The sequence below is a fragment of the Acidocella sp. KAb 2-4 genome, assembly GCF_020567705.1.
Taxonomy (GTDB): Bacteria; Pseudomonadota; Alphaproteobacteria; order Acetobacterales; family Acetobacteraceae; genus Acidocella.
Genome location: NZ_JAJDJU010000021.1, coordinates 1 through 47,533 on the forward strand (window position 1 = coordinate 1; position 47,533 = coordinate 47,533).

Consider the following 47,533-nt stretch of genomic DNA (forward strand, 5'->3'; position numbering starts at 1 on the left):
GCTTGGCCGGCATGTGCGGGAATGGCTTCCGCCTGCAGCCCCTCGGCGCGCAGCTGGGCACAAACGATGTCGCATGCCTCGGCCTTGCGCGAGGAGATGATGACCCGGGCGCCGGACCGGGCGAGCATAGTTGCCGTCGCCAGCCCAATGCCACGCGTCGATCCGGTAACGATGACGGTTTTGCCAACGAAGGACAGGAAATCCGCCATCTGTCCGCTCCGGGTTAGGCCGTTACGGCCTTGCGAACGGCGGCGGCGATATCCGCCGCCGTGGGCGCGAAGGCGGCTTCCAGCGGCCTTGAGAAGGGCACTGGCGCAAAGGCCCCGCCGAGGCGCTGGACGGGCGCCTTGAGCTTACCCCACAGTTCCTCGCCGATCACCGCCGCGATTTCAGCGCCGATGCCGAATTGCTTCACCGCCTCATGCACCACAACGGCGCGGCCGGTCTTGGCGGCGGAGGCCAGCACGGTGGCGCGGTCCCAGGGGGAGATGGTGCGCAGATCCACGACTTCGAGCGAGATGCCTTCCGTCGCGAGGGTTTTGGCGGCGGCGAGCGCCTCCACCACCATGCGCGAATGCGCTACCACCGTGGCGTCCGTGCCTTCGAGGGCCACCTTGGCTTGGCCCAGCTTCACTTTCTGGAAGCTCACCGGGCCGGGGGTCCAATAGGTTGGCAGGTTTTCGATGAACAGCACCGGATCATCATCCTCGATGGCGGCGCGCATCAGGCCGTAGGCATCGTCCGGATTGGACGGGGCGACGACCTTGATGCCGGCGGTGTGCGCGAACCAGGCTTCCAGATAATCGCTATGCTGGCCGCCGGTGGAAAACCCGACGCCGGTCATCGTGCGGATGACGATCGGCACATTGGTTTGCCCGCCGGACATGAAGCGCAGCTTCGCCGCGTGGTTGGTGATCATGTCCATCGGCACGGCGATGAAGTTCATCAGCATGATCTCCGCCACCGGCCGGTAGCCGCCGAGGGAGGCGCCGATGGCAGCCCCGATGATCGCCTGCTCGGAGATCGGCGTCGAGCGAACGCGTTCGCCAAAGGCCGTGGACAAGCCCTTTGTCACGCCCATCACGCCGCCTTCCTGCTTGTCACCCACCTCTTCACCGAGGACCAGGACCTTCGGGTCGGCCGCCATTGCATCGTGCAACGCTTGGTTGATCGCCTGAACCACATTCAGTTGTTTGACTTCGCTCATTGTTCCGGCCCCTATGCGATCTCTTCGGCGAACACGTCGCGCTTCAGTTCAACGATATCGGGGAAGGGCGCCGCCATCGCGGCGTCAACGGCCTTCTCGATCTCGGCGTCGATGCCAGCCTCTGTCGCCGCAAGATCGGCCTCCGAGGCGATGCCCTCAGCGATGAGCCGGGCGCGCAGCTTTGGCATCGGATCCTTCGCTTGGCACGCGGCGTAAAGCTCTTTGTCCATATAGTGTCCGGCTTCGCCCAGCAAATGGCCGTTAAACCGGAAGGTTACGGCCTCGATCAGCGTCGGCCCCTCGCCGGCGCGCGCGCGGTCAATGGCAATCTTGGCGGCGCCGAACATCGCATCCGGGTCGTTGCCGTCCACCGTCACGCCTGGCATCCCGTACCCGGCGGCGCGAGTGGAAAGCTTATCCACCAGGGTAGAATCCGCAAAACGCGTATGTTCGGCATATTGGTTGTTCTGGCAAACGAAGATCACCGGGAGTTTCCACAGTGCCGCCAGATTCAGTGATTCGTGGAAGGCGCCGATATTCGCGGCACCATCGCCAAAATTAGCGACCGAAACGCGCCCCTTGCCGTCGAGTTTGGCGGCCCAGCCCAGGCCGGTGGCGATCGGCATGGAGGAACCGACGATACCGGTTGTGACCATCATGCCCTTGGAAGGGCAGGTGAGATGCATCGGGCCACCCTTGCCCTTGCACGTGCCACTGACCTTGCCAGCGAGCTCGGCCCACATTTCGCCCAGCGGGAAGCCCTTCGCCAGCATGTCATGAATGCCGCGGTATATCGTGCAGATGTAATCATCATCATCCAAGCTGACGGAAATCGCTGAGGGGATGATCTCCTGCCCGCGCGGGGAGTAATAAGGCATGACCAGCTTTCCAGCTTTCATCATTTTGATGATGCGCTCGTCATTCTGCTTGATCAGCGTCGCCCTTTTATAGATTTCCAGAAGCGTTGCCGCATCTGGTTTCGGATGATTGGACGTCATTATGTCTCTCCCGGATGCAACCCTTAATGGCCTTTCGCGAACAAGTCGCGACTGATAATCTGCTTCATAACCTCAGAAGCGCCGCCAGCGATTCGCGTGATGCGCGCATCGATGAAGGCCCGTGCGATCGGATACTCGCTCATGTATCCGTAGCCGCCGAAGAACTGCAAGCACTCGTTCACGACCTTATTGTGCAGGTCGGTCACCGTCAGCTTTACCTTCGCGGCCTCTACGTGCGAAAGCTCCCCCTTGAGGTGCTGCGCGATGCAGTGATCGGTGAACACGCGCAGCGCCGTGGTTTCGGCCGCAAGCTGCGCCAGCACGAATTGTGTATTCTGAAAATCCGCGATTGTGTGGCCGAACATCTTGCGCTCTCTGGTGTAGTCCACGGTCCACTGGATGGCGGCCTCGGCAACGCAAATGCTGCGAACGGCCTGCGTCAGGCGCTCTTGCGCCAGCTTGGTCATCAGCATCTTGAAGCCGTCGCCTTCACCGCCCAGGCGGTTGGCAACCGGTACACGCAAATCCTGGAAGAACAACTCGGAGGTATCCTGAGCTTTCAGACCGATCTTCTCCAAATTGCGTCCGCGTGTAAAGCCGGGCCGGTCCGCCTCGGTGAGTACGATGCTGACGCCCTTGGCGCCAGCGGCCGGATCGGTCTTGCAGGCGAGCAGGATGAAGTCGCAATTCTGGCCGTTGGAGATGTAGGTCTTTTGCCCGTTGACGACGTAGTCGTCGCCATCGCGCAGCGCGCGCGTGCGCAACTCCTTGAGGTCGCTGCCGGCCCCCGGCTCGGTCATCGCCACCGCGCCGATCGCATCGCCGGAGACCATTTTCGGCAGCCATTTATGTTTCAGCTCCTCGGAACCCCAGGCGCGGATATAGGGCGCGACCATCTCGGAATGCACCATGAACCCGGGGCCGGTCATACCGGCCTTGGCCAGTTCCTCGATGACCACGACATTGTACAGCCAGTCGGCACCCGCGCCGCCATATTCTTCGGGCGTATCGCAGCAGAGCAGCCCGGCCTCGCCGGCCTTGCGCCAGACTTCGCGCGGCACGCGCTTCTCCTGCTCCCATTGCGCGTGATACGGAACCAACTCAGTGGTGACGAAAGCTCGTACCGTATCGCGGAAAATCTCGTGGTCGGAAGAGAACAGCGTGCGTTTCATGTGGACAACCTAGCGGTGATAGGCCTGGGCAAGAGCGAGCACACCCTGCGCCTGCTTCAGGTGGGGAATATCGAGCATCTTGCCGTCGAGGCCGACCGTGCCCGCATCCGGGTTGGCGGCGAACGCATCGACGACGCGGCGTGCGAACGCGATTTCCTCTTCGGAGGGCGCGAAGGATTCGTTGATGATGTCGACCTGCGCCGGATGGATGGCCACACGGCCGGAAAACCCTTCGGCACGCGCAGCCCGGCAGGATGCGCGCAACCCCTCCGGGTCCCGGAAATCGACATAGAGCGTGTCCACAGCCTCAACCCCCGCGGCATGGGCGCCGAGCAGCATCCAGGAGCGGACGATTTTGTAGGTCAGCGCCCATTGGCCGGTTGCCGGGTCAAGATTGGTGCTGGCCCTGATCGCGGAACTCAGATCCTCAGCCCCCCAGGTCAGGCCATAAAGGCGCTTGAGCCCGGCATCGGCATAGGCGCCGAGCGTGAAGGGGGCGGGCGCCGTCTCGGTCGCAACCGGCAAAATTTTCGTCGAGCCGAGCGGTAATCCTGCGGCGATTTCGAAAGCATCTAGATAATGGCTGACGATGCGCACACAGTCAGGCCCATTCACTTTCGGCAGCATCAGCCCATCCGGCCCGCCGGCCATGATGGCGGCCAGGTCCGTCAGCGTCATGTCCGTATCCAACGGGTTCACACGCACCCAGAGTTGAGATTTACGTGTCCCGCGCGGCCGTTGCTTGAGGAAGGACGGAATCAGCTCGCGCGCCGCTGCTTTTCGAGACGGCGCCACGGAGTCTTCAAGATCAAGGATCAGCGCGTCGGCGCCGGTGGCGTCTGCCTTGCCCAGCTTCTTCTCGCTATCGCCGGGAATGAAGAGGAAGGAGCGGAGCGCGGTCATGCGGCGGGCTTTTTCAGCTGCAGGCCGGAACGTTTACACGAGGCCACCAACTCATCGCGCTGATTGTAACCACGATGAATGAAGGTGACGATGCCCGCATCCGGACGCGACTTGCTGTCGCGCAGCTCGAAGACCTCGGTTTCCACGCGGATCGTGTCGCCGTGGAACACTGGCTTGGGGAAGCGCACCTCGTCCCAGCCGAGATTGGCGACGGCGGTGCCAAGCGTGGTGTCGCCCACCGAGATGCCGACGACAAGGCCTAGAGTGAAGGCGGAGTTGACCAGGCGCTGACCATAGGGCGTGCCCTTCATATACTCCTCGTCCAGGTGCAGCAGCGCCGGATTATGGGTCATGCAGGTGAACAGGACATTGTCCGCCTCGGTTACCGTGCGGCGGATCGGGTGCTTGAAAATCTGCCCAACGTGAAGCTCATCAAACCACAAACCAGCCATGTTACATCAACCCCAGAATGGAAATTGCCGCGATGCCCTGATACGGCACGCCACCGAGATTATGGGTGAGGCCGATCGAGGGAGCCTTGAGCTGCCGCGCGCCGGCGCGCCCAAGCAGCTGACTATAGATCTCGTACGCCATGCGCAGGCCGGAGGCGCCGATAGGATGGCCGAAGCATTTCAGCCCGCCATCGATCTGGCACGGGACCTTGCCTGTCGCGTCGTACACACCGTCCAGGATGTCTTTCACGGCCTCGCCATCATTGGAGAGGAAGAGATCTTCCATGGTCACGAGTTCGGTGATCGAGAAGCAGTCATGCACCTCGGTCAGGGAGAGTTGCTCGCGCGGGTTGGTGATGCCGGCTTCCTTATAGGCTCGGATCGCGGCGTTGCGGGTGTTGCGCACATAAGAGCCGTCCCAGTCGCTCATCGTCGTTTCCTGGCCGGAGCTGATGGAGAGCTGCAGCGCCTTAATGGAAACGAGCTCCTTCTTGCCGAGCGCTCTCGCGATTTCCGGTGTGGTGACGATCGCGCAGGCGGAACCATCGGACACGCCGGAACAATCGAACAGGCCCAACGGATCGGAGATCATCGGCGCGTTCATGATGGTCTCCATCGGCACAGCCTTGCGGAAATGCGCCTTCGGGCTGTTGACGCCGTTCTGGTGGCTCTTCCATGAGACATGGCTGATCGCGCGTTTCAGATCCTCGCGCGAGGTGCCGTATCTGGCGCGGTAGCCGTCAGCGAGCTGGGCGAAGCCGGCGGGTGCGGAGCTCATCGGCATCCACAAATCGTTGAACGTGCCTTTGAACGGTGGCGGCAACCCGCCATAGCCGGTGTCCTTTAGTTTCTCGGCGCCGATGGCGAGCGCGATGTCCACCGCGCCGGAGGCCACGGCATAGGCCGCGCCGCGCAGCGCCTCGGTGCCGGTCGCGCACATATTTTCCACACGCGAGAATGGGATGCCATCGAGGCGCAGCGCCGTCGAGGCAGGGATGGCGGAGTTGCCGACATTCACCGAATCGAAGCAGGAGCCAAGCCATGCGGCGTCGATCTGCTTACGCTCGATCCCGGCATCCGCCAGCGCCTCTTGGAACGCTTCATTCATCAGATCGCCTTCACCCGCATCCCAGCGCTCGCCAAATTTCGAGCAGCCCATGCCGAGAATCGTAACCTTGTCTTTGATACCTGTCGCCATGGTCCTGCTCCTTACGCCGTAGTCACGGGAGTGGATTTCCAGAAATAGCGGTTATAGCCGCGGGCACGGTCGCGTTCCTTGATACGGAACACCATGCGCAGCTTGTCGCCGCGAGAGATGCCGCCAGGGCCGACATCCACCATTTCCATGAGCGTGCGCGCACCGTTTTCGAACTGTACGAAGCCGCAATAGAGCGGAGGAGCTGGATGGTAGGAGAGCCAGTCGGCGGTGCTGGTGAGGACGTTTGCCGGCGCGTCGCACAGTGGCAACTGGGTAAATTGCTGGCGCGGCGCCTGGCATTTCACGCAGGATTGCAACTGCGGAAATTGTACCGTGCCGCAGGCTTGGCATTGCCCAGCCACGAACCCTTCCATCTGGTCAGAGGAGCGGAACTGCTCGGTCAGCTGCGTCTTCCCGCTCTTTTCCGCGCGCATGCCCCACTCCAGCTCGATGCCATCGTAGAAGGAGAGCATGCGCAGATAGGAATCCGTCATCAGCCCATCGGCGATACAACCGGAGACGCCGCGGCGCTTGGGCAGCGCGTTGATGGCGTCTGTCACCTCGAAGATCAGCGCGTCCGCGCCCTGGCCAAAGCCGATGAGAAGAATCTTCTCCTCAGGTTTTGCGGTTTCCAGCACACTTGCCAGCATGAGTGGCGCGTGCGCGGTGCCGGCATAGCCGACGCCATTCTCCAACCCCGGCACGATGGTCCCGGCGAATTTCACCGCCTTGGCCACCGCATCCGCTGCGCCCTTGAACAAAGACGGCATCGCGAAATAGGTGATGTCCTCGATTTCGAGGCCGGCTTTGGCCAGCGCGTACTTAATGGCGCCCGGGGTCTCCTTGGCGTAACCCTCGTCGCGGATCCAGCGCTCCTCCCAGAAATAGTCGTATTTCTGCCCGGCGGCACGGAAATGGTCGATGAATGTGTCGGTGACGCTGGCGGCGCCCAGCAGCTTGGCGATAACGCCGGTGCTGCCCAGCGTGAAGGCGGCGGCCCCGGCGCCGTAGCTCAGCTCTTGCGTCGAGGCGGGTTTGGTCACGGGTGCGTCGGAGGCAATCACTAAAGCCGATTCACCGGCTTTCAGGGCTTGCAGCAGGGTGGACGTGCCAGCGCGCTGGGAATTGCCGCTGTCGCTGCTGGCGAGCCCGGCGGGAGCGCGCAGCGCCCCGGCGATGATGGCTGAAGCCGGCAGGTCGGCGTAGGGCGAGGTGGTCGAGGCAACGTAGAGCGTGCCAAAGGCATCGATGGAGGTGCCGGTGAGGGCATCGCGCGCGGCTTCGACGGCCATGGTCACCGCATCCTCGTCCCAGGAGGTGAAGGCGCGGCTGCCTTTGGCTTGGGCCTTCAGCGAAGGCGCCATCCATTTATGCGCCTCTGCGATGGTGTCGCGGTCGATGCGCAGCCTGGGCACATAGGCGCCATAACCGGTGATTCCGAATTCGCTCATATCGTCTCGTCCTTGCCGTCTCAGTATGACTTCGGAAGGTCGAGGACCTTCTCGGCGATGAAGCTCAGGATCATCTGCTCTGTGATGGGGGCAATGCGCAGCAGGATCGATTCACGGAACAGCCGCTCAACCTGGTATTCGGTGGAATAGCCCATACCGCCATGCGTCATTACCGCGCGCGTGCAGGCCTCGAAGGCAGCGCGGCCGCCGAGGAATTTCCCGGCATTGGCCTCGGCGCCGCAGGGCTGCCCGGCATCATAGAGCCCGGCGGCGCGCATGATCATCCAATAGGCCGATTCCAGATAGGCCCAGTTCTCGGCCAGCGGATGCTGGATGCCTTGATTCTGGCCGATGAGCCGGCCGAAAACCTTGCGCTCGCGGGCGTAGTTCGAGGCGCGGGCTAGGGCGCCCCGGCCGAGGCCGACAGCCTCGATGCCGACAAGGATCCGCTCCGGGTTGAGGCTGTGCAGGATGTAGTGGAAGCCCTTGCCTTCCTCACCGATCCGGTCGCGATCGGGGATGAAATAATCGTCGATGAAGGTGGCGTTGGAGTCGACCGCGTTGCGGCCCATCTTGGGAATGCGCCGGACCTCGATCTTGGTCTTGTCGAGATCGGTATAGAACAACGTCATGCCGTCAGTCGGGCGCTTGCAGTCCTCCTTCGGGGTGGTGCGGGTGAGCAGGATGATCTTATTCGCCACCTGGCCCGAGGAAGTCCAGATCTTGCGCCCGGTGACGCGGTAGCCGCCCTCCACCTTGCGCGCGAAGGTCGTGATGCTGGTGGTGTCAAGGCCGGCATCCGGTTCGGTCACGCCGAAGCAGGCGCGGTCCGTGCCTTTGATCAGCGGGGTGAGCATGCGTTCCTTCTGTTCCGGTGTGCCAAACACAACCACGGCATGCGGCCCGAACAGGTTAAGGTGCAGCGCCGAGGCAGCGGAATAGCCGCCAGCGGAGCAGGCAACCTCATGCATCATGATCGCTGCCTCAGTCACACCGAGATTAGCGCCGCCAAACTCCTCCGGCATGGTGATGCCGAGCCAGCCATTATCAGCCATCGCGCGGTGGAATTCGAACGGGAAACGCTTCTCCTGGTCGCAATCCGACCAGTACTTGTCGTCAAACCCGTCGCAAATCTGCTTCACCCCGTCCCGGATTGCGTCTTGTTCCTTCGTGTAACGGATATCCACTTGGTCCTCCGAATGCTGAGCCTGCGGGCAGCGAGTCTAAAAAAGATACATGCACACCGTATGTATGCATAATGTATGGGCTGATCGATATGGCAAGATCTCAGCCACCTCTTGCCGATGGGAATTCAGGCGCGCGTTTCTCCAAGAAGGCGCTCACACCCTCGGCGAAATCCGCATCAGCCACGGAATCGGCGATGGCATCGCGTTCCGCCTGCATTTGTTCCCGCAGCGGGCGCTGCGTAGCGCCGTGAAGCAAGCGTTTGGCCCGGCGAATCACGTGCTGCGGCGCGGCGGCGAAACGATGCGCGATTTTCAGCGCCTCGTCCTGTAATGATTCTGCGGGTACGAGACGGCTCACCAGCCCCAGGCGCAGAGCTTCATCGGCCTTCACGCTGGCGGCGGTGAGCACGAGTTCCACCGCCTTGCGCTCACCGACCGCACGCGGGAGCAGCGCGCTCACGCCACCATCCGGCGTTAGCCCCACACGCTGATGGGAGAAAAGGAAATTCACAGTTTCATCGGCTAGAACGATATCCGCACCCAGCGCGTAGGTCATACCGGCACCGGCTACCGCCCCTTGACAGGCCGCGATAATCGGCAAATCGAGCGCGGTGAAGCTTTCGATCAACCCGACTACGCGATCCAACCGTGCTCGGTAATCCTCCCGCCTCTGTTCCGGTGGTGCGGCCAGTGTTTCGTGGAAATTGCGGACATCACCGCCGGCCGAGAAAATCTTGCCCTCTCCGCGGATGAGCAGCACGCGGACGGCTGGATCCGTGGCGGCGGATTGGAACAACGACGTCAGCACCGGCACGGCGGCAGAGGGTATCGCATTGCCGACTGCTGGACGGTTGAAGGTGACGGTGAGAACGCCGTCATTAGTTTCAGCAATGAAGCCGGTTTCCTCGGAGGCCAATTTGGATCTTCCTGCTGCTGGTGTTATAGACTATGATAAGCATGCGCACGACATGCTGTCCAGTACCTAATCGCAGGTTCGCGCCTAAGGCTGCTTGGGGCAGGGGGAATTAATCGTGCAAAATAAAAGCTCAAGCGGAGGATGGCCTAAACATTTTGCTGGGCAATTATCGTACATTACATTACAGTGTGTGACTGCGCGGCAAAGTTGTCGCGCTGAGGCCGCAAAAAAAGACTGGGTTACGCGATTGGACAACACGGAAGTAAAAATGTCTTCAACGGAAGCTGACGGCACGAAGCCGCGGCCATCGGCCAAGCCCTTCCGGTTCGGATATCTCGTTCATGATGTTTCGCGCATCCGCCGCACGGTCATGGACCAAGTGTTTCGTCCGCTGGGGGTGACGAGGTCGCAATGGTCGATTCTTACGACGCTCTCGCGCGGCGGAAACGACGGAATGACGCAGGTAGATCTGGCAAGGTTGCTTGAGGTGGGCAAGGTGACGGTCGGCGGCCTCGTGGATCGGCTGGAGGCGACAGGGCATGTTGAGCGCCGGGCTGATGCGTCCGACCGCAGGATCAAGCGGGTTTTTATCACCAAGCAGGGCTATGATGTTCTTCAGCAAATGATCGACGTCGCCACCAAGCTGAACGAGCGAACTTTAAGTAATGTTTCGCGTGAGGATCGATTAATCTGCGAAGATGTCCTGTTCAAGGTCAAGCAGAACCTGAAGGAAGTCCTGAAGGAAACCAGCTTGAACTGGCAGGAGGAGTTTGGCAGCCAGCTGGGCGATACGGATTATCGCAACCAACCGTGACGGCGGATCAGATAATCGTTTGGCCGTCACGTCGCTGACATGTTTAACAATCTCAGCAGTTCAGGTGGAAAAGAGGAATAAACCCGATCGCCTAGCTGGTTTCGGGCGGCATGGACGCGCGACGCCTCGTCGCTGGTCGGATTCCGCGCCGCCTCAGACGTCAGGCGAGGCATGATCGGTGTGTAGCAACCGCATAGTGTTGGCCAGGGGAGAGGGTTGGCGGCGTCCAACGCCGTCCAGGCTTGCAATGACGCCGGCGGATCGGTCGTCCGATACAGGACCAAGAAATGCGAGTCCGGGTTGGGCTTAAGCATCTGCTCGGCGGCGATGCGCGAGAATACGCCCTCGGTGACACCCGGCAGGTGCATGATCTGAGTGAACCGCGTCTCAATGTAAAAGCTTGTAAAATCAGAGGCTTCCGCGTCGAAAGTGATGCGCTCGACAATCACGTCGCTGTTGCCGCTCCGGTCTGTAACCTTGGCCCTGGCGGCCAATGGCTCATAATAGGCCTCGCGCATGTCGTCGAAGCGGAAGGAGTCGCTGATCGGCATGGTTGGCGTAAAAACGTCGGCATGACCTTCCGTGAAGCCTTTATGCGCGTCCGCCTCGTAGATGGCGAGATACTGGTGCGCGGGGGCGGGCCGGCCAGGAAATTGTGCGGCGCTGAGCCTGAAGCGCTGTACGGCGATCGCCCCCGGGCTCAGCCGCATAACGTCACGTACATGCACATAGCTGTACCAGTCATTGAACTCATCGTCGCGGCCATCATGTGGGTTGGAGAGTACTACCAGCAATTGTTCCAATGAACGTCCTCCGGTTGTTCGCGTCCGGGCGCTCAAAAATACGCCGGTCGGCTGCGATAAAAATATACAAATAGATGATAATCTAGCATATGATTAATTGAGCTGATTTAGGGGAGAAAGAAAAGCCGTGAGCACTGAGATCCCCCATGCCGTGACCGGCGACATGCTCGGCATGGCTTTTCCGCCGACGATCGAGCGGTTGTTGGAGCACGGCCCTGCCTTCCTTACGGCTGCCTTCCGCCGCACTGGGGCGATAGCGCCCGATAACGAGGTGACGGCCGTGACCGGCGCGAGAGAGTTTTTCGGCGGCGGCATGGGGCGGAAGTTGTTGCTCGACGTCTCGTACCGGCTTCCTGGGCCGCTAACCGAGTTATTCGTTAAATTCCCGCGTGATTTCGGAGACCCTCTGCGCCCCCTGTTCGGGCCGTTAATGGAGCCGGAGGTGCGTTTTGCCCTGCTTTCCCGCCAGCCGGCGTTCCCCATCCGCGTGCCGGAATGCTATTTCGCCGACTATAACGCCGACACGACGAGCGGCATATTGATCACCGAGCGGATCGCCTATGGCCGGGGACCGGTTGAACCGGCACATGATAAATGCCTGGATTACCAGCTTGCCGCGCCCCTCGAACATTACCGTGCGCTCACGGAAACCATGGCGAGGCTCGCCGCCGGGCATAAGGCCGGTCGCTTGGGCGCGGATGTTTCGGCGCAATTTCCATTCCACCCCGGCCGGCTCGATATGGGCAGCCGTATCCCTTACACATCCGCGCAGCTTGCCGAGAAGCTGGCCAAATTGCGGGAGTTCGCCGCGGCTATGCCGCAGCTGTTTCAGGATGGTCTGGGGGATGCGGCGTTCCTGGCGGACGTCGCGGAAGCGGCGCCGCTGGTGCTTGAGCAGGAGCAAGCCATCCGCGACTATCTGGACGCGGACATGGATTATGTCGCGCTCTGCCACTGGAACATGAACCTGGACAACGCCTGGTTCGAGCGTAATGCGGAGGGGCTAAGCGCCGGGCTGCTCGATTGGGGCTGTGTCGGCCAGATGAACCTCGCGCAGGCGTTTTACGGAATGACCTGCGCGGCGGAAACTTCTTTCCTTGCCCAACACCGCGCGGCGTTGCTGGGGAGCTTCGTCGAACGCTACCGTGCCTATGGCGGGCCTGAACTCTCGCTTGAGAAGCTGGCTTTCATGCTCAAGCTCGCGGTGGCGGTGCTGGGCATCGCGTGGATCCTGGATGTCCCGTCGTTGGTTGAGGCGCATGTGCCCGATCTCGCTTCTGTGAAGGACCGCCACGACCCGCGTCTGCGGGATGTGTTTCTTGCCCGTGCGCAATTACAGCTGCTCATGGTGTTCCTGCACGAGTGGCGCGCGGGAAACCTGCCGGCGGCGGTGGAAGCGCTCGCCGCGGGCAGGGCGCCGTAAACGCCGCTCAGGAGAGCGAGGCGAGCGAAGCCGCGCTGTAGGGCTGCAACTCGGCATAAGCGCCGCGCTGTAGTTTGCGCACCCATTGCGGATCGACGAGCAATGCGCGTCCCACAGCCACCAGATCGAAATCGCCGCGGCCGAGCATCTCCATCAGCTTATCGAACTTGCCCAGCGTGGTCGGTACGGGGGAGAACAGCGTCTCCAGCATTTCCTGCTCGATGCCGACCGAGCCGACGGTGATGCTCGGCTTGCCGGTGATCTTTTTCGCCCAGCCTGCCAAGTTCAGGTCGCTCCCCTCGAATTCCGGCAGCCAGAACCTGCGCTGGGAGGCATGGAAGATATCGACGCCGGCATCCGCCAACGGCTCCAGCAAGCTTGCCAGCTCCCGCGGCGTTTGTGCCAGCTTGGCGTTGTAGTCCTGCAGCTTCCATTGCGAGAAGCGCAGCACGATGGGGAAATCCGGCCCCACTTTGGCGCGGCAGGCGCGGATCAGCTCGATACCGAAGCGGGCGCGGTCTGCCAGCTTCGGGCCACCCCAACGATCCGCTCGCTTGTTGGTTTCGTGCCAGAAAAACTGATCGACCATGTAGCCATGCGCACCGTGAATCTCGACACCGTCGAAGCCCAGCGCCTTCGCGGTCTCGGCGCCCTTGGCATAGGCGTCGATCAGTTCCACCACTTGCGCGTCAGTCATCGGCTCTGCCACTTTCTCCCCGGCTGTCACATAGCCAGAGGGGCTGACCTTCGCGGCAAAATCCTCCGGTACGGCTTCGTACAGGTTTTCCACCACGGGGCGGCGGGTCAGACCGGTGTGCCAGAGCTGTGGCATGATCTTGCCGCCCGCTGCATGCACTTCGGCGACGACACGCCGCCAGCCGGCCAGCGCGTCCTCGCCATAGAAGCGTGGGGCGTTCTCCTCGTTGGAGGCGGCGGGATGCGGGATCCAGGTGCCCTCGGTCATGATCAGTCCGACACCGCCTTCGGCGCGGCGGCGGTAATAGGCCGCGACGTTTTCACCAGGCACGCCGCCAGGAGAGAAGCAGCGTGTCATCGGCGCCATGACGATGCGACTCGCCAAATGCAGCGGGCCATGGGTGAAAGGCGTGAACAGCCCTGACAAATCGTATGCCATAACGTTCCCTTGGTTGATGGATTGTATGGGCCGGATCAGTCCTCCGGCGCGATGGTCACCTTCATCCCGGACATCTCGTCCGTCAGCTTGATCTGGCAGGACAGGCGGGAGGTCTCATTGCGGTGGTCGGATGCGTCCAGCAACTCGTTTTCATCCGGGCTCGCCGGAAGCATGGTGCCGGCGCAGGCAGGGTCGATATAGACATGGCAGGTGGCACAGGAGCAGCAACCGCCGCACAGGGCCAGCAATTCATCGAAACCACTATCACGCAACGCCTCCATCAAGGAAATCCCGGTCGGGGCAGTGATGGACGTGGTTGTTCCGGCGCGGTTGGTGACGATAATCTCAGGCATGAAAGACATTCTCCTCGGGATGCTTATGAAACCAGCGGTTAAACGCCCTTGAAGTCGGGGCGGCGCCGTTCCAGAAAGGCGGTGACGCCCTCGTGGAAATCCGCGGTGTGCTTGCTAAGCCCCTCATAGGCGGCACCGGCTTCGAACAGCGTGGGCAACATCTGCCGCAGGGGGATATTCGCGGTCATCTTGGTGTAGCGAATGGCGCTCTGCGCGCCGCGGGACAGACGCTCGGCATATTTATTGACATAGGCGTCGAACTCCGCCGCCGGAATGGCGAAGGTGATCAGCCCCAGCCGCTCCGCTTCCACGGCGGTCAGCGCCTCGCCCGTCAGCAGGTAGTGCTTGGCCTTGGCGTAGCCGATGAGCTGCGGCCAGATCATCGCGCCGCCATCACCAGCGCTGAGCCCGATTTTCACATGCGGGTCCGCGAAGCGGGCGGTGTCCACAGCGATAACGATGTCACAGAGCAAGGCGATGGAGGCGCCGAAGCCCATGGCGTCACCATTCACGCGGGCGATGACCGGCTTCGGGCAATCCAGCAAGGTCTGCACAATCCGCTTCATGATCCGCACCTCGGTGACAAAGGGCGGCAGGCCTTGGTCGATCTCCTGCCGCAGCCATTTCAGGTCCCCACCGGCGCAGAAGGCTTGGCCGGCGCCGGTCAGTACGATCACGTCGCTATCCTTGTCATCCGTGGCATCGTCGAAAACGCGGGACATCTCCTCGTGCAATTCGTGGGTGACGGCGTTGAGCTGGTCCGGAAGATTCATGGTAATGGTGAGAATGCGCCCCTCACGCGAGAAACGCAGGGTTTTATAGCGGCTTTGGTCCATGACTTCTCTCCCTCGGACAGATCTTTGACGTTTGTAGGCTGGGGCGGCTGATGCCAGCCAGCCCGGTGGGCTTCCACTTGGTTACTTTACATATCATAATACAGCAAACGGAATAGGAGGGGAAATGCGAGACGACATGGCGCGGCTGCGTGCGGCGGCTGACCGGCAGGAAATCGAGCAGCAGATCCGGCGCTATTGCCGCGCGATCGACCGGCTGGACGTGGAGTTGCTGCGCAGCCTGTATCATCCGGACGGAGTCGATCTGCACGGCAGCTTCGAGGGCAATGCCCATGAATTCGCGGATTTCATCATGGTCCGGCTGAAGCGGCTGACAACCTATGGCTTCCATACCATCACCCAGTCGATCATCGACGTGGATGGGGATGCGGCGGCGGCGGAATCCACCTATGTCGCCTATCATCGTATCGCGCCGGGCTGGGAGCCGGTCAGCACGTTTTTCGGTGAAGGCTACGCGGCGGCCGCGCGCGCGGCGGGTACGCTGGACCGCGAGCATGAAAATAGTTGCGGCGGACGATATCTCGATCGGTTCGAGCGCCGGGCGGATGGGGTATGGCGGATCAAGCGGCGCCGCATCACCAATGAGTGGAACCGCAACGGCGTGACCACTCATCTCTATGCCGAGGGAGAACTCGCGAATTATAATCTGCCCGGCGCGCGTGACCGCAGCGACCCGGTATACGAGATCTTGCTCAACGGACGCTAAGGAGGACCTAATGTTTTTCGTAATTCTCGCCAGCGACAGGCCTGGTGCGCTGGAACTGCGCCTGAAGCACCGCCAGCGCCATATCGATTATTGGGCGGAGAAACCCGGCGTTGTGAAGCTGGCCGGGGCGATGCTGACGGACGGCACCGCTGCGGCCACGCCAAAGGGGAGCGCGTTCATCATTGAGGCGGAGAGCCTGGACGCGGCGCGTGCATTGCTGGCGGATGATCCTTTCACCATCGAGGGTGTTTTTGGGGATAGGATGCGGATCGAGCCGCTGCGCCCGTCGATTGGCGATTGGTTGCCGTGTTGATGCTCAGCCGATAAAGACGAGTTTCTTCCCGGTATTGGCGCCGGTGAACAGCGCGCTGAGTGCGCCGGGCGCGGCGTCGATCCCGGTTTCAATGTCCTCATCATGTTCCAGCCCGTGCTGGAGCAGCATGTCGGTGAGTTGCTCGATCGTCTCGCTGAACCGCGCATGATGATCGAAGATCATAAAACCCGACCAAGTGAGGGCGCGGGACATGATTTCGCGTTCGGGGCGCAGGCCGAGCGGCGGAGGATTCCACGAGGCGGTGGCCGCCGTGCCGCATTGCACTATACGGCCATGCCGGGCCATCGCGCGGATGGCGGCATCGAGGATCGGGCCGCCGGTATTGTCGAAAAAAATCTGAAATCCGTCCGGACGCAGCGCGGCCAGCGCCTGCGGTAGATCGGCGGTCTTATAGTTCAGTACCGCGTTGTAGCCAAAGCGTGTGGTGCATTGCGTCACCTTGTCGTTATTGCCGGTCAGGCCGACAGTATAGGCGCCGCGGTGGCGGGCGATCTGCCCGACGATGCTGCCTACCGCGCCGGCGGCTGTGGAGACCAGCACGGCATCGCCAGGCCTGGGCGGCGCGAGATCCAGCAACGCCAGCCAGGCGGTGACGCCGGGCATGCCAAGCACCCCGGCATAGAGCGAAATGGGCGCGCGCGGTGCCGCGATGTGCGAGAACAGGTCGGCACGCGTGGCCAGGGCATAATCCTGCCAGCCGAAGAAGCCATACACCACATCACCAGCGGAGATGCCGTATTCCCTGGATTCCACCACCACCGCCACGGCCAGCGCCCGCATCGGCGTGCCGAGGGGAGTGAGCGCCGGATTGGACGCCCAGCCGCGCTGGGCCGGGTCGGCGGATAGATACAGGTTGCGGACCAGGAACTGGCCGGGCTGAGGGGAGGCGAGCGGCGCTGTCTGGATTGTGAAATCCGCTGCGGCGGGGGTGCCGGCGGGGCGGCGTGTCAGCAGAACCTGGCGGTTTTCCGCTGGCAGGGTGTGACCGGGAATGAAAGACATGCGGCCGCTTTCCTGGACGGTTTGAGGGGAGGCTGGGACGGATCGATAAATCGTATGCTTGACTACGATTGTGTAGAGTATCAATCTTTGGAAATCAAGATAACCGGGGAGAGAGACATGAACCAGGATTTCAGCGGCCGCGCCGTCATTGTCACGGGCGCGTCCAGTGGCATCGGCCGTTCCATCGCCGTGGAGTTGGGGCGGGCTGGGGCGGAGGTTTGGCTTGTGGGCCGCTCACTCGGCGAGCTTGCGGCGACTGCGTCCATGATTGCCGATGTCGGAGGGCCGATCGCCCATACGGTGCCGCTGAACCTGCGCGAGCGCGGCAGGCTCGCTGAGTTGATTGCCGAGGTGGGGCGCGCGCACCCGCATTTCTTCGGTTTGGTGAACAATGCCGGGGTCATGCACCCCGAACCGATCTTGAGCGGGACTGTGGACCGCTGGCAGGCGATGCTGGACGTCAATGTCATGGCCATGCTGGAGGGATGCAAGGCGGCGGTGGAGGTGATGCGCGCCCAGAAAAAACCGGGTCATCTCATCAATATCGGCTCGGTGCAGGGAAGGTTCGAGGTTCCGGGCGTGTATGGCATCTCCAAGCATGCGGCCGAGTACATCACCGCGACGCTGCGGGCTGAATTGGAGCATGACGATATCCGTGTCTGCACCATTATTCCCGGCGGCTTCGCCACCAAGCTTGCCCGTGGCTTCGAGCCGGCGCAGCTCGCCACCATCGCGGGCAATTTGAAGGCGCTGGGCATCGATCCGGCGGGTCCTGGCATTGAGCGCGTGGTCTCCGACCCGCAGCACATCGCCAATATGGTGCGCTATATCTTGTCGCAGCCGATCGATTTGAACATTGAGGAAGTGGTGATTCGCCCGCCGATCAGCACGAAAGCCTGATCCGCTTATGTGCGCGCATAATATTTTGTGGAGGCGCTGGCGTCAAATCGTATTCTAGAATACTAATCGACAAACAAAACCTCGTGCCGCGCCACGCTGGCCAAAAGGAGAGGAAACATGGGTATTCATGAGCGTTTCGCCGCTTTGCGTTTCAACGACAGGCCGATTGCCGCGCCGCTGGCCGATAACGAGGCGCTGGAGCTGGAACCCGGCGCCGTCACGGCCGCGTACGAGAAGAAGCCGCCGCACCGGCTCGCGGACCTCTACCCCAACATCGCGCAATACCGCACCGTGCCGACCAGCCGCTATTTCGGCCAGGCGGAAGCGGCACGGGAATGGGAGCGTCTATGGACCAAGACTTGGCTGGTCGCCGGTCGGGCGAGTGACATCCCCAATGTGGGAGACTGGTTCCGCTTCGATTTGGGGGCGGAATCGTTCATCATCGTGCGTTCGGCGGCGGATAAGGTGCAGGCCTTCTACAACACCTGTAAGCATCGCGGAAACGAGCTGGTGAATGAGGATTTCGGCCATGGCGCGACCTCCTTCACCTGCATCGTGCATAGTTGGCGATGGGATTTGAAGGGCCGCAACGTGCGCGTCACCGATCGCGAGACCTTCGCGCCGGAGGCGCTATGCGGTGACCTCAACCTCACCCCGGTGCATGCGCATGAGTGGGGCGGGTTCGTCTTCATCAACATGGCGGAGAATCCAGTCTCCTTCGAGGAATTTTACGGGCCGCTGCTGCCGATGCTCGCCTCATACCGCATGGAGGAGATGTATGTGGTGAAGGATCTGAGTATTGAGGTGCCGGCGAATTGGAAGACCGTGGTGAACGTGTTTAACGAGGGTTATCACGCACATGCCACGCATCCGCAGATCAAACCCTCTGTCGATGACTACTTCATCCAGGCGGATTTCTACCCTAATGGGCATAATCGGAATCTCTTTCCTGTTGGCGTGGTAAGTCCCCGTTGGCCGGATGATGTGAGCGTGAACGAGGGGCTGGCCTATTTTCTGCAAGAAGCTGGCATCGACCCTGCCAGCTATGCGGGTGATGCGAAAGGCGTGCGGCGGGCCATCCAGAAGGCCAAGCGGCGCGCCAGCAATCCATTTGGTATCAGCTATGATGGGTTTACGGATAACCAGCTCACTGATGACTGGAATCCGTCGTTGTTTCCGAATGTCACGTTGAACATGCATCCCGAGGGGGTGTTGTTCATGCGCATGCGCCCACACCCGACGGACCCGGAACGCGCGTTCTACGACGCGATGGTGCTCTCCCGCCGCTTGGCTGATGGTGTGCGCCCGCCGGCTTATATGGGCGTCGAGCCCGATGTGGACGTAACCGGCAGCACGCGCCCCGCGCGGCAGCGCACGACCAGCGAAGATCCCCGTGGTGGCGACGTGATTGACCAGGACGTGGCGAACATGGTCACGCTGCAGAAAGGCATGCATTCACGCGGGTTGGGCGGGGTGATCCGCCTAAGCGAGCAGGAAAAGCGTATCCAACAATTTTTCGCCGAGATTGATCTCTACCTTAATGGTACGAAGGGTGAACGCGCGTGACATCCTTGGAAAAACTGATAGCGGTTGAGGACATCAAGCAGCTCAAGGCCGCGTATTTCCGTTGCATGGACACCAAGGGCTGGGAAGAATTTCCGGATCTGTTTACGCAGGATGCGGTATTCGACGTGCGCGGCGCGCTTGAAATGCCGAAACCTGAGGTGGATTATGCGAAGCAGCCGGTGATCGCTGGGCGGGTGGCGATCCTCGATTTCGTGCGCGCGGGAATCACGCCTCTCATCAGCATCCATCACGGATATATGCCGGAAATCGAGATCATCTCCCCCATGACCGCGAAGGCGATCTGGGCGATGGATGATACGTTGCTCCCCCCGCCGGGTGGTCCGTTCAGAAAATTCCAGGGCTACGGGCATTATTTCGAAACCTACGCGTTCAACGGGCGCTGGCGGATCGCGACATTAAGGCTGCGCCGGCTTCATGTGGAGATCACAAGTTAAACACAAGAAATAAGGGAGGTATCGGCATGAACCGGCTTGAAAATAAGGTTGCCATCATTACTGGTGCCGCGCGCGGGCAAGGCAAGGCGACGGCGCGATTATTTGCGGAGGCTGGCGCATATGTGGTGCTGACCGACAGGCTAGAACAGGAGGGGCGGACCGCGGTGGCGCGGATTGGGCCGGCAGCGCGTTTCATCATGGCCGATATATCCAGCGAGGACGCATGGGCTGCATTAGTGCGCGAGACCGTGGCCGCGTTCGGCCGCATCGACATTCTGGTGAACAATGCAGCGATCGCCGATCATCACGGCATTGCGGACCTAACCAAAGCGCGGCTGGAGACGGTGTTGGCGGTAAACGTCATCGGGCCGTTTTTGGGAATGCAGGCGGTGTTGCCGCATATGCTGGCGCAGGGTTCCGGGGCCATCGTCAATATCTCGTCCGTGAATGGCCTGCGCGGCACGGCGGGCATGGCGGCGTATGATGCCAGCAAATGGGCGCTGCGCGGCATGACCAAATCCGCAGCTCTGGAATATGGCGCGCGCGGCATCAGGGTGAATTCCGTGCATCCCGGCGCAATTCGCACGCCGATGCTGGATCCTGAAGGCAACATCGACGGCGAAATGCTGTCCCGCCAGTTGCGCATTGCGGCAGGGCGCGTGGGGGATCCGGAAGAAGTGGCGCGCGCCACGTTGTTCCTGGCCAGCGACGCCGCCTCCTATATCAATGGCGCCGAGTTGGCGGTGGATGGCGGCTGGACCGCTGGACTGGTCGTGCCGGAAGACGTGGACCCGACGACGCGGGTCTCGAACTAGCCTACTGGCCTTGATTGGTGAATTCCGGTAACTTTGGCGTAAATTCAAGGGGAAATCCGGATATGCCAGCCTATATGTTTGTCGCGGTCACTTATGACGATATGGTCTGGACGGACGCTTACCGGCGCGACGTTCCGGCCATAATCGCCGCGCATGGCGGGCGGTATCTTGCCAAATCCCTTAATGCCGAGCGGTTGGAGGGTGATGGTCCGATGCCGGATACGATCGCGGTGTTGGAGTTTCCTTCGATAACTGCCGCCAAGGGCTTACTCGCCGCTCCGGAATACCAGCCTTATGCTCGCGCCAGGCAGGCTGGTGCGGACACTACAATTTATATCATGGAAGGTTGATGTTCCAATTATCTGTAAGGACTGACGCTGCTCGTAGCCAAGCCGTTAAGTCAATGAACGTATCGGCAGAGCAGTGCAAGGCTGCTTCTCATGGCCATATTCCCGGTGAGGCCGGGATCTGGCTCTTCATCTTCGGCGATATGATGGTTTTTACGGTATTCTTCCTGATTTTTCTGTATTATCGGGGAGAGGATGCCGCATTGTTTATACAGTCACAGCGATATCTCAGCCAACCGCTCGGCGTGCTCAATACGCTGCTCATGCTTACCAGTTCTTGGTTCGTTGCCTCCGGTATTCGAGCGGCTCGCTTCGACAAGGGCCGGCAAGCGGCAACGGGCTTCATCTTAGCCTTCTTATGCGGATTTGCATTCGGCATCATAAAATTCATCGAATACAGCAGCAAGTTTCATGCCGGTATTACGCTCAATACCAATAATTTCTTCATGTGCTATTACATGTTTACAGGCATACATTTCGTGCATGTGCTGCTGGGCATGGTGCTGCTCTCGTTCATGGCGCGCTACAGTTGGGCAAGCAGCAATACGTCGCAGAAGATCAGCTTTCTCGAAATTGGCGCGAGTTTCTGGCATCTGGTTGATCTGCTGTGGATCGTCTTATTCGCGCTTTTGTATCTGGTGAAATAATTATGGCTGCTTGGTTCAGCGGCCGGATCACCGTGATCTGGCTGTTCCTGGTTTCCGCTACATTGCTCTCCTTTGGCATGGGGCACGGATTGGGCATACGGGACCACCGCTATGCCAGCGCCGCCATTCTAATTGTGGCCTTCATCAAGGTCCGGTTTGTCATTCTGGATTTTATGGAGCTGCGTCATGCCCCTAGTGTGTTGCGCATTGTGGCGGAGCTGTGGGTCGTGCTTGCCGCGACGGCGCTCGTCACGCTGTTCTGGTTGGGCACGGATCCCGCGGCCCAAGCCAATTGGCCGCATATCAACGGGCTGTAGAGTTTACGACGCTGCGGGCCCGGTTGCGGTAGACTGGATCGCTGCGGTCGCGCGCAGGCGGAGCCATGATCCTCGCAATGCCTGAGCCGGGCGCGCCGTGCGAGGCGGGAGCGAAGTGCTTCCACTCCACCGTGATTTCACGGTCTGCGATCTTCCAGGCCCCGTCGCGCCTGCTGAAGAGATCGAGGTACCGCCCGGCGCAGATGAAATCATGGCCGTCGTTCAGGGTGCCGGCGCGTTCGCAGGCAACCGCATAGGCATCGCCAAAGAACCCCGCGATCTTGCCGGCATCCCCCTCCATCCAGTGCCAAGCGTAGTAGTAGGATTCCACAGCGGCTTGATCACCAAGCAACTCGATGGTCACATGCGTGATGTGATGCATCGTGGCGCTGAACATGTCACGTAGGAAGGGCAGGGCGTGGTTGGCGAATTCTTCGGCGGTGCCGTCAAATCCGGCGTGTGAATCACGCGCATTCTCATGGTAGCAGTTCAGTAATAATTCGCGGTCCAAGCGGTCGATCGCGCGGGCATAGAGCGTTAGGACATGTTCGATCTCGCGGCGGTCGGCCAAAGATTGGATTTGGTCCATTGGGTCAGATCATGTCGTCAGATGCGCGGTGGCGGTCGCGAACACGTCTCCCATCTCCGCCATGGTTGGGTTGCGACGTAGGGTGAGGCCGCCATTCACCTGCAGATTTTGTCCGCTCATGAAACACTCATCCGAGGCGAGCCACAATACCGCGGCGGCGATATCGTCCTTGGTGCCAACACGCCCCAGCGGATATTCCTTGGCGAATGCGTCGACGAATCCTGGCAGCGCGAAAGATCCGCCGGCCATTGGTGTGTCGGTGATGCCGGGTGAGATCGAGTTGGCGCGGATACCGCGATGCCCAAACTCATTCGCCACTGTTCGAATGACATGATCGATGCCCGCCTTAGTGCCCATATAGGCGGCGTGATTTTCGAGCTGGATGGTTGCGGTTGCGGATGAGATCTGAATGATCGAGCCTCCTCCCGGCATCGCCTCGAGCAAAGCCTGAATAAAAAAGAACGGCCCCTTGAACTGGACGGCCAGCATCCGCTCCAGATCATCTTCGGTTGTGTCCTCCGTCGGCTTGAGGAGGCCCCAGCCGGTCGCGTTCACGCCGATATCGAGCTTGCCGAAATCCGCCTTGGCCTTGCGTACCGCGGCAAATACTTCGGCCTTTTTGCTGATGTCGGCGAGCGCGTATGTGCCACCGATTTCGCTGGCGATTTCCTTCAGCACATCCTCATGCCGGCCGACCACGCAGACCCTCGCGCCTTCCTGCGCGAGGCGGCGCGCGATGGTTTGTCCCATGTTGTTTCTGCCGGCTGCGCCGATGACAATGGCAGCCTTGTTCTCGACGGTCTTCATGTTGTGTCCTTCTCAGGGCCAATAAATCTGGTCCATGGTTTCACCCGCATTAAACCGCGATTGGATCTCCCCCATGCGCCTCATGCTGTCCGCATTGGCGAACAATGTCTGGCTGATTTTCTGATCGTTCTCGATACCTTGACTCTGATTGAGATCTTCCGCCTCGGCTAACATCTTCTTCATGCCGGCCACGGATTGCGGCGGCAGGGTGGCGATATGGCGGGCAAGATTCAGCGCCTCTTCCACCGCTTTGCCCTTAGGGGCCAGGCGGTTTAGTCCGCCCAGTTCGTATAGGCGCCGCGCGGTCAGCGGCAGGCCGGTCAGCACTACTTCGGCCGTTACGGTGCGGCCGATCAGGCGCATCAGGCGCGATGTGCCACCAATGCCGGTGCCGGCCCCGATGATCACTTCGGGCTGGCTGAAGCGTGCCTGTTCCTCTGCCACGCGCAGATCGCAAGCCCAGCCGAGTTCACAGCCGCCACCGGAGGTGTCGCCATTTATGGCCGCGATGGTGACGGCGCCGCCGCGGTTGAGCGCCTGCAGCGAGCGGAACCACCCAGCCGGATCGCCGGTGGCGGCGTTGCCCATGACCAGTTGGCGAATATCTTCCAGATAAGCGTGTTCGAGCCAGTGCCCTTCGACCGATGAGGCGAGGACGATAACGCGCGCGCCCTCCGCCATTGCTTTCTCCAGCGTGTCGGCCAAATGCGAGACCGTCGCGCAGGTTACGGTGTGTGCCGGCGCGCCGCCGTCACCGACGGTTACGAGGGCCACGCCTTCATGCGGGTAGGCAAGGGTAACATTGCTGCTCATGGTTTCTCCCCGATGGCACTCTTGGCGGCGCGCTGTTGGTGTTTCCGAGCGCATGGTGGTGCCGCGGCTGTGAATTCTGGTTGGAGCTTGCGGTGGGCTGGTCTAACTGTCAAGGTCGTATTCTAGCATACCTATCGAGCAAAACAAAAAATTAGGACGTAAACGATCCGGCATTTTGAGACGTCAGATGGCGCGATGCGCTGTACGCCAAGCGCCGACATCGCAGTGATGGATAGGGAGGCGACCGACGCGCATTTTGCCAAGCTGGACGAACCGTTTCCCACCACGGTTTCTGTTTGTGATACGGTCCGCGACACTGCGCGTGGTTCCGATGGGCGGGGTCTCATGCGGTTCTTTGCACTCCGAACTTTACGGGCCTTGTTGCCGGTTGGCGTTGGCCGCTCGGATCAGAGGGCAAGATATGGCGTCGACCCATCCCAGGTGGCGCCGGCTTCACGGATGATGGTGAACAAGCCCCGGGCCGCAGGCATCAGATACGCCACCTCGATGATGACAGGCACTGGGTCGTGCATCTGAACATAGGCGATACGCGAGCCGTCCGCGACGGTTTGCGACTGGATCACCTCACCGCCACGCGATGTAAGCCGTGCGACGCCAGCCTCGAAATCCTCGGCGATCACGCAGTTGTGGTGCACGCCGGTACCGCCAGCGTCGAGAAATTCCTGGAAGATAGAGGGGCCCGCCGGTTCGATCAGCTCGATCATCAGGTCGCCGGAATAGGCGATGGCGGCCTTGAAGCTGGGGATGCACGGCTGGCCATGTAGCGTGCCCTCTGAAAAGACCAGCGGTGGAAAGCGAAAGAAGGGGCCAACTCCCAGAGTGCTGGTCCAGTACTCCACGGCGGCGTCGAGATCTGGAACGATAAAGGCGTTTTGGCAGAACGGGCCGGTCACGGCGGGCATTCAGATCCTCCTCGTCGAATTTCAAGCATGTTGTAGCAGCTTGCGGTGTCGTGTGCGAGCATATAATATGGTTGCAAACGACATTAGCAGCTGGCCTCGACCAGGCCGCCGTAGGAGAGAGGGGCACATTTCATGGACATCGAAAAAATCCGGGCGTTGTCGATCGCACCGATTGAGCAGAGCTACGACAAGCGCGATACGATCCTGTATGCCCTCGGGCTTGGCTATGGCGCGGACCCGCTGGATGACGCCGAGTTGCCGTTTGTCTACGAGGACCAACTGCGCTGCGTGCCGTCCTTTGCCAATAATCTTTGCCATCCGGGGTTTTGGGCGCAGCGGCCAGAGTTCGGGATCGACTGGGTGAAGATCCTGCACGCCGAGCAGGATTTTGTGATCCACAAGCCGCTGCCTGGCACGGGCGCGATCAGCGGCCATTACAAGGTGGCTGGTATCGAGGATAAGGGCGAGGGGCGTGGCGCCTTGTTGCATCAGGAGAAGACCCTGACGGACGCACAGACCGGCGAGACCTACGCCACCGTGCGTTCCACGTTGTTCTTGCGTGGCAATGGCGGTGAGGGCGGGTTTGGCGAGAAGATCGTTCCCGCCGCGGCGCTGCCCGAGAGGGCGGCGGACAAGGTGGTCGAGATCGCCACCCTGCCGCGCCAAGCGCTAATCTACCGTCTGAGTGGCGACTGGAACCCGCTGCATGCCGACCCGAAAATTGCCCGCAAGGCTGGCTTCCCGATGCCGATCCTACACGGGTTGTGCACGAATGGCTTGGCCACCCGCGCCATTCTGGCTCATTACTGCGGCAACGACGTAGCCAAATTCCGAGGCATGTTCGTGCGCTTTTCCAAACCGGTATTGCCGGGTGAAACCATCCGCTTTGAATTCTTCGAGGAAGGCGCAGCCCAGCTGCGCTTCCGCGCCATTGCCGTGCAACGTAATGAGGTCGTACTGGACCGTTGCGCCGCCACGATAAGCTGAGCGGCGGTGTGCCGGTGGCGGGGAAGGGGAGTAGTTAATGACGAGTACCATGCCTGGAACTGAAGCCCGTTTCGTGCGCCTTGCCGGGGCGCATAATGTCCGTGATATTGGCGGTTACGCCACGCGGGATGGCCGTAAGGTGGCCACCGGCTTGGTTTACCGCGCGGGATCCTTGGCGCGCCTTACCGACGAAGACTTGCGGGTCGTCACGGAGCTTGGCATCCGCGTTGTATGCGATTTCCGCACCAACGGCGAGCGTGCGCATCGGCCGTCCCGTTTGCCGGCCGAAGTCGAACTTTGGGCCCGGGATCACGACATTGCCCCGGGTAATCTGCTGCAGGCGATGAGTGGCGCTGAGGCTTCCGCCGAAAAATCGCGCGAGATGATGCTGGATCTCTATCGTGAAATGGCGTTCCAGCATGCTGAGAGCTTCGCGGAGTTGTTTCGCCGTATTGCCGATGGACTGTTACCTTTGCTGTTTCATTGTACGGCGGGCAAGGACAGAACTGGTACGGCGACGGCGCTGCTGCTCGACTGGATCGGCGTGACGAGGGCCGAAATCGCGGAGGATTACGCACTGACGGATCTGTTTCTGGAGCAGGGGCTGATGGCGGTAATGCGCGATTACGGGACAGACCTGCTACCGCCCGACGAGATCGAGAAATGGAAGCCGCTGATGCGTGCGGACACCGCGTATATCGAGACGATGTTCGCGGCGGTTGAGGCCGCGCATGGCAGTGTCGGCGGGTATCTTCGCGAAGCGCTGAAGCTCGATGAGCAGACGCTCGCGCGTGTCCGCGAGCGTCTGCTGGCTTAGTGGGGGCGCTACCCTCGCAAAGCGGGGTCACCGCCAAAAGAAACGACCGTCAGCCCGCCGTCACTAAACAGTTCCGACGTGGTCATGTAGCTTGAGTCATCCGAGGCAAGAAACGCGACAACCTTGCCCAGTTCGCGCGGCTGGCCCATCCGGCCCATCGGGATTGCATCGATTAATGCCTTCACCTGCGGGATATCGAGCGGCCGCATGCCGGTGCCGCCGGTGAGCATTTCCGTCTCATGCGCGCCGGGATGAACGGAATTGACGCGGATGTTATAGCCACGCTGAGCGCAATGCACCGCGGTGGTCTTGGTCAGGTTGGCCAGCGCGGATTTGGATGCGCCGTAAATCGTCGTCAGCGGCAGCACCATCTGCGTTGAATTAGAGGCAATGTTGATGATCGAGCCGCCGCCGCTGGAGCGCATTGCCGGGATGACGGCCTTCGTGCCGAGGAACGCGCCGATCAGATTGACCTCCAGCACGTCGCGGAATTGTTGGGCCGTCGCATCCTCGATGGTGATGGAAATATTGATCCCGGCATTATTCACTAGCACGTCAAGATGGCCATGCGCATGCATCGCGGTATCGACGAGAGCCGCCCAGGCGTCGGCGTCCCGGACGTCGAGGTGATGATACTCGGCCTTATGCCCTTTAGCGCGCAGCGCGGTGGCCCGGGCTTCCCCCGCTTCGTCGATCACATCGGCGATCAGAACAGTCGCGCCCTCTTCCGCGAGCACATCCACCGTGGCTCCCCCCAGGCCGCGTGCACCGCCAGTCACAATTGCAACCTTGCCATCAAGACGAGCCATTTTTCCTCCGAACGATGTTGTTATGGAACAGCTATATGTGATATGCTAGCATATCATATGATCCGCAAGTAATATGGCGCAATAACCATAATCAACATTTTGGAGGAGAGTGCTTTGGATCTCGAATTAAAGGGCAAGAAGCTGATCATCGGTGGTGCCACGCGCGGCATAAGCAGGGCCATTACCGAGTTGTTCGCACGCGAAGGTGCGGATGTCGGTATGTTTTCGCGTAACGCCGAAGCGCTCAAGGCGCACGCGGCCGCGCTCGCCAGACATGGCAGCAAAGTTGTCGCCGAGCCGTTTACCTGGGAAAACCGCGACGGCTACAAGGCCATGCTGATGAACATGGCGGAGAAACTCGGCGGCGTGGATATTTTTGTCCACAGTATTAGCTCCTCAGGCAATGGGGCGACGCAGGATTGGCAGCAGAGCTTCGATCTCGACATGCTGGGCGCGGTGGATGGTTGCGAGACATTGCAGCCATATCTCGCCAAATCCAGTGCCGGCGCTGTGGTGCTGATGACCAGCACGGCCGCAGTGGAGACATTCCTCATTCCGCAGGCCTTTAACGCCGTCAAGGCGGCCATCATTACTTATGGCAAGCAACTCTCGCAGGCTTGGGCGCCGCAGGGCGTACGGGTTAATATGGTTTGCCCGGGCCCGATTACTTATCCAGGCGGTAATTGGGACGGCATCAAGGCAGCAATGCCACAGCTCTACGATGCGCAGCTCGCTCAGGTGCCGATGGGCCGGTTCGGCGCGCCGGAAGACGTGGCCAAGGCGGTGGCGTTCCTGGCCAGCCCGGCCGCATCATACATCACAGGCACAAATCTTGTGATCGACGGCGGCTACACCAAGCGCGTTCAGTTCTGAGAGCGGATATCAGCGGGGTGTCTGGGTAGCCGGGTGAGACCGCCTTGGCGTGTAAAGCCGGGCGTTGCTAGCATGGGGCGCGCATTTTAATCTCGTCCAACCGCCCCAGAATCAACGGCGCAGAAAATTATTCGCGAATAACGCCGGCAACCAACAGGCTGCCGGCGTATCGCATTTTACATACTCGTTAGGAGGCTTTGGAAGCAGCGTATTTCGCGGCTTCCTCGCCAGCCAAGCGCCCGAAGGTGAGCGCATTGCCAACGCCCATACCACCGCCGGAGTAGCGCTTGCCCTGCACGCAGCCGAGCACCTCGCCAGCCGCGTACAGACCAGGGAGGGGGCGGCCGTGAATATCGCGCACGCGACCTTGCGTATCGATGTCCAGCCCGGCACTGGTCTGGCCGATGACGGAGGCGCGCACCTCCACGGCGTAGAACGGCCCGTTTTCCAGCGGAAAATATTTGGGCGACACTTTCTGCCACTCGCTGTCCTGCCCGGCATGCGCGTCTTCATTGTAGCGGCGCATGGTCTCGGCCAGGGCGAAGCGGTCGATATTCAGCTGATCGGCCAGCGCCTCCAGCGTTGGCGCGGTCTTAATCTTGCCGGTGGCCGCGTGTTTGCGGATCAGTGCCTCATCCCAAGTCTGCGATTCCGCGCCGGTATGATACGGGTCGGAAAAGCGCTTGTCCTGGCTGCCTTCGATCATCGTCTTCTCGTCGAAGATCGCCCAGGCATGTGAGCGCGTCTGCTCATTGATCAGGTAACCGGAGACCGCGTAGGGCGAGTTCTCCGGCATGAAGCGGCGGCCTTCGTCGTTCACGAGCATCGTCCATGGCGGCAGGAATGCCTCGACGGCATTGGGGATCAGCGCCGCGGAGGGCAGCATCAGCCCGGTGTCATGCCCGGTTACGGCTGCGCCGACGGCTTCGCCCAGCTTGATGCCATCCCCGAGGATGAAGGGCGCGAAATTATGCACAGCGTAAACGATATCGCCATGTTGGGCGACAGAGGGGAAATATTTCGCGCGCATGCCGGGGCTATTGCCGAACCCGCCGGTCGTGATGATCACGGCCTTCGAACGCAGCTCAGCCCCGCTCGCCCGTACGCCGACAATGGCGCCATTTTCCTCGATCAGGCTGTCCACCCGCGTTGCCAGCACGGTCTCGATGCCCTGGCCGCCCACGGCCTCGCTCAGCAGGCGCGCGATCTCGGCGCCTGCGCCCACCGTGCAATGCCCGCGCGGCACTGTGTCGACGCCGGATTTTACCACCCATTCATATTTCGCGCCCAGGCTGATCAGCCATTCAATGGTCATGGCGCTACGCTCGGCAAATAACCGGATGATGTCTGGCCGGGTCTGCCAGGCATTCAGCGTCATGATGTAGTCGAACATGGCCTGGGCCGAATCCTCAATGCCCTGAGCGCGTTGTACGCTGGTTCCTGCGGCATAGACCACGCCTTCAGAATACTGGGTGGCGCCGCCGAGCTTTTTGTCGGCTTCTAAAATCATCACCTTGGCTCCGGCCGCGTGGGCAAACAACGCCGCCGTCATCCCGCCGCCACCGCCGCCAATGATGATAATGTCGTAGTCGTATTCCATGTTTCCTCCAGATTGTTGTCAGCATATGGCGCGATGCGCTTGTTTTACCGAAGAACTCAGGCCTCATTCGTTAGCCGGTCGCGGCCGCATTTAGAGGGGGGAGAACTCCTGCCAGATGTATTGCATGTGATATGCATACATACCGTACACATAAAATCAACTGGACGAAGCAGGCATCGGTCGACAGCATCGACGCAAAGTCTGACCATGCCGGTATTTTCGCTGGATGATCAGCCGTGTCGCCATGTTGGGCTACCAAGGTGCCGCTGGTGCGGTTTCCGCATGGATATGGCACGTTTGCCGAAATTACTTGGCGGCCGGCCTGAGCGCCAAAGATCGCCCGGAACCCGCCTCAGAGGCGGCAAAAGCCGTCAGGCCCATGGCTCTCGGCGGATGGCGCTTTGCGGAGCCCGTCAGCTGCCCAGATACAGGCGCGGGGGTGGTTCGGCGTTGAGGCAGGCGCACAGAATTGCCAGCGCCCATAGCGCCAGCGAGGCCGCGGCGGCTAGTTTCCCGGCGGTGGTGAGGCCGCTGGTGGATACAAGCTGGGCGGGCAGATAGCGCCAGTTGAACCAGATGGCGTTGACGAAGCCGAGGGCGATGAACAGCAGCTTCGGCGTCAGCCAATCATGGCTGCCAACGGCCACGGGGTCATAAAAGAACAGCGCGAAGCCGGTGAGCATGGTCAGGCCCAGCGAGACATAGACGCTGGGCAAGACGAGTTTGAGCAATGGGCGCAGGGGCAGCTCTGGCGCGAGGCCGAGCAGCCTTAAATCCAGCACCGCGATCGCGCCGAAAAACAGCGATACCATCAGCACATGCGCGGCACGGATTAGGAATTGCCAGGGTTGCAGGGCGATCGTGAAATCGCGGTTGTACAGCGCCAGCAGCCAGGAGGACGGCACGCGGTAGGGGTCGAGGGCGTTGGCGATCTCAAGGCCGAGGGTCATGGATGAGTTCCTGTTTTGATGGCAGCGAAAAAAGGCGCTTGCACTTGCGAGTGATTTGCATTAGCGACGCTATTATCGCAAATGAAAATTATTTGCAATAATGTGAAGGAGCATCCGCGCCATGGCGCAGCGTATATTTCTCAGACGGGCGGCGCTCGGCCTGTTGGCGGCATTGCCTGCGCTGCCAGCCCTGGCGGACCCGCAGACCCTCGTGCTCGCCAGTCACCATTTCACACCGGACCATATCGAGGTTCCGGCTGGGCAACGCTTCAAGCTGCTGGTCACCAGCCATGATGACACACCCGACGAGTTCGAGAGCCCAGACTTGCGGGTGGAGAAGATCGTCATGCCAGGGCAGACGATCTCAGTGATGGCCGGGCCGCTCAGCCCGGGCACGTATAAATTCTACGACGACTACCACCCCGAAACCGCCAACGGCCTGGTGGAGGCGAAGTAATGCTGGCCAGCTTCATCATCGTTTTCCGTGAAGTGCTGGAAGCCGGGCTGATCGTCGGCATCGTGCTCGCCGCCACGGCCGAGATCCCGCGCCGCGCGCCATATCTCTGGGGCGGCGTGCTCGCCGGGCTGGCCGGGGCAGGGCTGGTGGCCGCCGGGCTTGGTGCGCTCTCCACCGCCTTCGCCGGTAACGGGCAGGATGTGTTCAACGCCGCCATCCTGAGTTTCGCGGTGGTGATGCTGGGCTGGCATTCGGCCTGGATGGCCAGGCATGGCCGCGAGATGGCGGCGCAAATGCGCGATATGGGCGCCGAGGTCGTGGCCGGTGAGCGCACCATGCTGGCCATGGCCGTGGTCATTGCCATCGCCATTCTGCGCGAAGGCTCCGAGGTCGCGCTGTTTCTCTATGGCATCGCCACAGCGGCGCGGCTGGGGGCGGCGGCGCTCATCGGCGGCGGGGCACTCGGCGTGGCGGCGGGTGGCGCGGTGTCCTGGACGCTGTATCGCGGCTTGCTGGCGATCCCGGTGAAGCGGCTGTTCGGCGTCACCTCGGCACTCATCGCCCTGCTGGCGGCGGGCATGGCCGGGCAGGCCGCCGCGCTGCTGGCCAATGACGATTACATCCCCGCCCTTGGCTATCAGCTTTGGAATACCTCCTGGCTGCTGTCCACCGGCTCCATCGCCGGCAAGGCCGCCGAGGCCCTGCTCGGTTATTCCGATCGCCCGATGGGTGTCCAGCTTCTCGCCTGGGCGGTCACCCTCGCCACCTTGCTCGCGCTGTCCCACCGGGCCAGCCGCCCCCGCCGCGTTTCATAACCAGGAGAGCTCAAGACCCATGCGTAAAATCATCGCCTATTCATCCGCGCTGGCCCTGATCGCCAGCGCCGCCCAGGCCAAGGAATATTATGTCGGCGGGCCGGATTATCAGAACGACATGGAGATCGTCTCCTCCTACCTGCTCGGCATCCAGATGGCGCCCATGCCGCCCGACATGCCGATGGGGGCGGACACGATCCACCTGGAGGTTGACTTGCACGCCACCGCCAATAATCGCTGGGGGTATCCAGATCAGGCCTGGATCCCGTATGTGACGATTGGCTATGTGCTGACCAAGGAGGGCACGAACTGGAGCCACAAGGGCGTGCTGCTGCCGATGTCCGCGAATGACGGCCCGCATTATGCCGACAGCCTCGCGATGGACGGTCCGGGCAAATATCATGTGACCTACACCTTCCAGCCGCCCTCGGTGAACGGCTATTACCGCCATACCGATGCCGCCACGGGTATTCCGCCCTGGTGGGCGCCCTTCACCGAGAGCTTCACCTTCACCTACCCCGTGAAGGGCTGAGGCCGAGCCAGACCCGATGCCGGTGGCGCGCCGCGCCACCGGAGGAGATGACGCGTGTTTTTGCCGACCCCAACTGCTCTGGCGCTGCTGCTTTGCGCCGCTCTGCCCGCTGCCGCCAAGGCTTGGCCTGCCGCGCATGATGGCATCGCGCTGGGCGTGAGCGATACCGAAACCCTGCTAGGCGTGGGCTCTGGGGGCGTTAAGCAGGGCGCCACGCTCCAGGGCGTGACCACCACCACGCTCGACGTGGATGCCGCCAAGGCGCTGCATCTGCCGGGGGGCACGCTGCATATCTCGGCTTTGCAGATCCACGGCCAGCCACTCTCGCCCTCTTATCTCGATAACATTCAGACCGCGAGCGGCACCGAGGCGGAGGACAGCACGCGGCTGTGGGAGGCCTGGTATGACCAGGCGTTCAGCGCGCTGGACGTGAAGCTTGGCCAGCAGAGCCTCGACAGCGAATTCATGGTCAGCCAGGGCTCGGGGCTGTTCGTTAATACCATGGCCGGATGGCCGGTGATTCCATCCTATGATCTTTATGGCGGCGGGCCGGTTTATCCGCTCGCCGCGCTGGGCGTCAGGCTGCGCGCCGCGCTGGGGCACACCACGCTGCTCGGCGGGGTGTTCGACGACGATCCAGGCGGTGGAGCCTTCAAGGGCGATGCCCAGGCGATGGATCCGCGTGGCGGGCGCTTCAGCCTGGATAATGGGGCGCTCTTCATTGCCGAAATTCAGCATCAATGTGCGCCGGGCGGTTTGCCCGGCACCTATAAAATCGGCTTCTGGTACGATTCCGCGTCATTCGCGGACCCGCGCCAGAGCGACGTGACGCATCGCGGCAATGCCAGCCTTTACGCGGTGGCGGACCAGACATTGTGGAGCAAAGGCGGGCATAGTCTCGGCGTTTTCATCCGTGTGATGGGGGCGCCGGGGGACCGCAACCCGGTGGATTTCGGCCTGAATGGCGGCATCACCCTGGCCGCGCCGTTTGCCGCGCGGCCGAATGACAGCGCGGGGGTTGATGTCGGCATCGCTCATCTCAGCTCTGGCGGCACCGAGACCTTGCTGGAGGCCTCCTATCAGGCCCAGGCCACGCCCTGGCTGATGTTGCAACCGGATGTGCAATATGTCGTCAATCCGGGCGGCGGCATCCCGGACCCAGCCGCGCCCCGGCGGCACCTGGCCGACGAATTGGTGGCCGGGCTGCGGGCCACGGTCGCGTTTTGAAGAGCCACGTTATGATCGCAGCCCATCTTCCCTTTATTTCCCCCGAGACGGCGCTCGCCGCCTTTAGCGACACCCCCAACCTCGCGTTTCTCGATAGCGCGGCTGACAACGACCCCAGAGCGCGGGTGAGCTATCTTTGTTTGTCACCTCACGCCGAGTTGCGGCTTGAGGCTGACCCCTACGCGAAATTGCGCGACTGGATGGCGGGGTTTGACCACCCGCCGCGCCCGGCGAACTGGCCATTCCCTTTTGCCGGGGGGGCGGTCGGGTGGATTGGATATGATCTGGCCCGGCAGACAGCCGGAGTGCCAAGCCGCTTCACCCCCATGCCAGGGCTGCCGGGTGGCTGGTTCGGGCTGTATAAGCAGATCCTCGGCTTTGACCTCGCCCGCCGTGAACTGGTTTACCTTGGCCCGGCCGAGGGCCTTGCCGATGTCTCCGCCCGGCTGCGCAACGCCCCGGCGCTGCCGCCCTTACCCAAACTGGCGTGGACAGCCGAGATGGACCGCCCCCTCTACCGGCAGCGCCACGAGGCGTTGCGGGCTTATATCGCGGCGGGGGATGTGTATCAGGCCAATCTCACGCTGCGCTTTACCGCGCCGCGTCCTCCAGGGTTGCGCTTGGCCGCTTTGCATCAGGCCTTGCGGCGCCTGAGCCCCGCGCCGTTCGGTGTTTGTCTCGACACCGGCGCGTTCGGTTTGGCTTGCGCCTCGCCCGAGCGCTTTCTGCGCCTGCGGCCTGACGGCCAGGTGGAGACCCGGCCGATCAAAGGCACTATCGCCCGCCGCGCCGAGCCGCAGGCTGACGCGCAAGCCGCGGCAGCGCTGCGCGCCAACCCGAAGGAGCGCGCTGAAAACCTGATGATCACCGATTTGCTTCGCAACGATCTTGGCAAGGTCTGCGAGATTGGCTCCGTGCGCGTGCCCGAGTTGTGGAGCGTGGAAAGCTATGCCCAGGCGCATCATCTGGTGTCGGCCGTGACCGGCCGGCTGCGCCAGGGGCTGGACGCGTTCGATCTGCTCGCGGCGACCCTGCCGGGCGGCTCGATCACCGGCGCGCCCAAGCACCGGGCGATGGAAATTATCGATGAGCTGGAGGCCGGGCCGCGCGGCGCCTATTGCGGCGCGCTGGCCTGGATTGGCTTTGACGGCGCCATGGACAGCGCCATCATCATCCGCACGCTGACCGCCACCGCGGATTTGCTCTACGCCCAGGCGGGCGGCGGTATCACCTGGGACAGCGCATGGGAATCCGAGTATGAGGAAGCCATGGTGAAAATCTCTCCCTTGCTGGCATTGGGCCAATGAAACTCTGGCTGAATGGCGCGTTGCTGAATGAGGAGGAAGCGCGGATCGCGCCCTCGGATCGCGGGTTTCTGCTTGGCGATGGGCTGTTTGAAACCATGGCGGCGGAGGCGGGCCGGGTGCCTGAGCTGAAGCGGCATTATCAGCGCCTCTGCGCGGGAGCGGCCCTGTTGCGCCTGCCCGTGACGCTGAGCCGCGACGCGCTTGCCGAAGCGGTGAGTGAGGTTCTGCGCGCTAATGCTCTCGCCAGCGCGGCGCTGCGCTTTACTCTGACCCGCGGGGCGGGGCCGCGCGGGCTGCTGCCGCCCGCTGATATTTCGCCCACGCTGCTGCTCACCGCCGCGCCGTTGCCGCCGCCGGGAGGCGCGGTGCGGCTGCTCACCAGCACCATCCGGCGTGATGAGGATTCGCCGCTCAGCGCCATCAAGAGTCTGAATTATCTGCCGAACGTGCTGGCACGGATGGAAGCCGCCGAACGCGGTGCCGACGACGCATTGCTGCTCAACCGGGCCGGGCGCGTGGCGGAGACGAGCGCCGCCAGCCTATTCGTCAGGTTGCGCGGACAATGGCTGACGCCGCCAGTTGCCGACGGCGCGCTGCCCGGCATTCGCCGCGCCATGTTGCTGGAGGCGGGGAAGGTTTGCGAGGCGCGGGTGACGCTCACGGACCTTAACGACGCCGAGGCGCTTTGTATCGGCAATGTCTTGTCGTTGCGGCCAGTCACGTCTCTCGATGGCAGGGCATTCCCGCAGGTGACGAAAGATGAGCTGGATGACGGCGACCTTTCGGCAGAGGCAAAACCGCGCTGATGGGCGGGAGCCTGGAAGTGATGGACCGTGACGCCAAGCGCATGCGCGGTGAGCGGCCGATTGTTTTCGCGCAGGTGAAGGCGGGACTGGGCGTGGCCGAGATCGCCGCGTTCATCGAACGCGCGGGTGGGCTGGGCCGTGCTGGTTGAGGCTCTCAGCCGGCGTGATGCGCCATGTCTTGCAGCCAATTGAAGAGCAGGTTGATCGGCTCTTGTTCGGCTCCGGCGCGTCGGACCACATAATAGTTCAGCTGGTTTTTCGCCACCCGCTCTGACAATTGGACCAGACGCCCGGCCTGCAAATCGTCTCTGATCAGGTCGGGAGGACAGAGGGCGATGCCCTGGCCCGCGAGCACGGCCACGCGCAGCAGGTTGAAATCCTCAAAGATGATGTCAGCCGCCCCCTCCGCCTGTGGCGGATATTCATCACCTAACCAGCTGCGCCAGCCTGAGGTGTCGGTATCGTGCAGCAGGCTGCAAGCCGCGATATCCGCTGCTTCCTTGAGGTGAGGGTGCAACTGCGCAAACGCCTGGCTGCATACGGGCGCGCTGGCGCCGGAGAGAAAATCGGCTGTCTCGAAGCCTGGAATCTCCGGCTTCCTGCGCGCGCAAATGATGGCGAGGTCAATATCCTCGTAATTCAGATCCTGGCCGAAGATCGCGTACATAATCTTGAGTTCCACGTTGGGCGCGATGGCACGGAATAAAGGCAGGCGCGGGATCAGCCAGCAGATCGCAACCGAGGGAATGACCGCCACAGTTAATTGCGGTTTCGCGGTTTTGCGGCGCAGGGCTTGGCAGGCGGTCTCGATGTCCGCGAAGGCGAGGCGCAACGTGCCCGCAAGGGCGGCGCCGCCCGGCGTGAATTTGATCTGCCTGCCGTTGCGCTCGATCAAGTTCGTTCCGAACCACTCTTCGAGATGGCGGATCTGGTGGCTGATCGCGGACGGGGTGACGTTGAGTTCCGTCGCCGCCGCGTGAAAGGCGCGGTGGCGGAACACGGCATCGAAAGCGCGGAGCGCGGTCAGGGGTAACAGTTTCATGCTGGCCAGTATTGCGTGAATTATTTTCATCTTAAAAGTGAATTTTTCGAATTTGACAATGGATTATGGATCATTGACGGTGAGACAACTTGGCGTTGCGGCCGGCCCGGAAAACAGCGACATACCCCGCCGGAGCGCGGCGCCAATGACAATAAAGTCACACGGGCAAAAAACGGGCCGTTATCCTTGCGATAACAGCGGGAAAGATTGTCTGGTGACCTTGACCTCTCCCGCCATCATTGTGGCGACCGACAAAATTGGTTCGGTCGAACAGTACGGAATCGAGCCGATCCCCATTTCTGAACGTCAGGGTGGAGCATTTGAGCTGTTCAAGCTCTGGATGGGCGCAAACGTGAACTACGTGGTGATCGTCACCGGCACGCTTCCGGGCGCTGGCACGTCGCTCGGTGGTATCTGAATGCCCCGCTTTCATCACCGGCCACTGCCTGTCTCTGGGGCTTGATAAGGCCGAGGCCGCCTCCGCCCATGTCTTGGAAGCGCGGATGGAAGCCCTTGAAGGATGGTTGGCGTTTGTTGCGCGCTGGAGGCGTCAGAGATGGTAGAAATCCAACACCGCGTTGATCATATCGTTCAGCAGCAGCGCATGCTTGCGCAAGATCCGCCAGCCCTGCGGCTGCTTGGCCAAAATATAGGTGGCACGCCCAAACATCTGTTCGGCGGTGGCCAGCCGGTAATATAATGTGTGCCAATTCACGGCTGCCTCAACACGATCACCGTCCAGCTCCGTCACCCGCAGATTGTTGAGCAAGTGCAGGGTGCGCGGCATCGGCGTGGAGGCAGCGGATTTGCCAGTGCGGATGCGGAACACACGATCCTCCAATCCGGTGCGGTTCGGATAATAAATGAGCGACATGCCTGTCTTCGGGTCGCGCGTGTATTCATGCTCCGAATCCCATTGCGGCACATGAAACTCCGCCTCCGGGGAGAAATCCTCGAGATAGCCATCCCAATCTTGCGCATCGCAGCGGGCGGCATTGGCGAACAGGAATTGCTCGACCTCGTGATGAATTTGCGTGTTCATGCCATTTGCTCCTGCTTGCCCGCCAGACCGGCGAGCAACTTCTCCCGCCAGGTCGCGTGCTGGTTGACGTAAAGCCCTTCCTGGGTGAACTCACTGCCGGTCAGCACCGGGGCGATGCCGAGCGTTTCGCTGTTGCGGTTGGCGCCGGTGATCCAGCGTTCCGCGCCACGGGAGATATCATTCCAGCGCTCCAGCCGCGCCTGAAACCCACGCTGCGCCTCGCGGAATTCGACGAGATCATCCGGTGTGCCAAGGCCGGATACGTTGAAGAAATCTTCGAACTGGCGGATGCGGCTCTCGCGGTCAGCCGCCGATTCTCCTTTCACGCCGATGCACTGGCTGATGATCTCGGTTTTGTTCCAGGCAATTGGCCGGACGATGCGGAGCTGTGAGCTGATCTGGTCCATGAAGAACAGGCTCGGGTAGAGGTTGAGGTTGCGCAGCCTGTGCATTGCCCACTCGGCGCGGGCCTGGCCATGCTCGGCCACAAGGCGCGGCATCACGCTGGCATAGCCCGGCCGCACGGCGGGATTCGGCATCTCCGAAAACAGCACGGAATGACCGTTCTTGAAGGAGAACCAGCCATCATCCGTGGCGACATCGCCGGCGCCTAGCTTGCTGTAGTCGAGCGTCTGCGCGCTCACTCCACGTTCGATATCCACCTCGCGCCGGCGTTGCACGGTGGCGACATAGTTGAAATGCACAGTGCTGACATGATAGCCGTCCAGCCCGTTTTCGCACTGTAATTTCCAGTTGCCGTCGAAGGTATATGCCGAGCGCCCAGGCAGCACCTCGAGTTCCCCGGTCGGGGATTGCCATACCATCATGTCGAGGAAAATTTTGGCGTCGCCAAGGTAGTCCTCGAGGCTTTCAGTGCCGTCCACATCGAGATTGATGAACACGAAGCCGCGATAGCTGGCGATGCGCGCCTTGCGCAGGCCGCGCGCGGAGAGATCGAACCCCTCGGGATATTCCGAGGGTGCCTTGACCTTCACCAGCCGTCCGTCGGTTTTGTAAGTCCAGGCATGAAACGGGCAGGTGAAGCTGGCTTGGCGGCCCTTGCAGACGCGGGTGAGTGTGGCGCCGCGATGCTGGCAGGCATTGACGAGCGCGTGCAGTTCGCCGCCCGCGCCGCGGGTAACGATCAGCGGCTGCCGCCCGGCGCGCATCGTGATAAAGCTGTTAGGGGCGCTGATCTCGCTCTCATGGCAGGCGTAAATCCACGTTTTCTCAAACAGATGCTCCATCTCGAGCTCAAACAGCTCGGGTTCGGTGAACATCGCCCGCGCCACGCGGTACACGCCGTCCTCCGGCCGGAAATCCACACAGCCGGACACATAATCCTGCCACTCGCTAATTGTTCGTGTCGTCATGGGGGTCAATCTCCGCGCTAAATCCACGCCGATTTGCCCATATCGGTCCCCACATCTCTATCCGGATCTTCCGTAATCCTATCCGGTTTTTCGGTGCCTCTAGGGCTCGTATCCGCCGCCAGATATTCCTGATAGCCAAAGCCTGGGGGAATTCGGTAGAATGGCCCTTGGGGAGCGACAGATGAGCACTGAGGAATTCGCCATCAGCCATCATCACCTGCAGGCGGCGCATCATTGGATGAACCGCGTCTGCGGGCCGCATGAGCTGTTTCAGCGTAGCCGGTCGCCGGTCGCCTTCCGGCATGAGGCCGTGCGCTTTCCGGGCTTTGGCACGGTCATCGGGCGCATCGGCTACGGCACCGCCGTCACCATCGGCGTGCAGCGCGACGCGCCGTTCAAGGTGTTCAGCCTCAGCCTGCCGCAAGCGGGCGAGCAGATCCTGCAATTGCGCGGGGAGCGTCACGTCTCGACGCCGCAGCGCGGTGTCATCATCTCTCCCTCAGCCGAGCAAGCCCTTGAAATGACGGCTCAGTGTGAAAAGCTGCAGGTCGTCATCCCGCAAGCGGCGGTGGCGCGCGTGGCTGAGGAATTGCTGGGGCCGGCGCGGGGGAGGGAGGTCGCTTTGGCCCCCGGCATGGACCTGCGCGACCCGGCGGTTTCCGCCTGGTGGCAGATGATCAACCAGACATTCACCGGATGGGGCCGGACCAGCCCGCTTTGGCACCTGCCGGGCCTGGCGGCAGATTTCGAGCGGACGTTGATCAAGGGGCTGCTGATGGCCCAGCCAGGCAGTTGCGCCGACCGGCTATCCGATACGCTGGGAGGCAGGCTGCCGGCCTCCATGCAGCGGGTTGAGCAATTTCTGGCCCTGCGCCTGCGCGAGACCATCGACCTCGCCCAGCTTGAGGCGGTGGCCGGCGTCTCGCGCCAGAAACTCTACGACACCTTCCACGCCCTGTATGGTTGCACGCCGCTCGGCTACGTCAAACGCCGCCGGCTGGAGGGCGTGAGGCGGGCACTGGAAGCCGGGCTGCGCCCTGGCGAAACGGTGAGCACATTGGCCTTGCATTGGGGCTTCAACCATCTCAGCCGGTTTTCGCGCGATTATGCCGAGGCATTTGGTGAACTGCCCTCGCACACCGCCGCCCGCGCCCGGCATCAGCCAAGTTAGCGCCGGGCGGTGATGCGGCCGCTTGCGTTTATTTAGCCGAAGGCTGGCGCGCGCGGTTTTTGCGCGAAATCCAGCCCATCCAGCATCGCGTAAGCCTTGGCGTCGCGCGGCCCCAGCGGCTGGAAGCCGAAGCGGGCATTGATGAACGCCAGCACTGATGTGGTGTCGCCGAATTTGTGATCGACATAGCCGCGCCGCGCATAGGGGCTGATCAGGAATGCCGGGATGCGCGTGCCGCAGCCATATTCATCTGGCTGCGGCGGCGCCACATGGTCCCAGAAGCCGCCGCCCTCGTCATAGGTGATGATCACAGCCGTGCGGCTCCAGGCGGGGCTGGCGGCAAGCTGGCGCAAGATGTTCATCACCCAGCTTTCGCCCCATTGCGGCGCGGAATCGGCGGGGTGTTCGTCGTTGATCCCGGTCGCCTTGATGAAGCTGACTTGCGGCAGCTTGCCGTTCTGCGCATCGGCCGCGAAATCCTCGGCATCGCGCATATGCCCTGCGCGAACATTGCTGGCCCAGCTTGGGTAATATTGAAACGGATTATGATGTGGCACGTAGAGATTGGCGCTATCGACCACCGCCGAGCCGTCACCCGGCCCGAAGGCGGTCTTCAGCGCCCAGGGCTTCACGCTGTTCCAATTCTCGTTGTACCAGGCCCAGGAAATGCCAGCCTCATTCAGTCTGTCGCCGATCGAGGGATAGGTCTGCTCTTCCGGCGGCGGGGCGATCTTCAGGCTGGCATAGGCCGTTTCGGTCGGCCCCTGCAATGGCGGCAGGTCGTTTATCAATATGCCTTTGCCGTCATAAGGCGGATCGCTCAGCGCCAGGGTCTGCGCGATTTTTAGCTTGTCGGGCGCGGCCTGCCATTGCGCGCTGCGCCCGGCCGCGAGATACAGCGCATTGCCGGTGGAGCCGCCGGACATCGCCTGAAAGAAATTGTCGAACAGCACGTACTCATCAGCCAGCGCGTGATAATGCGGAATATCGGCGCGTTCGTAATATCCCAGCACGGCGCCGGAAGGTTTGGAAAGCTCGAACGCGATCCGCGCCGTATCCGCCGTCAGCAGTTCCGGGGTGGCGGGCGGGGCTTTGGGGTTGTGCATGGCCAGCGCCACGAACTGATCCATCCGGCCCTTGTCCACCTGCGCGAACATGCGGTGGAAATTATGCGAGGGGTCCCAGGGCACATTGGCACTGGCGGGGATATAAGGGTTCAGGGGAAAGGGCTTGTTTTCCAGCGCCGCATTCTGAAAGCCTGGAATGTCGGCGGGCAGGGGCAGGTAATTATAGGCGATGCCTTCCGGGTTTTTCTGCATGTTGGTGAATTTCGGGTCCACCACCCCCGCCGCGTTGAGCAGATTATTCACCGTCCTGCCGCCACGCGGGTTCCGATAGGTCGCGAAATAATGATCGAAGCTGCGGTTTTCCTGAAAGATGACGACGATATGGTCGATCTTCTGCCGCAGCCCTTGCACGTCCGGAGTGGCTTCGGCCGCCCAGGCCGGGGCGCCAAGGCTGAACGCGGCGGCGAGCCCGCCCGTGCTGCGCAGGAAATTCCGGCGGTTTTGTCCGGTCATCGTCATCGCGTTCAGTCTCCTTGGTTCGGCGCGTTAGTGGCGCGCCAGATAAGCGGCGCCGGCGAGCAGGCAGACAGGCAGCGCCAGCCCCGCCAGCATCTGGGCCGGGGAGTGCAACACCGCCACCGCCGTGCCAATGGCCAGCCCGGCCGTGGCCAGGGTGCGCTTGTCGCCGAATAATGTTTTGATGAAGCCTTGCATCAGATCACCTTCACTTCACGGGTCTTGGGAGCATAAAGCCGGACGAGCGCCAGCCCGCCGAGCAGGAAGAACGAGAACAGCGCCAGCAGCGAGGCATCGCCCAGCGGCCAGCGATAGCCGAGCGATTCCAGCACCCAGAAGCTGCCAAAGCTCAGCACCGCCGCGCCGACGGTGAATTTGATCGTGTTTTCCGGCACGCGCGCCAGCGGCTTGCGCAGCATCGCCCCGGCGGCGGCCACCACGGCGAGCGCGGCGAGCGCGGCAATGCTGGCCGCGAGCGTGTGATGCGTCTGCACGCCGAGCGCCACCACGATCAGCCAGACCTCCAACCCTTCGAGCAGCATGCCGTTGAAGGCGATCAGCCAGGCGGCGCGGGTCTCGTGGATCTCCGAGCGCGCGCGCAGGGCGGCGAACTCGGCGTCTTCGTCATGCAGCTTCTTCAGCCCGGCGCCGCGCGCCACCGCCTTGCCCAGCCAGCGCACGCCGAACAGTGTGAGGAAGATGCCGACGACGAGCTGCATGACGGCAAGATCATGGATGCGGGTGAGGATGAAGCTGCCGAGCCCGGTGAGCGCCGCCAGGGCGAGAAGCGCCGTGCCCGCGGCCTCCAGCGCGCGGCGCCAGCCGATGGACAGCGCCACCGCCAGGATAATGGTATAGGCTTCCACCCATTCCACTGTGGCGGTGAGAAAGGTGGCGATGAGTATGGCCGTCATGAATCAATTATCTCCACTATCGTCGAACAGAAAAATCCTTGCCGGATCGATGGCAAGGTGGTGCGCCCCGAGGGGCACGGGCGCGGCGGTGTAGCCGCTCAGGGGCTGTGTCAGCCCTGCAATGCGCCAGCGCACGCAATAGCGCCCCGCCTCGAAGCGCAAATCCATCGCCTCGGCCGGAATGCCTTGCGCCGCCGGGCGGATCGCATCATCGCGCCAGAACAGCCGGGCTCGCGGCCCGCGCAGCCTAGCGCCGGGGTGGGGCAGGGGCTGGCCGCCCAGCAGCACCGCGCCATCGGCCACCGGCACGCTGACGCCGCCATGCGCCCCGGTGAAGCGCGCAATATAGGGCGAGGCGGGCGCTTCCCACAATGCCTGCGGCGTGCCGGCCTGGCGGATCACGCCTTGCTCCAGCACCGCCACTTGGTCGGCGAGTTTCCAGCAATCCTCGGGGTCGTGGCTCACCAGCACGGCGCCCACCCCGGCGGCGCGCAGGCTCTCGCGCAGTTCCTCGCGCAGGCGCTCGCGGGTCTCCAAGTCCAGAGCGGAGAGCGGCTCATCCAGCAGCAGTAGGCTGGGCTTGGCGGCCAAGGCGCGGGCGATGCCAACGCGCTGCTGCTGCCCGCCGGAAAGCTCCGCCGGGCGCCGCTGCGCCATCGCCGCCACGCCCATGCGCTCGAGCAGCGCCAGCGCCACTTCTGCCCGCTTGGGCGTGGCGGCGGGCAGGGCCAGGGCGACGTTCTCCCGGCAGCTCAGATGCGGCCATAGCGCGAAATCCTGGAACACCATGCCAAGGCCCCGGCGCTCGGCGGGGATGAACACGCGCGCGGCATCGTCCACCACCCGGCCGTTGATCTCGACGGTGCCGGTATTGGCGCGGTCCAGCCCGGCGATCATGCGCAGCATCGTGGTTTTGCCGGAGCCGGACTCCCCGGCCAGCACCAGGAACGCGCCGGCGGGCAAGGCGAGGTCGATGCCGTGCAGCACGGGGCGCCCGCCCAGGCGGCGGCTGGCGCCGGTCAAACGCAGGCTATGGCTCATGCCACCCTCCGTTCGGCCGTGCGCGGCGCGCTGGCCAGGCGCAGCGCCATGGTCAGCGCCACGGTCAGACCGGCCATCGCCGCCATGCCCAGCAGCGCGAGCCGCGCCGCCGCGCCATATTGGGCCATCATGTCAGCCGAGACGATGGCGACGCCGAGCGGCATCTCGCCTGGCACATAGAGTAGTTCCGACACGGGCAGCTCGAACATCACCGCCGCCACCACCAGCAGCCAGGCATACAGGCCGGGGCGGGCGAGCAGCGCGGCCTCGATGTCGATCAGCCGGGTCGGCAACGGCAGCGCGAAGATCCGTGCCGCCTCGTCGAGCTTGCCGTCGAACTGGGCGAGGGCGGTGCCGAGCAGCCGCACCGAGGCCGGCAGCGCCCCGGCGGCGTAGGCGATGATGAGCAGCAGCGCGGTGCCGTAAAGCGGCAGCAGATCATTATTGAAGGCGATGACATAGCCCGCCCCCAGCACCAGCCCCGGCACGGCCATGTTGGCGGCCAGCAGCCCCTGCATCCCGGCGGTGAACCAGAGCGAGCGCCCTTGTTGCAGCTTCAGCACCACAATCCCGGCGCCAAGCGCCAGCGTCGCCGCCACCGCGCCGTAGCCGAGCGAGCGTGTCACCGCATCCAGCCCCGCCATGCCGGCGCCCTGGCTACCCGCCGCGACCGCCGCCAGCGCCAGCAGCGGGGCGGCCAGCCCCAGCCCCCAGAGCAGGCTGGCGGCGAGCCCCAGCGCCCAGCGCGCCGCCCCGGCGGGGGCGTGGCGCATGGGCGGACGGGCCTTGCCATGCACCAGCGCCGCTTGGTGGCGCCGTTGCACGGCCATTTGCCCCGCCGCCAGCAGCGCGGCGCTGCCGATCAGCCACCAGCACAGCATCGCCGCGCCGGTGAAATCGGTGGGCGTGGTGTTTAGGCGCCCATAGATGGCGTAGGTCAGGATGGGAATTTTCGCGGTTACGCCGAGCGTGGCGGGGATGCCGAATTCCTGCATCGTTTCGATGGCGGCGATGGTGAAGGCGGCGGCCATGGCCGGCAACGCGAGACGCAGATCGAGCAGGCGCCGCCGCCAGGGGGCGATGCCCAGCACCAGCGCGGCCTCATGCAGGCTGGCGCTGGCGCTGGCGAAGGTGCCGCGCGCCACGAATACCGCGAAGGGCAGGGCCTTGAGCGTGTAGAGGAACACGAGCCCTCCCGGCCCCAGGAACAGCGTGCCGAACCAGCCATTGCGCACCGCCGGGATGGTGAGAATGACCAGCCAGCCGGTGGTGAGCACATAGCCGGGAGTGAGGAAAAGCAGCCACAACCCGAGATCCAGCCCCCGCACGAGGCCGCCCGCGCGGGTTTCCAGCGCCTGCGCGAGCCCCGCGCCGAGCGGCGCCACGATCGCCCCCACCAGCAGCGCGAAACCGGCGGAGTTGATGAAGGCGGGCAGGGCATCCGCCGCGCCGTGGCTGCCGCCCGCGAGGGGCAGGGCCAGCAGCCGCGCCAGCGGATACGCGAACAGGAACGCCAGCAGCGCCAGCGCGAGAAGGCGCAGACTCCTCATGTGCCGGTGATCACCTTGGCGAACCAGGCGTTGATCGTGCTCTCCAGCCCGCCCCACAGCGCCGGGTCGAGTGTCACCGTCTTGGTTTGCGAGAGATCCGGCAGGCCGGGCAGCGGCGCCGGGGCATTGGTGGTGATGGGCCAGTATTCGCCGTCGGCCTCGCCCTGGGTCTGGCGCAGGGTCTGGATATCAGGGCGCATCACGAAGGCCATGAACTTGGCCGCCTCGGCCGCGCGCTTGGCAGGCAGCCCGGTGGCTTCCACCATCACATTCGGCAGCACATAGGCCGGGCTGGGCACGGTGATGCGCAGCCCCGGATGCTGCGCGGCGAAGAATACCGCCGCCGAGGATTGCACGATGGCGAGGCTGACCGCCTGCGCCTGCAGGGCGGAGAGGGTGGCGTCGTTCTTGTCGAACATATGCAGCCCATTGGCTTTCAGCGCCTGCACGAAACCCTGACCCTGCGGCCAGCCGCCCGCGTTGTCGAGCATCCCCGCCAGCATCGGGTAGGTGGGACCCGAGATTGAGGGGTCGTTCATTCCCACCTGCCCCTTGTAGGCGGGTTGGGTCAGATCATCCCAGTTTGCGGGCGGGGTGGGCAAGCGGGTGGGGTCGGAGATGAACACGCCCGCCAGGGTGAAGCCGGTGGGGATATAGGCGCCATCGGGGCTAAGCATGGACTGCCCCGTGGGGGTCAGGCCAGCCGGGGCAGGCAGGTTGCGGGCCAGCAGATGTTGCTGGTCGAGTGCGGCGGCGGCGGTGGCGCCGTCGAACCAGGCGAGGTCCCAATCCGGATGCCCGCCCTGCGCCACGATACGTGCCAGCAGGCTGCCCGTGGCCAGCCGCACGACGCTGACCTTGATGCCCGTCTCCTTGGTGAAGGCGGCGGCCACCGCCGGGCCGTAATCCAGACCGGTATAGAGCACGAGGCCGCGGTCCGGCGTCGGCCACAGCACGATGGCGGCGATCACGGCGATGACGGCGGCAAGGCCGCCGGCGATAAGCTTGCGCATGTCAGTTCACCTTTTCGGGGCGGCCGGGGTTCCCCGGCGCTCAATCCTGGTCGATGCTGGCCGCGGCCATCTGGAAGATGACAACGACGGTGACGGTATAGCTGCGCCCGGCGAAGCCCGGCGGCGGCGGCGGGTAATGGGCGATGCGGGCGGCCTGCATCGCGGCCTCGTCGAGCAGCGGGTAGCCGCTGGAGCGGGCAAGCGAGATGCCGGTGACGGTGCCGTTGGTATAGATGAAATTCACCTCGGGCTGCCCGGCCTCATGCGCCATTTGCGCGGCCTGCGGATACACCTGGTTGGCGACGACCTGCACCGCGTTGCGCATGGCGAGACGGAACTGGTCGACCTCGCCCAGCGAGGGGGCGGGCGGCAGCGGCGGCGCGGGCGGGGTTTGCGGTACTGGCGGCGTGGCCTTGGGCGGCGGCGGAGCCGGGCGCGGCGGCGGCACGCTATGGTGGATCACATGGTGCGGGGCTGGGCGCGGCGGGGGCGGCACCGGCTTTGGCGCTGTCTCTTATACACATCTGACGCTGCCGA

General features: G+C 62.6%; 55 protein-coding genes and 1 pseudogene. 24 read left to right on the forward strand and 32 right to left on the reverse strand.

The window, feature by feature from the left end:
• The 10 genes from LI953_RS12305 to LI953_RS12350 form a co-directional block, all read right to left on the reverse strand.
• Window positions 1–209 (reverse strand): SDR family NAD(P)-dependent oxidoreductase (locus tag LI953_RS12305; protein WP_227076385.1); only part of this gene is annotated, 209 nt, incomplete at its 3' end.
• A 14-nt stretch (window positions 210–223) separates the two neighbouring features.
• Entirely contained in the window at window positions 224–1,207 is a 984-nt protein-coding gene (locus LI953_RS12310) for an alpha-ketoacid dehydrogenase subunit beta (protein WP_227076386.1), read from the reverse strand.
• An 11-nt stretch (window positions 1,208–1,218) separates the two neighbouring features.
• On the reverse strand, window positions 1,219–2,205 hold the full coding sequence (locus tag LI953_RS12315) for a thiamine pyrophosphate-dependent dehydrogenase E1 component subunit alpha (protein ID WP_227076387.1): 987 nt from the start codon (window positions 2,203–2,205) through the stop codon (window positions 1,219–1,221).
• Between the two features lie 23 nt (window positions 2,206–2,228).
• Window positions 2,229–3,377, reverse strand: coding sequence for an acyl-CoA dehydrogenase family protein (locus LI953_RS12320; RefSeq protein ID WP_227076388.1), 1,149 nt, complete (start codon window positions 3,375–3,377; stop codon window positions 2,229–2,231).
• A 9-nt stretch (window positions 3,378–3,386) separates the two neighbouring features.
• A complete protein-coding gene (locus LI953_RS12325; protein WP_227076389.1) occupies window positions 3,387–4,280 on the reverse strand; it encodes a CoA ester lyase in 894 nt (297 codons plus the stop codon).
• Window positions 4,277–4,732 (reverse strand): MaoC family dehydratase, encoded by a 456-nt coding sequence (locus tag LI953_RS12330; RefSeq protein ID WP_227076390.1) that lies wholly within the window; start codon window positions 4,730–4,732, stop codon window positions 4,277–4,279. Before LI953_RS12330 ends, LI953_RS12325 begins: the two co-directional genes overlap by 4 nt.
• A 1-nt stretch (window position 4,733) precedes the next feature.
• The gene (locus LI953_RS12335; protein WP_227076391.1) at window positions 4,734–5,930 is read right to left on the reverse strand and encodes an acetyl-CoA acetyltransferase; all 1,197 of its coding nucleotides are present in this window, start codon (window positions 5,928–5,930) and stop codon (window positions 4,734–4,736) included.
• Window positions 5,931–5,941: 11 nt separating this feature from the next.
• Window positions 5,942–7,381, reverse strand: a complete 1,440-nt coding sequence (locus LI953_RS12340) for a hydroxymethylglutaryl-CoA synthase family protein (protein WP_227076392.1) — start codon at window positions 7,379–7,381, stop codon at window positions 5,942–5,944.
• A gap of 20 nt (window positions 7,382–7,401) precedes the next feature.
• Entirely contained in the window at window positions 7,402–8,568 is a 1,167-nt protein-coding gene (locus LI953_RS12345) for an acyl-CoA dehydrogenase family protein (RefSeq protein WP_227076393.1), read from the reverse strand.
• A gap of 100 nt (window positions 8,569–8,668) precedes the next feature.
• The gene (locus tag LI953_RS12350; RefSeq protein WP_227076394.1) at window positions 8,669–9,484 is read right to left on the reverse strand and encodes an enoyl-CoA hydratase/isomerase family protein; all 816 of its coding nucleotides are present in this window, start codon (window positions 9,482–9,484) and stop codon (window positions 8,669–8,671) included.
• Between the two features lie 247 nt (window positions 9,485–9,731).
• On the opposite strand from LI953_RS12350, the gene LI953_RS12355 reads away from it, so the two are divergent.
• The gene (locus LI953_RS12355; RefSeq protein WP_227076395.1) at window positions 9,732–10,298 is read left to right on the forward strand and encodes a MarR family winged helix-turn-helix transcriptional regulator; all 567 of its coding nucleotides are present in this window, start codon (window positions 9,732–9,734) and stop codon (window positions 10,296–10,298) included.
• A 26-nt stretch (window positions 10,299–10,324) separates the two neighbouring features.
• Here LI953_RS12355 and LI953_RS12360 read toward each other — a convergent pair whose 3' ends face one another.
• Window positions 10,325–11,101, reverse strand: coding sequence for a hypothetical protein (locus LI953_RS12360; protein WP_227076396.1), 777 nt, complete (start codon window positions 11,099–11,101; stop codon window positions 10,325–10,327).
• Between the two features lie 127 nt (window positions 11,102–11,228).
• Here LI953_RS12360 and LI953_RS12365 point away from each other — a divergent pair, with 127 nt between their 5' ends.
• Window positions 11,229–12,524: a hypothetical protein gene (locus LI953_RS12365; protein WP_227076397.1), complete on the forward strand. Its 1,296-nt coding sequence runs from the start codon at window positions 11,229–11,231 to the stop codon at window positions 12,522–12,524.
• A gap of 7 nt (window positions 12,525–12,531) precedes the next feature.
• On the opposite strand, the gene LI953_RS12370 is transcribed toward LI953_RS12365, so the two are convergent.
• From LI953_RS12370 to LI953_RS12380, 3 genes are read right to left on the reverse strand one after another with little or no spacing between them, the layout of a single operon-like run.
• Entirely contained in the window at window positions 12,532–13,659 is a 1,128-nt protein-coding gene (locus LI953_RS12370) for an NADH:flavin oxidoreductase (protein WP_227076398.1), read from the reverse strand.
• Window positions 13,660–13,694: 35 nt separating this feature from the next.
• Entirely contained in the window at window positions 13,695–14,012 is a 318-nt protein-coding gene (locus LI953_RS12375) for a 2Fe-2S iron-sulfur cluster-binding protein (protein WP_227076399.1), read from the reverse strand.
• Between the two features lie 38 nt (window positions 14,013–14,050).
• Entirely contained in the window at window positions 14,051–14,848 is a 798-nt protein-coding gene (locus LI953_RS12380; RefSeq protein WP_227076400.1) for an enoyl-CoA hydratase/isomerase family protein, read from the reverse strand.
• A 124-nt stretch (window positions 14,849–14,972) separates the two neighbouring features.
• On the opposite strand from LI953_RS12380, the gene LI953_RS12385 reads away from it, so the two are divergent.
• On the forward strand, window positions 14,973–15,572 hold the full coding sequence (locus tag LI953_RS12385; protein WP_227076401.1) for a nuclear transport factor 2 family protein: 600 nt from the start codon (window positions 14,973–14,975) through the stop codon (window positions 15,570–15,572).
• A 10-nt stretch (window positions 15,573–15,582) separates the two neighbouring features.
• A complete protein-coding gene (locus LI953_RS12390; RefSeq protein ID WP_227076402.1) occupies window positions 15,583–15,885 on the forward strand; it encodes a YciI family protein in 303 nt (100 codons plus the stop codon).
• A gap of 3 nt (window positions 15,886–15,888) precedes the next feature.
• Here the strand turns inward: LI953_RS12390 and LI953_RS12395 are convergent, their stop codons facing one another.
• On the reverse strand, window positions 15,889–16,908 hold the full coding sequence (locus LI953_RS12395; RefSeq protein WP_227076403.1) for an NADP-dependent oxidoreductase: 1,020 nt from the start codon (window positions 16,906–16,908) through the stop codon (window positions 15,889–15,891).
• Between the two features lie 54 nt (window positions 16,909–16,962).
• On the opposite strand from LI953_RS12395, the gene LI953_RS12400 reads away from it, so the two are divergent.
• From LI953_RS12400 to LI953_RS12430, 7 genes are all read left to right on the forward strand, one after another.
• Window positions 16,963–17,808 carry an SDR family oxidoreductase gene (locus LI953_RS12400; protein WP_227076404.1) on the forward strand — a complete coding sequence of 282 codons (846 nt, stop codon included), beginning with the start codon at window positions 16,963–16,965 and terminating at the stop codon, window positions 17,806–17,808.
• A gap of 117 nt (window positions 17,809–17,925) precedes the next feature.
• Window positions 17,926–19,374 (forward strand): SRPBCC family protein, encoded by a 1,449-nt coding sequence (locus tag LI953_RS12405; RefSeq protein ID WP_227076405.1) that lies wholly within the window; start codon window positions 17,926–17,928, stop codon window positions 19,372–19,374.
• Complete coding sequence (locus tag LI953_RS12410) at window positions 19,371–19,829, forward strand: nuclear transport factor 2 family protein (RefSeq protein ID WP_227076406.1); 459 nt, start codon at window positions 19,371–19,373, stop codon at window positions 19,827–19,829. Before LI953_RS12405 ends, LI953_RS12410 begins: the two co-directional genes overlap by 4 nt.
• Before the next feature lie 26 nt (window positions 19,830–19,855).
• Entirely contained in the window at window positions 19,856–20,644 is a 789-nt protein-coding gene (locus tag LI953_RS12415) for an SDR family NAD(P)-dependent oxidoreductase (protein ID WP_227076407.1), read from the forward strand.
• A gap of 62 nt (window positions 20,645–20,706) precedes the next feature.
• Complete coding sequence (locus LI953_RS12420; protein WP_227076408.1) at window positions 20,707–20,994, forward strand: DUF1330 domain-containing protein; 288 nt, start codon at window positions 20,707–20,709, stop codon at window positions 20,992–20,994.
• Window positions 20,994–21,638 carry a cytochrome c oxidase subunit 3 family protein gene (locus LI953_RS12425; RefSeq protein WP_227076409.1) on the forward strand — a complete coding sequence of 215 codons (645 nt, stop codon included), beginning with the start codon at window positions 20,994–20,996 and terminating at the stop codon, window positions 21,636–21,638. The genes LI953_RS12420 and LI953_RS12425 overlap by 1 nt, the downstream gene beginning before the upstream one ends.
• A gap of 2 nt (window positions 21,639–21,640) precedes the next feature.
• Complete coding sequence (locus LI953_RS12430; RefSeq protein WP_227076410.1) at window positions 21,641–21,955, forward strand: cytochrome C oxidase subunit IV family protein; 315 nt, start codon at window positions 21,641–21,643, stop codon at window positions 21,953–21,955.
• Here LI953_RS12430 and LI953_RS12435 read toward each other — a convergent pair.
• The 4 genes from LI953_RS12435 to LI953_RS12450 form a co-directional block, all read right to left on the reverse strand.
• The gene (locus LI953_RS12435) at window positions 21,942–22,544 is read right to left on the reverse strand and encodes a nuclear transport factor 2 family protein (protein ID WP_227076411.1); all 603 of its coding nucleotides are present in this window, start codon (window positions 22,542–22,544) and stop codon (window positions 21,942–21,944) included. The genes LI953_RS12430 and LI953_RS12435 overlap by 14 nt on opposite strands.
• A gap of 9 nt (window positions 22,545–22,553) precedes the next feature.
• Complete coding sequence (locus LI953_RS12440) at window positions 22,554–23,351, reverse strand: SDR family NAD(P)-dependent oxidoreductase (RefSeq protein WP_227076412.1); 798 nt, start codon at window positions 23,349–23,351, stop codon at window positions 22,554–22,556.
• 12 nt (window positions 23,352–23,363) lie between these two features.
• A complete protein-coding gene (locus LI953_RS12445) occupies window positions 23,364–24,164 on the reverse strand; it encodes an enoyl-CoA hydratase/isomerase family protein (protein WP_227076413.1) in 801 nt (266 codons plus the stop codon).
• Window positions 24,165–24,571: 407 nt separating this feature from the next.
• The gene (locus tag LI953_RS12450; protein WP_227076414.1) at window positions 24,572–25,087 is read right to left on the reverse strand and encodes a VOC family protein; all 516 of its coding nucleotides are present in this window, start codon (window positions 25,085–25,087) and stop codon (window positions 24,572–24,574) included.
• Window positions 25,088–25,219: 132 nt separating this feature from the next.
• On the opposite strand from LI953_RS12450, the gene LI953_RS12455 reads away from it, so the two are divergent.
• Window positions 25,220–26,074, forward strand: a complete 855-nt coding sequence (locus LI953_RS12455) for a MaoC/PaaZ C-terminal domain-containing protein (protein ID WP_227076415.1) — start codon at window positions 25,220–25,222, stop codon at window positions 26,072–26,074.
• A 37-nt stretch (window positions 26,075–26,111) separates the two neighbouring features.
• Window positions 26,112–26,891, forward strand: coding sequence for a tyrosine-protein phosphatase (locus tag LI953_RS12460; RefSeq protein ID WP_227076416.1), 780 nt, complete (start codon window positions 26,112–26,114; stop codon window positions 26,889–26,891).
• Between the two features lie 8 nt (window positions 26,892–26,899).
• On the opposite strand, the gene LI953_RS12465 is transcribed toward LI953_RS12460, so the two are convergent.
• Window positions 26,900–27,700 (reverse strand): SDR family NAD(P)-dependent oxidoreductase, encoded by an 801-nt coding sequence (locus tag LI953_RS12465; protein WP_227076417.1) that lies wholly within the window; start codon window positions 27,698–27,700, stop codon window positions 26,900–26,902.
• Window positions 27,701–27,814: 114 nt separating this feature from the next.
• Between LI953_RS12465 and LI953_RS12470 the strand changes: the two genes are divergently transcribed.
• The gene (locus LI953_RS12470; RefSeq protein ID WP_227076418.1) at window positions 27,815–28,573 is read left to right on the forward strand and encodes an SDR family NAD(P)-dependent oxidoreductase; all 759 of its coding nucleotides are present in this window, start codon (window positions 27,815–27,817) and stop codon (window positions 28,571–28,573) included.
• Between the two features lie 187 nt (window positions 28,574–28,760).
• Here the strand turns inward: LI953_RS12470 and LI953_RS12475 are convergent, their stop codons facing one another.
• Complete coding sequence (locus LI953_RS12475; RefSeq protein WP_227076419.1) at window positions 28,761–30,173, reverse strand: FAD-dependent oxidoreductase; 1,413 nt, start codon at window positions 30,171–30,173, stop codon at window positions 28,761–28,763.
• Between the two features lie 413 nt (window positions 30,174–30,586).
• Entirely contained in the window at window positions 30,587–31,123 is a 537-nt protein-coding gene (locus LI953_RS12480) for a hypothetical protein (RefSeq protein WP_227076420.1), read from the reverse strand.
• Window positions 31,124–31,244: 121 nt separating this feature from the next.
• Here LI953_RS12480 and LI953_RS12485 point away from each other — a divergent pair, with 121 nt between their 5' ends.
• The 7 genes from LI953_RS12485 to LI953_RS12515 are packed head-to-tail and all read left to right on the forward strand — an operon-like array spanning window position 31,245 to window position 36,416.
• Window positions 31,245–31,580, forward strand: a complete 336-nt coding sequence (locus LI953_RS12485; protein ID WP_227076421.1) for a cupredoxin domain-containing protein — start codon at window positions 31,245–31,247, stop codon at window positions 31,578–31,580.
• Entirely contained in the window at window positions 31,580–32,395 is an 816-nt protein-coding gene (locus tag LI953_RS12490; protein ID WP_227076422.1) for an FTR1 family protein, read from the forward strand. Before LI953_RS12485 ends, LI953_RS12490 begins: the two co-directional genes overlap by 1 nt.
• A 19-nt stretch (window positions 32,396–32,414) precedes the next feature.
• Window positions 32,415–32,927 (forward strand): iron transporter, encoded by a 513-nt coding sequence (locus LI953_RS12495; protein ID WP_227076423.1) that lies wholly within the window; start codon window positions 32,415–32,417, stop codon window positions 32,925–32,927.
• 54 nt (window positions 32,928–32,981) lie between these two features.
• A complete protein-coding gene (locus tag LI953_RS12500; protein ID WP_227076424.1) occupies window positions 32,982–34,154 on the forward strand; it encodes a carbohydrate porin in 1,173 nt (390 codons plus the stop codon).
• A gap of 11 nt (window positions 34,155–34,165) precedes the next feature.
• Window positions 34,166–35,461, forward strand: coding sequence for an anthranilate synthase component I family protein (locus LI953_RS12505; protein ID WP_227076425.1), 1,296 nt, complete (start codon window positions 34,166–34,168; stop codon window positions 35,459–35,461).
• Complete coding sequence (locus LI953_RS12510) at window positions 35,458–36,267, forward strand: aminotransferase class IV (protein ID WP_227076426.1); 810 nt, start codon at window positions 35,458–35,460, stop codon at window positions 36,265–36,267. The genes LI953_RS12505 and LI953_RS12510 overlap by 4 nt, the downstream gene beginning before the upstream one ends.
• A 20-nt stretch (window positions 36,268–36,287) precedes the next feature.
• Window positions 36,288–36,416, forward strand: a complete 129-nt coding sequence (locus LI953_RS12515; protein ID WP_370635803.1) for a hypothetical protein — start codon at window positions 36,288–36,290, stop codon at window positions 36,414–36,416.
• 5 nt (window positions 36,417–36,421) lie between these two features.
• On the opposite strand, the gene LI953_RS12520 is transcribed toward LI953_RS12515, so the two are convergent.
• Entirely contained in the window at window positions 36,422–37,309 is an 888-nt protein-coding gene (locus tag LI953_RS12520; protein ID WP_227076427.1) for a LysR substrate-binding domain-containing protein, read from the reverse strand.
• 37 nt (window positions 37,310–37,346) lie between these two features.
• On the opposite strand from LI953_RS12520, the gene LI953_RS12525 reads away from it, so the two are divergent.
• Complete coding sequence (locus LI953_RS12525; RefSeq protein WP_227076428.1) at window positions 37,347–37,727, forward strand: cytosine permease; 381 nt, start codon at window positions 37,347–37,349, stop codon at window positions 37,725–37,727.
• Window positions 37,728–37,859: 132 nt separating this feature from the next.
• On the opposite strand, the gene antB is transcribed toward LI953_RS12525, so the two are convergent.
• The gene (gene antB / locus LI953_RS12530; protein WP_227076429.1) at window positions 37,860–38,351 is read right to left on the reverse strand and encodes an anthranilate 1,2-dioxygenase small subunit; all 492 of its coding nucleotides are present in this window, start codon (window positions 38,349–38,351) and stop codon (window positions 37,860–37,862) included.
• The gene (antA, locus tag LI953_RS12535) at window positions 38,348–39,724 is read right to left on the reverse strand and encodes an anthranilate 1,2-dioxygenase large subunit (RefSeq protein ID WP_227076430.1); all 1,377 of its coding nucleotides are present in this window, start codon (window positions 39,722–39,724) and stop codon (window positions 38,348–38,350) included. Before antA ends, antB begins: the two co-directional genes overlap by 4 nt.
• Window positions 39,725–39,905: 181 nt before the next feature.
• On the opposite strand from antA, the gene LI953_RS12540 reads away from it, so the two are divergent.
• A complete protein-coding gene (locus tag LI953_RS12540) occupies window positions 39,906–40,895 on the forward strand; it encodes an AraC family transcriptional regulator (RefSeq protein WP_227076431.1) in 990 nt (329 codons plus the stop codon).
• 32 nt (window positions 40,896–40,927) lie between these two features.
• Here the strand turns inward: LI953_RS12540 and LI953_RS12545 are convergent, their stop codons facing one another.
• The 7 genes from LI953_RS12545 to LI953_RS12575 are packed head-to-tail and all read right to left on the reverse strand — an operon-like array spanning window position 40,928 to window position 47,321.
• Window positions 40,928–42,481: a phospholipase C gene (locus LI953_RS12545; protein ID WP_227076432.1), complete on the reverse strand. Its 1,554-nt coding sequence runs from the start codon at window positions 42,479–42,481 to the stop codon at window positions 40,928–40,930.
• Between the two features lie 27 nt (window positions 42,482–42,508).
• Window positions 42,509–42,676, reverse strand: a complete 168-nt coding sequence (locus LI953_RS12550) for a hypothetical protein (protein WP_227076433.1) — start codon at window positions 42,674–42,676, stop codon at window positions 42,509–42,511.
• Window positions 42,676–43,392 carry a hypothetical protein gene (locus LI953_RS12555; protein ID WP_227076434.1) on the reverse strand — a complete coding sequence of 239 codons (717 nt, stop codon included), beginning with the start codon at window positions 43,390–43,392 and terminating at the stop codon, window positions 42,676–42,678. The genes LI953_RS12550 and LI953_RS12555 overlap by 1 nt, the downstream gene beginning before the upstream one ends.
• 3 nt (window positions 43,393–43,395) lie before the next feature.
• A complete protein-coding gene (locus LI953_RS12560) occupies window positions 43,396–44,433 on the reverse strand; it encodes an ABC transporter ATP-binding protein (RefSeq protein ID WP_227076435.1) in 1,038 nt (345 codons plus the stop codon).
• On the reverse strand, window positions 44,430–45,983 hold the full coding sequence (locus LI953_RS12565; protein WP_227076436.1) for an iron ABC transporter permease: 1,554 nt from the start codon (window positions 45,981–45,983) through the stop codon (window positions 44,430–44,432). The genes LI953_RS12560 and LI953_RS12565 overlap by 4 nt, the downstream gene beginning before the upstream one ends.
• Window positions 45,980–46,996 carry an ABC transporter substrate-binding protein gene (locus LI953_RS12570; RefSeq protein WP_227076437.1) on the reverse strand — a complete coding sequence of 339 codons (1,017 nt, stop codon included), beginning with the start codon at window positions 46,994–46,996 and terminating at the stop codon, window positions 45,980–45,982. Before LI953_RS12570 ends, LI953_RS12565 begins: the two co-directional genes overlap by 4 nt.
• A gap of 40 nt (window positions 46,997–47,036) precedes the next feature.
• Entirely contained in the window at window positions 47,037–47,321 is a 285-nt protein-coding gene (locus LI953_RS12575; protein WP_227076438.1) for an energy transducer TonB, read from the reverse strand.
• On the opposite strand from LI953_RS12575, the pseudogene LI953_RS12580 reads away from it, so the two are divergent.
• Window positions 47,320–47,533, forward strand: a pseudogene (locus LI953_RS12580) (hypothetical protein); the annotation flags it as partial. The gene LI953_RS12575 and the pseudogene LI953_RS12580 overlap by 2 nt on opposite strands.

Coding starts and splice junctions, on each gene's coding strand:
- LI953_RS12310 (WP_227076386.1), bottom strand. CDS start 1,207: ATGAGCGAAGTCAAACAACTGAATGTGGTTCAGGCGATCAACCAAGCG.
- LI953_RS12315 (WP_227076387.1), bottom strand. CDS start 2,205: ATGACGTCCAATCATCCGAAACCAGATGCGGCAACGCTTCTGGAAATC.
- LI953_RS12320 (WP_227076388.1), bottom strand. CDS start 3,377: ATGAAACGCACGCTGTTCTCTTCCGACCACGAGATTTTCCGCGATACG.
- LI953_RS12325 (WP_227076389.1), bottom strand. CDS start 4,280: ATGACCGCGCTCCGCTCCTTCCTCTTCATTCCCGGCGATAGCGAGAAG.
- LI953_RS12330 (WP_227076390.1), bottom strand. CDS start 4,732: ATGGCTGGTTTGTGGTTTGATGAGCTTCACGTTGGGCAGATTTTCAAG.
- LI953_RS12335 (WP_227076391.1), bottom strand. CDS start 5,930: ATGGCGACAGGTATCAAAGACAAGGTTACGATTCTCGGCATGGGCTGC.
- LI953_RS12340 (WP_227076392.1), bottom strand. CDS start 7,381: ATGAGCGAATTCGGAATCACCGGTTATGGCGCCTATGTGCCCAGGCTG.
- LI953_RS12370 (WP_227076398.1), bottom strand. CDS start 13,659: ATGGCATACGATTTGTCAGGGCTGTTCACGCCTTTCACCCATGGCCCG.
- LI953_RS12375 (WP_227076399.1), bottom strand. CDS start 14,012: ATGCCTGAGATTATCGTCACCAACCGCGCCGGAACAACCACGTCCATC.
- LI953_RS12380 (WP_227076400.1), bottom strand. CDS start 14,848: ATGGACCAAAGCCGCTATAAAACCCTGCGTTTCTCGCGTGAGGGGCGC.
- LI953_RS12385 (WP_227076401.1), top strand. CDS start 14,973: ATGCGAGACGACATGGCGCGGCTGCGTGCGGCGGCTGACCGGCAGGAA.
- LI953_RS12390 (WP_227076402.1), top strand. CDS start 15,583: ATGTTTTTCGTAATTCTCGCCAGCGACAGGCCTGGTGCGCTGGAACTG.
- LI953_RS12395 (WP_227076403.1), bottom strand. CDS start 16,908: ATGTCTTTCATTCCCGGTCACACCCTGCCAGCGGAAAACCGCCAGGTT.
- LI953_RS12400 (WP_227076404.1), top strand. CDS start 16,963: ATGCTTGACTACGATTGTGTAGAGTATCAATCTTTGGAAATCAAGATA.
- LI953_RS12405 (WP_227076405.1), top strand. CDS start 17,926: ATGGGTATTCATGAGCGTTTCGCCGCTTTGCGTTTCAACGACAGGCCG.
- LI953_RS12415 (WP_227076407.1), top strand. CDS start 19,856: ATGAACCGGCTTGAAAATAAGGTTGCCATCATTACTGGTGCCGCGCGC.
- LI953_RS12420 (WP_227076408.1), top strand. CDS start 20,707: ATGCCAGCCTATATGTTTGTCGCGGTCACTTATGACGATATGGTCTGG.
- LI953_RS12425 (WP_227076409.1), top strand. CDS start 20,994: ATGTTCCAATTATCTGTAAGGACTGACGCTGCTCGTAGCCAAGCCGTT.
- LI953_RS12430 (WP_227076410.1), top strand. CDS start 21,641: ATGGCTGCTTGGTTCAGCGGCCGGATCACCGTGATCTGGCTGTTCCTG.
- LI953_RS12435 (WP_227076411.1), bottom strand. CDS start 22,544: ATGGACCAAATCCAATCTTTGGCCGACCGCCGCGAGATCGAACATGTC.
- LI953_RS12440 (WP_227076412.1), bottom strand. CDS start 23,351: ATGAAGACCGTCGAGAACAAGGCTGCCATTGTCATCGGCGCAGCCGGC.
- LI953_RS12445 (WP_227076413.1), bottom strand. CDS start 24,164: ATGAGCAGCAATGTTACCCTTGCCTACCCGCATGAAGGCGTGGCCCTC.
- LI953_RS12450 (WP_227076414.1), bottom strand. CDS start 25,087: ATGCCCGCCGTGACCGGCCCGTTCTGCCAAAACGCCTTTATCGTTCCA.
- LI953_RS12455 (WP_227076415.1), top strand. CDS start 25,220: ATGGACATCGAAAAAATCCGGGCGTTGTCGATCGCACCGATTGAGCAG.
- LI953_RS12460 (WP_227076416.1), top strand. CDS start 26,112: ATGACGAGTACCATGCCTGGAACTGAAGCCCGTTTCGTGCGCCTTGCC.
- LI953_RS12465 (WP_227076417.1), bottom strand. CDS start 27,700: ATGGCTCGTCTTGATGGCAAGGTTGCAATTGTGACTGGCGGTGCACGC.
- LI953_RS12475 (WP_227076419.1), bottom strand. CDS start 30,173: ATGGAATACGACTACGACATTATCATCATTGGCGGCGGTGGCGGCGGG.
- LI953_RS12480 (WP_227076420.1), bottom strand. CDS start 31,123: ATGACCCTCGGCCTTGAGATCGCCAACGCCCTCGACCCCTACCGCGTG.
- LI953_RS12485 (WP_227076421.1), top strand. CDS start 31,245: ATGGCGCAGCGTATATTTCTCAGACGGGCGGCGCTCGGCCTGTTGGCG.
- LI953_RS12490 (WP_227076422.1), top strand. CDS start 31,580: ATGCTGGCCAGCTTCATCATCGTTTTCCGTGAAGTGCTGGAAGCCGGG.
- LI953_RS12495 (WP_227076423.1), top strand. CDS start 32,415: ATGCGTAAAATCATCGCCTATTCATCCGCGCTGGCCCTGATCGCCAGC.
- LI953_RS12505 (WP_227076425.1), top strand. CDS start 34,166: ATGATCGCAGCCCATCTTCCCTTTATTTCCCCCGAGACGGCGCTCGCC.
- LI953_RS12510 (WP_227076426.1), top strand. CDS start 35,458: ATGAAACTCTGGCTGAATGGCGCGTTGCTGAATGAGGAGGAAGCGCGG.
- LI953_RS12515 (WP_370635803.1), top strand. CDS start 36,288: ATGGACCGTGACGCCAAGCGCATGCGCGGTGAGCGGCCGATTGTTTTC.
- LI953_RS12520 (WP_227076427.1), bottom strand. CDS start 37,309: ATGAAACTGTTACCCCTGACCGCGCTCCGCGCTTTCGATGCCGTGTTC.
- antB (WP_227076429.1), bottom strand. CDS start 38,351: ATGAACACGCAAATTCATCACGAGGTCGAGCAATTCCTGTTCGCCAAT.
- antA (WP_227076430.1), bottom strand. CDS start 39,724: ATGACGACACGAACAATTAGCGAGTGGCAGGATTATGTGTCCGGCTGT.
- LI953_RS12540 (WP_227076431.1), top strand. CDS start 39,906: ATGAGCACTGAGGAATTCGCCATCAGCCATCATCACCTGCAGGCGGCG.
- LI953_RS12545 (WP_227076432.1), bottom strand. CDS start 42,481: ATGACGATGACCGGACAAAACCGCCGGAATTTCCTGCGCAGCACGGGC.
- LI953_RS12550 (WP_227076433.1), bottom strand. CDS start 42,676: ATGCAAGGCTTCATCAAAACATTATTCGGCGACAAGCGCACCCTGGCC.
- LI953_RS12555 (WP_227076434.1), bottom strand. CDS start 43,392: ATGACGGCCATACTCATCGCCACCTTTCTCACCGCCACAGTGGAATGG.
- LI953_RS12560 (WP_227076435.1), bottom strand. CDS start 44,433: ATGAGCCATAGCCTGCGTTTGACCGGCGCCAGCCGCCGCCTGGGCGGG.
- LI953_RS12565 (WP_227076436.1), bottom strand. CDS start 45,983: ATGAGGAGTCTGCGCCTTCTCGCGCTGGCGCTGCTGGCGTTCCTGTTC.
- LI953_RS12570 (WP_227076437.1), bottom strand. CDS start 46,996: ATGCGCAAGCTTATCGCCGGCGGCCTTGCCGCCGTCATCGCCGTGATC.
- LI953_RS12575 (WP_227076438.1), bottom strand. CDS start 47,321: ATGCGCAACGCGGTGCAGGTCGTCGCCAACCAGGTGTATCCGCAGGCC.